Below are 57,671 nucleotides of genomic sequence, written 5' to 3'. Positions count from 1 at the left end.
GGTGTCCCGAGAGGGCCAAGGCCGCTTGGAAAGCTTCGAGCGCTTCGTGGAGCAGACCTTTTTGCAGAAATACAAGGAGTTGTTTTCCGGCAAGGTGATCGCCACAATCAATTCACACAGCAACGACGAGATCGACTATTTCCTGGATCGCGGCCATGCCGGCAATACGAGCCGGGTTTACCGACTCGTAAATGATCTGGGCATGACCGCCCAGTCCAACAAAGCGCTGCATAGCGTCAGCATTTCCTTTACCCAATCCGGATTCGCGGTGGACAATACGTTCTTCTACGCAAGGCCCGAGCATTCGCCGGATGCCGAATATCTGAGTCGACTCGGCGAACAGCCGATGGAGACGTGGCTGCCGCGTACCTATCCGGACGGCGAACGCGTCTTTACTTATATCTATACCCTGCCGTACAAGGCGACAGGGGACCGCATTCAAGGTTATCTGGCGATCAATGTGCGCCTGGCTGAGTTGGAGCGCGAGATTGCCTTCTTGCTCGCCGCTCCGTCGGAACGGCTGCTCGTGCTGGACCGCGGCGGCCAACCGATTGTCAATGCCGCAGGCGCGAGCGCATTGGATCGCGATATCCTGGCCGACCTGATTCAGGATAGCGGCAGCGGCTATACCATCGGCAGCGTGGACGGCGAGACGACGGTGACCTCATACTCCCGCGCGGCTGATTCGGCGGAAGGCTGGACGTACGTCATCGCCCGTCCGATGCATGCTTCCTTCCTTGCGTCGCGCAATCTGCAGCAGGATATCGTCAAGGTGTGCGTGTTCGTGCTCAGCCTCGGTCTGCTCGCAGCAGTCTGGCTCTCGCGCCGTACCTATCGGCCGCTCGGGGAAGTTATTCGCATGATCCGCGCGCGGTACGGCGCATTGCTGCCGGCCCAGACCGAGGAGAGCGAATACAAGCTGATCGACCAGACCTTCCGGGTGATGGACAACAACATTGTCCGCCTCAAGGACCGTATCCGCGATAGTGCGCTTGAGCAGCTGCTGGCCGGCAACCTTGCCCGGATCGAGGATTTCGAAGGCACCGACGGCTTCCGCTACTTTTCGGTCATCGAGCTCCAGCTGCTGCGCGGCGACGCCGCCGAGCTGCGTCGCCGGCTGCAGGAGACGCTCGACGAGCTGCGTTACGATATTTGCGAGGACGGCAAGCGGCGGCTGCGCGTCCTGGTGATGGATAACCGGGCCTCCGCGCTGGAGGAGGCGCCGCTCACCGCCCGGCTGCGCCGGCTCGCCGAGACGGGCGCCCCGAGTCTCGTGTTCGCCGCCGGCATCGGCGGCCCGCGCGCCGGACTGGAGGAGATCGTGCAGGCTGCGGAGCTGGCCGCCCGCGCGATGCGCCATACTTTCGTACTGGGGCCGTCCGCGATTGTCGCCGCATCCGAGCTCGATGCCCGGACCGAGCCGGTCAAGGGCATCGCCTACGAGCATCTGCGGCATGCGATCAAGTCCGGCGATCCGGAGCGCACCGATCACTTCTTCCGACAAGCCGAGGCGTCGTTGAGCGCCCCGGAGCTGCAGCTTGAGGCGGTCGAGCTGGCTTTGCTGCGCCTCTATAGCGTGTTGTCGGAGACGATTATCGAGTCCGGGCTGCACAAGGCGCTGCTGCCCGAGGCGGGCAGCTTCGAGGCAATCAAGCAGCTTACGCTGGCGGCAACGCTGGAGAAGCTGCGGCAGTTGGCCGGTCAGGCGAGCGAGCCCTTTAACCAGGACCCAGGCAGCGTCCATGCCGAATTGATCGGCAAGCTCAAGAACTATATCGATACCCATGCGCACGAGGATATCTCACTTTATGTGCTGGGCGAGCTGGCCGGCCTGACGCCGGCGTATGTCTCTACCCTGTTCAAGGAGACGCTGGGCGTCTCGTTCTCCGAATACTTGACCGGCGCGCGCATGGAGCGCGCCAAGCAACTACTCGCATCAAGCGGACTTACCGTCACCGAGATTGCCGCGCGCGTCGGCTATCGCAATCTGCAGTATTTCTGCACCCGCTTCAAGGCATACAGCGGCATGACGCCGAATCAGTACAAGAGCTCCGGAGCGGGCGCCCGCCAACAAGCGTAAGCCCGCCGGGCGCCGCCGGGTGCCGCCGGGTGCGTGATCCTTGTATATCGGCCCGTGCCGGGCTCGCCTGCCGTTGTCATCGCTTGCCGCTTGTCCGGCTGTCCGTGTCGGCCTGCTCGCCTCCGTCCGCGTGTCCGCCGGCCGGCCTGTAGGTCCGTTCGCTCGATATTCGCCTGTCCCTCCGCTACGCAGCGTCTTTGCACGGCCGCGCCGGCTCCCTCGAGCCGGCGTTTGTTTTTTTCGAACTGAGTGCGTTTTGATTGAAACGACTGCCGCCGCGTCTTCGTTTTTCGAAAATAACGAACGCCATTCCAAGCATTCAAACTGTTTATTTGGCGGTTCCGCTCGTATAATCAAGTCCTGTAAGCGATTGCAATCGCACAACCAACCAAACACCATTTGGCACGGTCCGCCGCCTGCGGCGCAGACGGCCGGAAAGGAGGAAACCGATGGTCGCGAGGCGCTTTTACAAACGATGGAGCGATTATAAGCGCAACAAGTATTTGTACGCCCTGCTCCTGCCGATTCTCGTCTGGTACGGGATCTTCGCCTACGGGCCGCTGTACGGCATCCAGCTCGCCTTCAAGGATTTTCAGATCATGCAAGGCATCGCCGGCAGTCCGTGGGTCGGGCTCAAGCATTTCCATTATTTATTTACCGCATCGCCCGATTTCCTGCAAATCCTCGGCAACACGATTACGATCAGCTTTTATCACATCGTGTTCGGCTTTCCCGCGCCGATTGTCCTGGCGCTGCTGCTCAATGAAATCCGGCACAACGGCTTCAAGCGGGTGACGCAAACGATTTCGTATTTGCCCCACTTCCTGTCCTGGGTCATTCTGGCGGGCATCCTGACGGTTATGCTCTCGCCGTCCACGGGCATCGTCAACGAGGGCTTGAGGTTGCTCGGTCTGGACCCGATCTTCTTTCTCGGCGATCCGGATTACTTTCGCTTTACGCTGGTCGTCTCCAACATCTGGAAAGAAATCGGCTGGGGCACGATTATCTATCTGGCTGCGCTGTCGGCGATCGATCCGCATCTATACGAGGCTGCGGTGATGGACGGCGCCAACAAGTGGCGCCAGGTGCTGCACATCACACTGCCGCAGTTGATGCCGGCGATTACGATCCTGCTCATCCTGCGCATGGGCAATGTGCTGGACGCAGGCTTCGATCAGATTCTCAATCTGTACAATCCATCGGTCTATTCCGTGGCGGATACGATCGACACCTATGTCTACCGAGCCGGCCTGCTGCAGATGCAGTTCAGCTTGACGACCGCCGTCGGACTGTTCAAAAACGTCGTTGCGCTGCTGCTGGTGCTATTTACCAACTTTATTGTGAAAAAAGCCGGGCAGGAGGGGCTGCTCTAGCCCCGCGCCGGAAAGGAGAAGCGCGCTATGCATTCCATCATGACTCGGGGCGAACGCCTCTTCCAGATTGCGGCAATCGGCTTCCTGACCGTTCTCTCGGCCGTCATGCTCTATCCCTTCGTCCATATGATCGCCGTCTCGCTGGATACACCGGTGCACGCGATCCGACCGGGCCTGCATCTCTATCCGCTGGAGCCGACGCTGGAGGCGTATCGCCAGGCCTTCCGCTACGACGGCATATACTACGGCTTCACCAATACGATCTTCCGCACGGTCGTCGGCACGCTGCTGGCGCTCTGCATCATGACAATGGGCGCCTATCCTTTGTCTCGCAAGTATTTGCCGCATCGCTACCCGCTGATGATGGTGATCGTATTCACGATGTTTTTCAGCGGCGGGCTGATCCCGTCCTACCTGCTCGTCAAGAGCCTCGGCCTGTACGACAGCGTGTGGGTCTACATCATTCCTTCGCTGGTCAATACGTTCTCCTTCATCATCCTGCGGAACTTCTTCATCACCATTCCAGTGGAGCTGGAGGAGTCCGCCAAGCTGGACGGGGCCAACGATATCCGCATCCTGTATTCGCTCGTCGTCCCGCTCTCCAAGCCGATCCTCGCCACGGTGGCGCTCTGGACGGCGGTCTATCACTGGAACGCGTGGTTCGACGGACTGATCTACATCCAGGATCAAAAGAAAATCGTGCTGCAAATCCTGCTGCGGCGACTGGTCGTGGAAAATCTCGATCAGGAGCTGCAAATGGCGATGCAGCAAGCCAACACACAGTACGTCGTGCCCGAAACGATGAAAGCGGCCGTGCTGATGATCTCGACGCTGCCGATCCTGATCGTCTATCCGTTCTTGCAGAAATACTTCGTCAAGGGCATCATCGTCGGCTCGCTCAAGGGCTAGTCGGCGAAGCCCCGTCTCGTCAAACAAAAGGAGGTCTATCGACCATGAAAAAACAAGCTTCACGTCTCGCGATGCTCGCGCTTGCATTGACGCTGCTCTTCGGCCTGCTGGCCGCCTGCTCGGGCGGTGCGAACGAGCCCGAATCCGGTGCCGACGGCGCCAACGGAACCGACACCGAAAGCGCGGGAGGCGCCGCGGAGGAACCGATGGACATCACCTGGCTCAGCTTCAACCCACCGACCACCGACGACACGCCGGTCCAGCAATACCTGGAGGAGAAGTACAACATCCGCATCACCAATATCCGCATTGACCGCGCAAGCTGGAACGATCAGCTCAATCCAAAGCTGGCGGCCCAGGAAATTCCCGACGTCTTCTTCATGTGGTCCGACCGCGATATCAACAATTATGCCCGCCAGGGGCTGCTGCGCGAGATTCCGCTCGACTCGATTCGCGAGGCGATGCCGCAGTACGCGGCGGACGTCGATGACATCGATCCGATGCTGTGGAGCAGCGGCCAGGTCGACGGCAAAAACTATGCGCTGCCGCAGTATTTCTTCTCCGGCTCGCTGCCGTTCGTCCCTGCGTACAACGGCAAATGGCTGAAGGCGATCGGCCGCGACGAAGCGCCGAAGACGCTGGAGGAATTCGAAGACGTGATCCGTCAATTCACAACCGAGGACCCCGATGGCAACGGCCGCGACGACACGTACGGCATCAGCTCCAACTTCAAGGACGGCAGCACCAACGCCTTCAACGAAGTGTTCGCGGCCTTCGGCATCCAGCCGTTCATGTGGATCGAGAACGAGGCGGGCGAGCTCGAATACGGTCTCGTGACCGAGCAGGCGCGTCAGGCCTTCAAAAAATTGCACGCCTGGATGGAGGCGGGCTGGATCGATCCCGAGTACATCACCAGCGACACGGCCAAGCACCGCAACGACTTCGTAAATGGCAAGTACGGGGTGTTCAGCAATATGTATTACGTCGCCAACCCGGTCAACGGCGCGGTCGGCAAGCCGTTCACCGAGAAAGACCCGGCTAACGAAATCGTTATGGGTCCGGTGCTGCAAAACATTGACGGCTCTCCGGGAGCAGGTTATTCGTGGGGCGTGAAGAACAACTTCATCGGACTGGGCATAGGCGTCGACGATGCCAAGGCGGCCAAGCTGCTGGAAATCTTCAACGATCTGTACAGCGACGAGGAGACGTATTTGAAGACGGTCTACGGCTTCGAGGGCGAGAGCTACGATATGGTCGACGGCGTGCCGCAGTTGTACCCGGAATATACCGACCCCGTCCAGCGCGGCGCTCAGCTCGGTGCAGGCAGCTATTACGGGCTGTTCGGTAGCAAGGCGATCGGCATGGCCAAGTACGACAGCACGAAGGAGGACATCGCTTTCCGCGACAAATACACGGAGGGACAACCGGCGATCTCCAACAAAGTGACGTTTAATCTGCCGTCGGGCGTCGATTATCCCGATCTGTCCAAGATTCAGGTGGAGTACTTCGTCAAGCTCGTCTCCGGCGAAGTGAACACCGGCAGCGGCTTCGACGATTTCGTCGCGCTGTGGAAGCGCTCCGGCGGCGAGGTGCTGACCGAGGAGGCCAACGAAATCTACGCTTCGCTGAAGGCGCAAGCCAATTGACACGGGCGCGCGACTCCGCCGAAAGCATGAAAACGGACAACGACCCGCATGAGGGGACGTACGTCCCGCTGTCCCGCACGACGCCGATCAACAGCGCCGAAGCAATCGTCGACCCGCTCTGGGACCCTTCGCGCAGCGGGCTGGCACAATGGGAGCGCGAAGCTGCCGCGGACAGCGGCGTGACGCTGCGCCAGGAGTGGTGCAAGGCCGCCTTTGAATGGGTGCGGGCGGCGCCCGGCGAACCGGTCCTGCGCTTGCGCCGCTACTGCGCGTTGGACTGCCGCGACTACGACCGGCTGGTCGTGTCCGCCGTGCTGCCGCCGCAGACGCGGCTGTGCATGCGGGTGCGCACGGAGCGCGGCGAATGCCTGGCCGAGCACTGCGCGCCCGATGCGCTCGCGACCGAGTACGCAGTAGCGCTGGATGGCGCGGAACGCGTGCTGGCGATCGAGCTCGCGTTCCGCGCCGCGGAGCGCGGCCCGGCAGGCGGCTGGCTCAACTGGCTGCTGCTGCAGAGCGCCGAGCGGCTGCCGCAGCATCTGCTCCAGTATGCCGGGCCGGACGACGAGCGCTGGGAGGGCGACCTGCAGCCGGAATCGTACGTACCCCGCTATGAGCCGTTGCACGGCTATGCCATTGACGCCACCGACGTGGCGGCGCTGCGCGGACGAATCGACGGGCGGCATGGACGGCATGCCGACGGGTGGCATGAGCAGTGCGCGGCGGGGAACGGCAAGGCCGGTCCAGTGAGGACCACCCGCCAGCCCCCGGCTAGCGACCGGGCGCAGTCATGCGCTGCGAGCCACGCAGCGGAGGACGCCTTGGAAGGTAACGCGGCAGCGGAGAATCGCCCGCTGCCCGGCTTCATCGAGCGAGCGCGGGCCTGGGCTGAGCAGCCGCCGGAGCGTTGGATCGGCGAATTCGTTAACTTCTGGGACGATACGCGCTTTTGCCGCGCGCGCGACCGCGGACGCTGGCTTGTCGGCCGCGCGCCGGAGCTCGCCGAGGCCGGGCTCGTGCTGCGCGACGAGCGTCTGCTGCGGATGGCGGCGCGCTATGCGCTGTCTCTGGCGAGATGCGCGCACTGGCACGATGGCATGATGTGCACGCTGCCGGGCGGCTTATTCGAGCATCGCTGCTTCGTCCAGTCGCTGGTCGTCTACGACCTCGCCTATACGCTCGATGCGGCAGGCGAGCTCCTCACCGAGCGGGGGCGCGCCTATCTGCGGCGGCGCATCGCCGAGGAAGGGCTCGCCGCGATCAATGCGACGAGCTGGCGTCACGAATACATCCATCACTGCAATCAACTGCTCTGGTTCTCGGCCGGGCGACTGCTCGGCTATGCCGCGCTGCTGCCGACGATGCCGCGCGTACGCCCCTATATGGAGCTAGCCTTGGAGGAGATGCGCGGCAGTCTGGCGAGCTCGATCCTGCCCGACGGCGGATACGTCGAGGGGCCAATCTACTTCCTCTGGACCGTGAAGCGCTACGCCCACGCGATCGAAGCGTACGCCCGCGCCACCGGCGCAGATCCGATGGCGCTGCTGCCGGAGCGACTAAAGGCGACGGCCGCCTACGCCGAACTGCTCGTATCCACGGCCGAGGACGGCGAGTTGATCCCGATCTGCGACGCCGTCCCGACCGACGACGATTGGCGCGCCTATGACGATGCGCTCGCCTTCCTCGCGCGTACGCTGCCGGACAGTCTGTGGCCGCAGATCAGCGCCAAGCACCGCCGGCGCAGCGGCGGCCGGGGCCAGACCTTCCTAGCCGCCGCGCTGCAGGCGCGTCTCGCTCCGGCACGCGTCCCCGCTCCCCGTCCCTTCGTGCAATTGCCGGAGATGGGCTGGATGGCTTCGACTCGCCAGCACGGCGCGCACGCGGTCAAGCTGTTAATCGCCGGCAATCGCGCCGGCGCCGGACATTGCCACGAGGACAAGGGCAGCTTCGTGCTGGAATACGCGGGCGAGACGTTCGCCGAGGACCCGGGCAGCTGCGATTACGGTCTGCCGCTCGCGGCGGAGCTACAGCAATGCCAGCGCCACAATATGCTCGTCCCGCTGCTCCCCGGCGAGCGGCCGCGCCCGTCCAATCCGCTGCCCGCCGATATCCGGCCCGCAGGAACAGGCGACGCGAGACAGCTGCATATCCAGGCCGAGCTGACGCCGGGATGGGAGGGCTACTACGCCTCCTGGACACGCAGTTGGCGCTCGGAGGAGCCGGGGCTGCTCACGATTCGCGACGAGTATGCGCTGGCGCAGGGCGATGCCGTCGACTTCTACTGGCAGACGAGGCGTCGCGTGACACGGCAGCCGGACGGCCGAATCCTGCTCACTGGCACACGAGGGCGGGTCGCGCTGCGCGTGCCGGAGGACTGCGCCGTCCGCATCGAGGAGCTGCCCGTCCCGGGCGGCACGATCCGGCGCATCGCGCTGCGCCGCGAGGGACGCACGGGCACGCTAATCGTAGAGGCCGAGCTGAGCGCGTTGACCGAAGGAGAAGGAGGCGATCGGACATGACCGACAATGATACGCCAGATTACACTTTGCTTGACTCCGATAGACCAGACTACGACACGCCCGACTGCGATATGGTGGCGGCGCGCTTCGCCGCGCCCGGACCGGACGAGCGACCGGCCCCCTTCTGGGTATGGAATGAAGCCATTACGCCGGAGCGTATTCGCTTCCAGCTCCGACAGCTGCAGAGCAGCGGCTTTGGCGGCGCCTTCGTCCACGCCCGCCCCGGCCTACTCACCGGGTACCTGTCGATGGAATGGTGGTCGCTCTGGTCCGAGGCGCTGCGCGTGGCCGAGGAGCTCGGATTGCGCCTCTACATCTACGACGAGCACGGCTATCCGTCCGGCTTCGGCGGCGGCGAGATCGCGGCCGCGCTGCCGGACTGCGCTGCGACCGGCGTATCCGCCCGCATCTACGATCTGGACGCGCCGGATGCGGCGCTCGCGCGGCTCCCTGAGGCGCTGCCCGAGCTGATCCGCGCCTATGCTGTTGCCGTCCCGGCGAATGGCGCGTCCCCAGGCTCCGGCACCGCGCCCTGGACGTCGATGGCGGACGCTGCCGGCGCACCTCTGGAGCTGACGCGGGACCTGACCGATGTCCCGATCGCGCAGTGGCCGGCCTACGGCCGCCGCTTCCTCGTATTCGAGATGCACCGCGCGACGCCGAGCCGCTGGCTGGGCGGCTTCACGTACGTCGATCTGCTGCGCCCGGAGGTGACGCAGCTCTTCCTGCAGCAGACGCACGAGGCGTACCGGCAGCGTTACGGCGACCGCTTCGGCACCGTGATCCCGGCGCTGTTCACCGACGAGCCCGAGATTACCGCAGGCAATCTGTACGCCAAGGACGACTACATGCTGCCGTTTAGCTATTGGCTGGCGGCCCGCTTCGAGCAACTGCGCGGCTACAGTCTGCTCGATCATCTGCCCTGTCTGCTGCTCGAGGCCGCCGGATGCGGAATTGTCCATACCCCGCAGCGTGTGCGCTACGACTATTACGCCACGATCCGCGAGCTCTGGGTGGCCGGGTCCGTGCAGCCGACGGCCGAGTGGTGCAGACGGCACGGCATCGCCTACACGGGGCACTATGTCGAGCACAACTGGCCGCACCCGTTCCATCGCACTTCGCCCGCGATCATGTCGCTGTACGAATATATGGACTGGCCCGGCATCGATCTGCTGCACACCTATCTGCTGCGGGAGGACGGCACCGATCCGCACGATCTGGTGACGCTGCGCGAGGCGCACAGCGCAGCCAATCAGCTCGGCAAAGCGCGCGTACTGTGCGAGGCCTACGGCGCCGGAGGCTGGGAGTCCTCGTTCGAAGACCTTCGCCGCATCGGGGACTGGATGCTCGTGCACGGCGTCAATTTCGTCAATCCGCATCTGACGCTCGACTCGATGACCGGTCCGCGCAAGCGCGACCACCCGCAGTCGTTCGACTGGCGGCAGCCGTGGTGGCCGCACTATCGCACGCTGAGCGACTACACTGCCCGACTGTGCGCCGCACTCGGGCAGGGCGAGACGGTGAATCGGCTGCTCGTGCTCAATCCGACCACCTCGACCTTCGTCATGACGCCGGCCGAGGAGCGCGAGTCCGGCTACCGCGCCCGCGTCGAAGCGACTCGCGCCTTGACACAGCGGCTCTGCGACGCCCAGTGGGACTTCGACTTCGGCGACGAGTTCATCATGGCGCGTCACGGCCGCGCGACGGACGGTCGGTTGCGTGTCGGACGGCGCACCTATGCGCTCGTCATCCTGCCGCCCGCAGTTCGTCATCTGACGGGCAGTACGCTCCGGCTGCTGGAGACGCTGCTGGATGGCGGCGGCGCCGTACTCGCGCTCTGCGAGCCGATCCGGCTCGCGGACGGCCTCGCGGAACCGCGGGCCGAGCAGCTCTGCCGCCACCCGGGGTGGCGGCAGGCAGACAGCCTGGACGCGCTCGATACGCTGCTGCGCGCGCGGTTGCAGCCGCGCCTCGTCTGGACGGACGCCGCTGCGGCAAGCGGCGCGCGCGACAGAGACGCCAGCGCGGCGAGCGACGCGTGCGACAGAGGCTCCGCAGAGCAAGACGCCGCCGCGCCGCCCCAAGGGCTGGCCCACCTACGCCGCGAGCTCGCGGATGGGAGCGCGCTCTACTTCGTCGTCAACAGCCACCCCGCCTCTCGCTTCGGCACAATCGAGGTAGAGGGCTCCTCGGCCGAGCGCTGGGACGCGTGGACCGGCGCGCGCACGCCGATCGGCGCAGCCGGTTCGGACGGGCGGTTGCGCATCGCCGCGACGCTGCTCGGCAGCGACTCGCTGCTGCTCCATGTGCAGCCTATTGCAAGGCCGAAGGGGGCGTCGCTGTCCCCGCTAGCGTCGCGCGCCGCAGCATCGGACGCGAATGCGGCCGTTGCGCCGAAATCCATCGGGGCCGGCTCCGCGCGAATCGGCCCGCTCGAAGTGCAGCCAGAGCGTCTCAACCTGCTGCCGCTCATGCATGTCGATCTGACGGTAGGCGGCAAACGGTACGCGGATATTCACACACTCTACGCGGCCAAGCGCATTTTCCAGCATCACGGCTTCGCAACAGACCCGCTCGAGTGCGGCGTCCAGTACCGCGACCGCGTGCTGGACCGGGACCGCTTCATGCCCCCGGACAGCGGGTTCGAGGCCGTATACGCGCTGCACGTCGACGATGCCGAGGCCGTAGCCGCCGATACCCGGTTGATCATTGAGCGACCGGAGCTGTACACCGTGGAGGTGAACGGGCGACCGCTCGCCGGAGACTTCGGACCCTCCTGGCTCGATTCCGAAGTCGGCGCTTGCTCCGTCGCAGGCTTGCTCGTCCCCGGGCGCAACGAGATCGTCCTGCGGGCGTCGCCGTTTCGCGTGCTGCATCAATTGGAAGCGATCTATCTTGAGGGCGGCTTTGCCGTGCGTGCGGACCGCGAAGCGGGGGTATGGACGATTGCGCGGCCGCTGCCGCTCCGACTCGGCTCGTGGACGGAGCAAGGATACCCGTTCTACGCCGGGGCGATGACGTATCGGCGCACGCTGGCGCTGGCGCCCGGCTTTCGCCGCGTCGTGCTCGGATTCCCGAGCTGGGCGGGCACCGTAGCGGTGGTCGAGGTCGACGGCGCGCAAGCAGGACTGATCGGACTCGACCGCGGCAACGAACTGGACGTCACGCGACTCGTCCTGCCCGGTGAGCAACACATTGCCCTCCGGGTGTACGGCAGCCTGCGCAATCTGCTCGGTCCCCACTTCGATCCGCGCCGGCCGCGCGGCTACGTCTGGCCGGGCAATTGGCGCGCCGGCGGGCAGCACGGCACGCCGCCTCCGACGCAATACGACCTGATCGCCTACGGGCTGCTGGAAGAGATGACGGTACGGGTGGAAGATTAGATCATGCCGTCTCGATTTTTTTTGACGAAAGGTGTTCCAAATGGTTTTAAAATGGTTACTTATAAAATGAGTGATTTCAGTTGTACCATTCCATCGTAAAGAAAAGAGGAGATCGAGTCATGCACGTACCGTTCCGTTCCTTGGCAAGCCGCCAACCCTATGGCGTGGCTGCCGCTTTTTTGGCGTTGGTCCTTGCCATGGGCCTGCTTGTCCTGCTGCCCGCCCAGACCCAAGCCGCGTCCCCGGCAGACGAAAAAATGGAGTTGGTCATTCAGCCTTACATGGAGGGGTACGCCGACGGGACCTTCGGACCGGAACGCCAAGTCACGCGCGCCGAGGCTGCAGCGATGGTCGCCCGCTTGTACGGCAGCGGCGATGCCCAAGGCACCGCCTCCTACCGCGACGTGCCGGCCTCGCATTGGGCCGCCGGCACGATCGCTTGGGCCGATGACAAGCAACTGATGGTCGGCTATCCAAACGGCGACTTCCGGCCGAATCGCTCCATCACACGCGCCGAGCTGGCGAGCCTGCTCGTAAGGGCTGCCGGTCACGCACTGCCCAATGCCGAGGACGGCGAGCCGTTCACGGATATGGACGGCCACTGGGCCGCCGCCAACGTCGCGCAGCTGAGTACTGCGGGCATCATCGGCGGCTACGTGGACGGCAGCTTCCGTCCCGACGAAGCCATCACCCGCGCCGAATCGGTGGCGATGCTCAACCGTCTGCTCGGCATGAACGGCGATTCGGACTCTGCGCCGCTGTATTCGGACGTCCCGGCACGCCACTGGGCGTATGCCGCGATTCAGGCGGCTTCGATTCGGTCGTAGCCGAGTCCAAAAGTAACCCTGAAAAGACGCTCCCTTCTTTCATTGGGGAAGCGTCTTTTTATTGCCGTGCAATCGCCGGGTCCGGCGAAGCAGCTGACAGAGATTACTGCGCGGAGCCGCCCGAAGAGAGGCGCTCCTCCCACATCATCCTGAGAATCTCCAGTTCCTCGCTGTAATCCGTTTTCGTCTCGTCCTTGCTGTACGTGAGCGTCTCCAGCACTTCCATCACGAATGCCGCTTCGCCGCGCGCGTCCCACTCGCGCTGGAGCGCTTTGTTGGGATGCGAGCCGGTCTGCAGCTGCATGATGCGGCTGTTCATCTTGCCCTTCAGATTCGAAGACGTCTCCAGCACCCGCACGGTGTTATCCTGGGTACGCGTGACGAAGATGCCCATCTCCGGCTTCATTTCCTTGTAGGCGGCAGCCAGGTCCTTCTTCCTCTGCTTGTCAAGCACGGTAGCCCATCTCCCCCAGCAGTCTGGCCAGCGTCTGCAGCCGCTCGCCGATCAATTCGCCGTCTTCGCTGAGCGCCTGATTGAACAGCCGCACATCCTCGTCGATTCGCTCGTTGTCCGTGCAGACGGCAACTGTCATGGCATCCCCTTGCAGGCCGACGCGACTGAGTACCGGCTGCTCCGGATCGTATAGTTTCTCATGCCTGTACGCTTCCTGGAAATGCACCTTGGCGCTGCAGATCAGGATCGCCAGATCGATCACGCGGTGCAGCGGCAGCTCCTCGGATTGACGAGACCATTTTCCGCCCGTATGGCGCCACACCTTTGCGGAGATGTCCAGCTTGCCCCGGTCGTTCCATTGCGCCAGGCCGAGCGACAGTCCCTTCGCGTCGGACTGGTAGGCGTATTTGCCATCGACCTGCTCGTAGTTCTCGCAGACGACGACCGGTTTGTGCTTGAGTGTTGTTGGAATCTTCATCGAAAAAAAAAGCCTCCCTTGCGTCTTTTCATTATCATTGCAGGTTCGTATTCATTGCAGTTTCTAATCACTGTAGGATTTCTATTTACTGATTTTATGATTTACTAATTTACTAAATATATAGCACTTATTGCAGCTTACTAAAATACTGGCGCCGCTGTCAAGTCTCATCATCCTCAATGTATACCCTAGAACGCTCTCAAGGCGCATGCCCGAGAAATAAGGCGGCATCCCAATCGCTGATTGACGCTTCGGGTACACACCACGGAAAAGCCGATCCATGCGGCCTGCCCCGTGAGCGACGCGATGTGGGCGAAAGTCAGCTTGTAATGGACATGAGAGACGCTTAGCACCGTTTTTTGGCTCACTTCAACGTGTAACGGTCATGAGCGACGCTTAGCGGGGATAATGGGCCGTGCAGGTGGCGGAAATGACCGCTAAGCGCCGCTGGTGTCCGTTAGAGCTTCCGCCGGCGTGACGCCGTCCCGCGCATGACCGCTCCGCACCCGTCTGGCCGTACCGATCTTACTGCACCCGTCCGCTTCGTCTGGAATTGCGCCGCCAGCCAGGTACGGGGAGACCTTAAAGGAGCCGTGGTGAGTCAAGCTTAAGTGTCACGCTGCGATGACGATGATGCTCCAACAGCGGCACCTGGCGCGTGGAGGCTGACACGCAAACATCGCCTATACGAAAAAATATGCCGCTCGCGCTTCGTGCAAGCGCGAGCGGCATAGCCGGGGACATGCAAACTCCTACGTACGAACACGCCTTATGCGCACACAGCCCATCTCGTCTGCGCCGAACCTCTAATCCAGACCGGGCGGCAGCAAAAAATCGAAGTCGCAGCCGCGGTCAGCCTGCAGCACCCGCTCCTGGAACAGGCGGCCGTAGCCCCGGTCGTACTGGCGCGGCGGCGGCGTCCATGCCGCCCGCCGGCGCGCAAGCTCGTCCTCGCCGACGCGGAGCTCAAGCCGACGGGCGGCGATATCCAGCTCGATCTCGTCGCCGTCGCGGACGAGCGCCAGCGGCCCGCCGATCGCGGCCTCGGGCGCGGCGTGCACGACGAGCGCGCCGTACGAAGTGCCGCTGATGCGGGCGTCGGAGATGCGCACCATGTCGCGCACGCCGCGGACGAGCAGCTTCTTCGGGATCGGGATCTGCCCGATCTCCGGCATGCCCGGCGCGCCGATCGGTCCGGCGTTGCGCAGCACCAGGACGCTGTGCTCGTCGACCTCCAGCTCCGGATCGTCGATGCGCGCCTGCAGGTCGGCCGGGCTGTCGAAGACGAGCGCACGGCCGACATGCCGCTTGAGCTGCGGCGAGACGGCCGTCTGCTTGATCAGGGCGCCGTCCGGGGCGAGATTGCCGCGCAGCACGGCGATCCCGCCCTCGGGCTCCAGCGGCTCCGCGAGCGGCCGGATCACCTTGCGGTCGAGCACCGCTGCGGACGCTACGTTGTCCGCCACCGTGCCGCCCGTCACCGTCACACAATCCGCGTGCAGCAGCGGCAGCAGCTCCTTCATCAGCGCGGGCACGCCGCCCGCCTCGAAGTATTCCTCCATCTGATATTCGCCGGAGGGGCGCAGATTGAGCAGGAACGGCGTGCGCCGGCTGATCGCGTCGAAGGTATCCAGCGGCAGCCGGCGGCCGAGCCGCTGGGCGATGGCGATCAGATGAATGATCGCATTGGTCGAGCCGCCGCTGGCCATCGTCACGGTGATCGCATTGGCCATCGCCTCTTCGGTCATGATGTCGCGCGGCCGGAGATCACGGCGCACCAGCTCGACGATCTGGCGGCCCGTCGCGACCGCCATGTGACGGCGCCGGCTGTCCGGCGCCGGGATCGCGGCGCTGCCGGGCAGCGCCATGCCGAGCGCCTCGGCGATCGACGCCATCGTGCTCGCCGTCCCCATCACCATGCAGTGCCCGTCGCTGCGACAGATCGCATTCTCCGCGACCGCCAGTTGCGCATCGTCGATGACGCCCGCCTTGTGATCGAGCGTGAAGCCGTAGCAGTCGGTGCAGGCGCCGAGCGCGCGACCGCCCAGCCGCCCGTTCAGCATCGGTCCGCCCGTCAGCACGATCGCCGGAATGTTGGCGCTGGCCGCCGCCATCAGCTGGGCGGGCACTGTCTTGTCGCAGCCGCCCAGCAGCACGACGCCGTCGATCGGGTGGCCGCTGAGCATTTCTTCCGTATCCATCGCCATCAGGTTGCGGAGCAGCATCGTCGTCGGCTTGATGTACGGCTCGCCGATCGAGATCGTCGGGAATTCCATCGGCGTGCCGCCCGCCTGCCAGACGCCGCGCTTGACGTAGTCGGTCAGCTCGCGGAAGTGCGAGTGACACTTGTTCAGCTCGCTGAACGTATTGGCGATGCCGATCACCGGACGCCGGATGTCCGCCTCCGTGTAGCCCATCGACTTGGTGAAGGAGCGGTGAATGAAACCCCACAGCTCCTGCTCGCCGAAGTACGCCGCGCTGCGCAGCGGCGGACGCTCCGAGTCCTTCCGCTCGGACGGGGCTTGCGGCTCGGGCTCGTCCGCTTCCCGCCAGCTGGATGTGCGGATTGTCGCGCCCCGCTCCGTCGGTCCAGCAGCCGCGCGATCCACCGGCGAGCTCGCCTTTGTCCGCTCCGCACCCGCCGCTCGGTCGTCTCTATCGACTCTGCCCATAGCTCCCGCCTCCTCGTTCTCTATGACTGAATCTCGCACTTCCTCGTTCTCATCAACGATCACTGCCGTATGCTCGCAGTCTCGGTCCACGGCTCGCGCCCCTTGTCCGCCATCGCAGCCTTTCCTTTTTGGCATCCGCTACACCAGCCCCAGCAGCTCCGGCGTCGGGCGGTGCAGCAGCTGCTCGATCACCCGCTCCGGGACGCGCGGCAGCCGCGTGCCCTCGGCCGGCGCATTGATGCCCTGCACCGCCTCCGCCATGCGCTCCGTCGTGAAGAACGGGTAATCCGAGCCGAACAGCAGCTTGTCCTGGGCGCCGTATTCGACGGCGGAGACGAGCGCATTGTAGAATTGCCACGGCCGGCTGCCGAGCGCCGAGACGTCCATGTACAGGTTCGGATGCTTGCGCACGAGCGCGATGCATTCGTCGATCCAGGGATGCCCCATGTGGGCGATGATCATCTTGAGCTCGGGGAAGGCGCGGGCAATCGGGTCGAGCGCGGCCGGACGCGACGCCTCCAGGTAGCCCTCAGGCACGAACGAGGTGCCCTGGTGCCACAGCACCGGCACGCCCAGCTCCTGCGCTTTGGCATAGAGCGCGAAGTGGCGCTTGTCCTCCGGATGGAAATTCTGGTAGATCGGGCCGAGCTTGAGTCCACGCAGCCCCAGCTCGCGCACCGCCGTCTCGAACTGCGCGACGCAATCCCAGTCGCTTGGATCGACGCTGGCAAAGCCGAACAGCCGGTCCGGATCGGATCGGCAATAGTCGGCCACGTACGCGTTGGGCACGACCATGCCGGTCGCATGCGCGGCAAAGGCGAGCACAATCGCGCCGCGATACGGCTTCAAGCTAGCCGCATGCTGCTCCGGCGTCGCCTCGATCCGCATGTCCTCGCCCCAAGCCCGCCGGATCGCCGCGTCCGCGGCGCCGCTGATCATGCCCGGACCGAATAGATGGGTATGGCAGTCGAATATCATGTTGGCGCCCTCCTTTGGCTTCTCACAATTCGCTGGCGGCGGCCAGATGGCCGCCGTCGACGCGCAGCGTCGCGCCGGTGACGAACGAGGCCTCGTCCGAGGCCAGGTACAGGCAAGCCGCCGCCACCTCGTCGATCGTCGCGGCGCGGCCCATCGGCGTGCGCGCCGACACCGGCGGCAGACCCTGCTGCTCGCGCAGACGGCGGTCGAGCGGCGTGTCGACAAAGCCGGGCGCCACCGCATTGACGCGGATGCCATGCGGCGCGAGCTCGACCGCCATTGATTCGCCGAGCAGAATGAGCGCCGCCTTGGAGGCGTTGTAGGCGGCGAGCTCACCGCTGCCGCTCAGGCCGTTCTTGGAGCTCATGTTGACAATCGCGCCGCCATGCCCGTCCGCGATCATGCGCCGCGCGGCGAGCTGCCCGAGCCGGAAGGCCGCCCGCACATTGACGTCGAACACCGCCTCCCATTGCGCCAGCGGGATGTCCAGGAACGCCTCGCGGTAGGCGATGCCAGCGTTGTTGACGAGCACGTCAAGCCCGCCGAGCCGTGTCATCGCCCGCTCCGCCGCCGCTTCGAGCGCTGCCGGATCGCCGAGATCGCACACCTCCGTGAGCGCGTTTGCGTCAGCGGCGCTATCCTCCCGCAATAATTGCAATGACCGCAAGGCCTCCGCGAGTCCCGCCTCGTCGCGATCGAGCAGGACGACCCTGGCTCCCTCGGCGAGGAAGCGCCTGGCGATGCCCAGGCCGATGCCCTGCGCGGCGCCGGTGACGAGCACCCGTTTACCTGCCATTCGCTGCATGCTGCATCCGCCTCCCTTCCGCGCTAGAGCACGCCGTACTTGTCGTACACCTGGCGCAGCGTCGAGCCCTCCAGCAGCTCGCGCCGCGTGTGGTTCTCCCGCGTCGCCTTGTCCAGTGCGATCTCGACCACTTCCGCGACCAGTGCGGACGGGATGACGACGACGCCGTCCCGATCGCCGAACACGACGTCGCCGGGATGGACCAGCACGCCGCCGCAGCGCACCGGGATGTCATAGTCGATGACCATGCCGCGCCCTTGCGAATCGACCGGCTTCGTCCCGGTGGCGAATACCGGGAAGTCGAGCGCCAGGATATGCTTCGTGTCGCGGATCAGTCCGTCCACGATCGCGCCGCGGGCGCCGCGCATCTTGGAAGCGGTGGAGAGCAGCTCGCCCCACAGCCCGTTGCGGATCGACTCGTTGGTGCAGCCGATCACCACCTCGCCCGGCTTGACGCTGTCGACGGCCTCGATCTCCTTGCCGTACGGCTCATCGGCGAGATGATGCACGTCGACCGACAGCACCGTCTTGGCCCGGCCCGCCACGACCCAGTCGACGTTGATCGGATTGATGTTCTCCCGCATCACCTGATCCCGGTAGCCGAGCTGGTCCAGCGTATCGGAGATGACTGCGGTATATAGCTCGCTGCACATCGTATCGAATAATTGGGTATCGTCCATTGCGTTGGCTCCTTCTTGAATAAATTGTCGTGCTCGCAAAAATGTCATACTCGCGCTCAGCCACATCGTAAGACGCGTTATTCTGGCTGCCGGCAGGAACTGCCCGGCGCAGCTGGATCGCCGGAGGTGAATAAATGGCTGGGCGCATAACGCATCAATGTCGCGCCGCGCGCATAGAACAGCGCCCCTGCGCCGTCCGCGGCCAGCAGCCGGGCGTCCTCCTCCAGCACCTCCAGCCGCGCCTCCCGAGGGTCGTAGCGCAGCAGCAGGCCGCGCGCGGTGGCATACAGCACACCGCCCTGCCAGACCAGCTCGGAGCCAGCCCGCCAGAAGTGCGCCGGCTGCGGCTGGTTCGTCTCCGGCAACGGCAGACTCTGCGTCACGCGCCGCGTCGCCGGATCGAAGCAGAACAGCCGCTCCGGCGTCAGTCCCCACAGCGCGCCGGAGGCGTCGAAGGCGAGGGCCGCCACCGCCGCTGCCCCGGGGATCGGCACGCCGCGCCACAGCGCGCGCGCGCCGGTCGGGTCCCAGATCAGCAGCTCCGCCTCGGCGGCGACCGGAGCCGCGCCCAGGCCGCCCCAGATCGAGCCGCCGGCATAGATCAGACCTTCTCGCACGGCCAGCGCGACGACCGATTGCCCGGGCAATACGTGGCGATGCACGCGCAGCCGCTCTTCTCCGGGCGCATACAGCGCCAGCGCGCCGCCATGCCGTCCGTAGGCCGGCACGGTGCCGATCGCCACCTCTTCGCCGCAGCTCGCGAAGGCGAAGGGCCGGTCCTGCTCGGCCCCCTGCAGCGTGAACAGCAGGCGCGGGTTGTCCCCCCGGACGAAGGGGCGAGCCGGATCGAACACATGAATCAGCGCCTTGGGGTACACCCCGATGTAGAGCAAGCCGTCGTGGCAGAGCATCCCCTCCGCCTGCCCGAGACCGCGATAGCCGGTGAGCGCGCCGCTGCGCGTGTCGCAGACCGCCAGCCCCCCGGCAAAATATCCGCCGCCGTACAGCGTGCCCCGTCCGTCCGGCGCCAGCGCCTGCAGCCTGACCGGCAGGCCGGGCAGCTGCGGATCGTACAGCCGGTAGACGTCGCGCTCCGGCGCGTAGACCCAGTAGCTGCCGTCGCGTCCCACACCGAGCAGACAAGGCCCCTCGGGCTGCAGCGGATGACCGCTCAACCAGCCGTAATCGCCTGCCGGCTCGGCCATCGGCAGCGACGTGCGAGACAGGCGTCTCGTCCGGACCTCATACCGATGCAGAGCGTCGTCCTTGACAAAATAGACGGCGCCGCGCGCATCCGGCGACGATACGCTGAGCCCCGCCGCCCCCTCGAAGCGGTCCGTCCACTCCCTCGTCTCCAGATCGTAGACGTAGCAGACGCTTGACGGCGTGATACGGACGAAGAGCCGGTCCAGCGCAATATCGAGATCGTAGACGAGCTGCTCTTCGGCGCACTCGGGCGGCAGCGGCAGCTCCGTCTTCGCTCCACTCTCGATGTCCAGGACAACCAGATGCGGCGCGATCGTGCCCGCGCCGACATACAGCTTGCCGCCGCGCGCCTGCATGCATCTGGCATACTGCTCGCCGGCCGCGACGACACCGTAATCGCGGAAGCGTCCGGTCGCCGGGTCGTAGCCGAACACCTTGCCGCCGGGATAGCAACCTCCGTAGATGCGGCCCGCCTCGTCGACGGCCAGACGCCAGGTGTAATACTCGCCCGCGATCATCTCTCCCAGATGCTCGACGCCGCGCTCCGGGGTGTAGCGGTACAGCACGCCGCTACCGCCGATGTAGACACCGCTCGGCGCGCTCACCACGCCCCAGCTATGATCCGAGCCTTCCAGCGGCAGAGCGTGCAGCGCCTCGCAGCGGATCGGATCGATCACATGCAGCATGCACGGGTTGCCTGTGGAGACGGCGTAGATGCGCGGCTCTCCTTCTTCCACGTCGAACGCGGAGGCCCAGATCGCCAGCCCGTCCAGCGGCTCGCCCAGCGCCTGCGCACTCATCCGCCCGGCTCCCGTGCGGCGGACGCCTGGCTGCTCCTTGCCTCTGCCATGCGCCCGTCGCGCTCCTCGCCATCCATCGCGCGCCCGGGCGACAGCGCCGCCGCCTCGTCCCGCGCTGCCGGATAGGCCAGCACTGCACCGAGCAGCTCCGCCGGCGAGCGCGCATAGCGCGCGAAGACGTCGGAGCATTGCTCCATCGGATAGACGCCGCTGATCAGCGGCCCGACCGAGATCGCGCCCTCGGCGATCAGCCGGATGTACTCGGCCATATTGCGGCCCTCGGTCCAGCGCACATAGGCGTATGGATAATCGACGCCCTCGCGCTCGTAGCGCGCATCGTAGCGCCCCGGTCCGCCGGCCCGCGAGGTGAGCACCGTCGCCTCCTTGGCGAACATCAGCTCGCGCGAGAACGACGGCTCCACATCGCCGACGAGCAGCACCTTGCCGCGATCCCGCACCCACCGCAGCGCCTGATCGATCAGGCCGTCGGTCTTGCCCGTGCAGACAATGACCGCATCCGCGCCCATCGGTCCCGTCGCCTCATCAAGGTGCTGCTGCACCGCCGCGGGGCTGTCTGCCGTGCGGGCGATGCCGGTCCGCTCCGCGATGCGCAGCCGCCCCTGCAGCACATCACTCACGATTACCCTGCAGCCCGCCGCCCTGGCAATCTGGGCGATCAATTGGCCGAGGATGCCAGCCCCGATCACGACGAGCGTCTCGCCGAAGTGCAGGTCCGCCTGGCGCAGCGCGTGGATCGCGATCGCGCCGAGCCCGACGGTGGACGCCTCCACGGCGCTCACCGCCGCGGGTACAGGCACCATCAGATGGCGCGGCACGAGTAGCCGCTGCGCATGGCGCACATACGGAGCGCCGTAGCACGCGACACGCTGGCCGACCGCCCAGTCCTCCATCCCTTGGCCGCGCTTGCCGATCACGCCGACCGCGCTGTAGCCAAGCACGATCGGTGTCGTCCGGCCTTGGCCGTTCATCATTAGCTCCGTGCCGGGGCTGATTGCCGAGTATTCGGTGTCAATTCGGACGTGGCCGGCCTCCAGCGGAGGTTCCGGTATGTCCGAGAGCCGGATCTCTCCTTCGCAAGATACTACCGCCTTCATGTCAGTGTTCTCCTTCCATCTGCCTGCGGCGATTGCGCCTTGCATTCGCCTGCCCTTATTCCTTCAATGCGCCGATCATCACGCCTTTGACAAAGTACTTTTGCAAAAACGGATAGATCATCAGAATCGGCAGCGTGGCGACGATAATGGTGGCAAACTTGATCGATTCGCTGATCCGGAATACCTCGTCCTGCGAAGCTCCGGTCAGCATGTTCTGCGCGGACGACTGAATCAGAATCTCGCGCAAGATGAGCTGCAGCGGAAACAGATTGCGATCCTGTAAATAAATCATCGCCGCAAACCAGCTGTTCCAATGCGCCACCGCGTAAAACAGCGTCATGACGGCGAGCACGGGCAGCGACAGCGGCAGAACAATCCGTAATAAAATACGAAAATCACCGGCGCCGTCGATCTTGGCCGACTCCACCAGACTGTCCGGTATCGTCTGAAAAAACGTACGCATGACGACCAGGTTAAACGCGCTGATCGCACCGGGCAGCAGCAGTGCCCACGGGGTATCGTACAGGCCGAGCTCGCGCACATTGAGATACATCGGGATCAACCCACCGCTGAAAAACATCGTAAACACAATAAATGCCATAATAAACCCGCGTCCGTCCAGCCCGCTGCGCGACAGCGGATAGGCGCCCAGCGTCGTCAGCACCAGATTGATCAGCGTGCCGCCTGCCACATACAAAAGCGTGTTGCGGTATGCTGTCCAGATCTGCGCATCCTCGAACACGAGCTTGTAGGCATCCAGATTAAAGCCAATCGGCCAAAAACGCACCCGCCCCGCGGCAATCGCATACGCATCGCTGAGCGAGGACACCAGCACGTACCACATCGGGTACAGGAACAGGAAGGCGCCCGCCAGCATGGCCAGCACGTTGAGACTGTCGAACGCGATTTCGCCAACGCTTCGTTTTACTACCATGTCGTGCCCTCCCCTACCATAGACTGGTCTTCGTCGCCTTGCGGCTGATGCGATTGGCCGCCAGCAGCAGCGTAAAATTGATGACGGAATTAAACAAGCCGACCGCTGCCGAGAAACTGTAGTCCGCCTCCATGATGCCGCGCCGGTAGACGAAGGTGGAGATGACGTCGGCCGTCGGATAGGTGCTCGGATTGTACAGCAGGATGATCTTGTCCCAGCCGATATTGAGCAACTGTCCGATATTCAGGATGAGCAGGATCAGCACCGTCGGCAGGATGCCGGGCAGTGTAATGTGCAGCAGCTGCTTCCATCGGTCCGCGCCGTCGATGACCGCCGCCTCATATAGACTCGGATTGATGCCCGAGAGCGCGGCCAGATAGATGATCGAATTCCAGCCGACGCTCTGCCACAGGCCGGAGCCGACGTAGATCGTGCGGAACCACTCCGGCAGAATCAGGAACTGGATCGGGCTGTCGACCACGCCGAGCGCGAGCAAGGCGCTGTTGATAATGCCGCCCGGCTTCGTGAAGTCGATGATCATGCCGCAAATGACGATCAGCGAAATAAAATGCGGCAGGTACGAAATCGTCTGCACGACCGACTTCAGCTTTTTGTGCCGCAGCTCGTTGAGCAGCAGTGCAAATACGAGCGCAGCCGGAAAAATAAACAGCAGCGAATACAAGCTGAGCAAAAATGTATTTTTGAGCAGGCGCCAGAAGTAGTAGCTCTCGAAGAAACGCTCAAAATGCTGAAATCCGACCCACGGACTATCGGCGATTCCCGCGTACGCGTTGAACTGTTTAAAAGCGATAATCGCGCCGTACATCGGTTTATATTCGAAGATCAGGAAGTACGCGACGACCGGGAGCAGCATGAGATACAAGCCCCGGTTGGCGTACATGCGCCGCCCGCGCGCCAGGCGCGGCCGCTTTGCCGCCGGTTGGACGGCCCTTGCCGGTTGTGCCATGACGGCCTCCTCCGGGGAATCGGGGGAGCGCGCGCTCCCCGTCCCCTTATTGCAATCTAGGTGTTAATTCCCCTTGAAACGGTCGTAAGCCGTCTGATAATTGCGCAGCACTTCCTCGATCCCCATCTTGTTCAACTGCTCGATGACCTGATCATAATTCCCTACTGGGTCGCGTCCCATGATCGCAGCGTTGACGGCCTCGGCGGCATACGTCTGGATATCCGCCATGAGCGGCACGACCGCGGCGCTCTCCTCGGCCGAGAATTGCACTGGCGGAAGCTTGGCGTCGAAGTCGATATAGTCGCTGTACAGCTCGAGCGGATTGTCCGTCTGGCCGTTGGCGATCCGGATCTGCTCGGCGTAGCGCGGGTCAGCCACCGTCGCCCAGCTGCCGCCGCCGATCGTGTGGTTCAGCAGCTCCTGCGTATTGGTCAGCCCGTTGGTCGGGTTGGTGACCGCTTCCTTGTAGATCGGATTGCCGTCCACCACGTCGTAGGATTCGCCCTCCACGCCGAAGTTGTTGAGCAGGATGCCTTCCTCGGAGTACTGATAGTCGAGCCACTGGATGACCTCCTCAGGATGCTCCGTGCGGGAGGAGACCGCCAGCCCGTGCGGACCCGCTTGCCAGCGGAACGAGACGTGGCGCTGCGTGCCGTCCGGCCCGGCCGGCGGCAGGACGGGCGCGAGCGCAAACGTATCGTGCTTGCCCTCCATCAGCGTCGTGAAGTTGCCCATGTACGAGCCGGACCAGCCGAACCATGCGCCTGCGACATCGGTCGTCACCTTCTCGGTCAAGGTCTGGAACGTCGTATCGACGAGATAGTTCGGATCGAGCAACTGCTCGCTATAGAGCTTGTTCAAATAGGTGACGACATCCTCGAACCGCTCGTCGGCCGGGCCGTACTTCACCTGGCCGTCTTCGACGAAGAAGCCGTATTCTACACCGAATGCCGGAGCGAACAGCATCATGATGTTCTCCAGGCTGACCGTCACGAGCGGAATCTCGTCCTGCTCGCCATTGCCGTTCGGGTCTTGCTCGCGAAATGCCTTGAGTACCTCGTACCATTCGTCCGTGCTCGTCGGCATCTCCAGGCCGAGCTGCTCCAGCCAATCCTGACGAATCTGGGGGAACATCTGCGTCAGGTTCTCCGCATCCAGCACCAGATTGGGCAGGTAGTAGATATGGCCCTCCGGCGAGGTAATCTGTCCCCGTACATCCGGGTAGTCGTTCAGAATCTTGTTGAAGTTGGGCGCATACTGCTCGATCAGCTCCTCGAGCGGGAGCAACGCGCCCTGGCTGCCGTACTTGCTGGATTCCGTCCCCCACGCGTCGCTATAGATGATATCCGGCAGTTGGCCGGAGGCCATTAGCAGGCTGAACGCCTCGGCGCTGGCATCCGTGCTGTGCTGGAAGTCGATGTGGATGCTCGTGTTCGCCTCCATCTGCTGGAACGACAGCTTCTCGTTGAAGTTCGTGCCCCGGAAGTTGCCGCCGCTCGGCGACCATAGTGTGAGCGTCAGCGGATCCTGGACGATCGGCACCGCCAGTCCGCCGACATCGCGCGTATCCGCGCCCCCTTCGGACGCGTTGTCCGTCGCCGACGCGTTGCCGCCGTTGCTCTGAGCAGCATCGCCGTTGCCGTTGTTGCCGCCAGAATTGGAGCAAGCGGACAGCACCAGAGCCAACAGCAGGACTAACGACAGCATTTTTACCGGAAATCGTTGCGCAATTTTCATGGTTCAGCCCCCTAAAATGGTAGTTCCCAACCTCACACCCTGTTAACAATTCATCAGCTGTACATCAGGACAAAAAACGAAAAGCGTGCGGAATTCAAATTCATGCCTGTTATCCCAATTGAATCTCGCCAGAAATGATTACCTCAACCTTTAAGGTCTTACTATCTGATTTCCAATTGGTTTACTTTTCCTATTGAGATCAGTCGATACCCCCTATCTGATATACATCTGATGTACATATTATAAAAGTCCGCCGAGCAGCTGTCAATACACATGTCACAACATTTTGGCATTTCGCGTTATGTAAGTTAACGCAATCGTTTTCATTTTCTGTCGCCCATCCACTCATCCATGCCAAGCGCACAAAAAAAGCCCGACTACACCGCCTTTTGCGGCGCAGTCGGGCTTGCAAACGATACCTGACGGTACATCACGATCATGAGTTCTGCAGTTCTTTCATCGTTCTCGCACCTTGCGCGCGAAGCCGCCGAACGAGGGCATAGATGCCTTCAATTGTCGCGATGCTCCCCAATCAAGCCGCCCATGGCGGCATACAGCGCCTCTTCGTCCATCATGTCGGACCAATATGCGTTCAGCAGCTTGCGGAAGCTCTTGAGCACGCCGATCGGCACGCCCAGGTCGCGGTGATAAAAGAAAGTCGGAAACAGCTCGCGGTACATCAGATAACGCGACGGCCGGTTGAGCGCGCCGCCCGGCGTCATCTCCGCCTCGCGCTTGCGCGCCGGGATGCTGACGGTGCGCTCCCGAATGAGCTTCTGCGCCACCTCCGAAGCAAGGAACCGGACGAACTGCCGCGCCGCCTCCTTCTCCCGGGAATTGCCGGCGACCGCCGCGCCGATGGTGACGAGCAGCGTTTTTTGCGGTTGTCTTGGCTTCAAGGTCGGCAGCGGCGCGAGATCGTAGTCCAGCTCGAGATTTTTGAATTCATTGAGGTTGAAGTAGGTCGTCAGAATCATCGATACCTGCCCGCTCACGAACAGCGGGATCGTCTCGTCCTCGTAGCTCCCGGCCATGTACTTGGGGAAAATGCGATGATTGTTGACCAGCCTGCTGTACACCTCGAGGCTGTAAGCCGTCTCTGCGGACAAGGTCGCCGCTCCTGCCGAATCCACCGCGGCGGTAAGGCCGCTCTGCAGCAAAAAAACCGAATAACGATTGTCGGAGGCGGGCGGAAAATAAACGGCATGGCGGCCCCGCGCCTGCGACAACTGCTCGGCGGACGCAATCAGATCATCCCATGTCCAGTAGCTGTCGGGCTCGGGCAGGCCGGCCTCCTGAAAGTGCCGGCGGTTGTAGCACAGGACAACCGGCGACAGCGAGATGGGGTAGGCGTGCAGACGGCCGCGCTCGCTGAACGCTTCGGTCGCAATCGGGTAAAGCCCCGGTGCCGGCTCCAGTTCCTCCAGCAAGTCGGCCGCGCCGAGCTCGGCCAGTTCCTGGAACTGTGAGCTGTTGAGCGAGATCACATCCAGCATCCCGTTCTGAATCAGCTCCACGCCCGTGCTGACGGAATCGTAATCGCGCAGCGCCAGGGGCAGCACATGAAAGCCGGGATTGAGCCGGTGGAACTCGGCAATCAGATCGTCCAGCAGGAAATCCTTGAACAGCGTCGAGCTGAATCCGAAATGAATGCGGATCCGTTCCTGGTCCGGTGCCAGCACGACGTTGCCGACCCGGTCGATCTTACGAATCAGCCCCTCTTCCACAAGCCCCTCCAGCCCCTTGCGGACCGACTTGTTGCTTAATTGAAACTGCTTGGCAAGCGCGCTCTCCGCGGGCAAATAGTCCCCCGGCGCCAGCACGCCGCTTAAAATATCGGTACGCAGCTTATTGACGAAATGATCCAGCCGTTCCCGAAACGATTTCCGCCCTGGTTTATGATTCATGTATTGTTCACCCTGTATCTATCAGATTTACATCACAGCATCTATTCTGATGGAAGGAACAAGGATTGTCAATCGGGCACGACATGCAACCGTCACGGAACGGCGCCCCGCATTTACAGCAGCGGTGTCACGAGCGCCTCGGATCGGAGGCCGGTACGCCTCGGATCGATTAAGCGCGATACCGCGCGCAATTGCCATTCCAGCGTATACGCGCTATTCGAGATTCCGCACTGTGCTAGCTTATATACGTGTCTCTTGCGAACAGCGCTGATCCTCTCCCACCCGTCCGTCTGACACAATCGCTCCATGTTGGACGCAAATGCGGGACCGTCATCTTCCACAATATACAACCGATCCGCCTCCATCTCCTCGATCCGGTGCAGCGGTACCTGCGTACGGCGTATCGCCGGATCCGCCTCGGTCGTGACCGTCATCAGGGGCGTCGGTCGAAAGCCGATCACCTCATAGAACGTCGGAAAGAAACGAGCAGCATGCACCCAGGCCCGGTCGCTTTCCAAACGAACGATTGCCGCACTTTCGGTGCAGTGGGGCAGCCCCCGGCAAGCACGATGCACCGCGTGGCGTCGCCGCAAGTAGCGCTTCTGCCACTGCTCGGCCTCCCGTTCCTTGCCCAGGACTCGCGCTACGCTGTGCAGACGGTCAAAGGCATTCTGATCCCATGGAATAATGATGACCGGAGCCGCATCCCCCAGCGCCGCCAATTCCTGTCGGTTCACAAAATCCGAAGCAATGATCAAGTCCGGGCGCAGCGCATTCACCCGATCGTTCCGGCAGCTGTCGTAGCCGATGCTGTCGATTGCGGGCGCTCCAGGCTGCAGTTGCCGCAATCCGTTTTCAAGCGATGCTAGCGGCAGCATGCCCAGCGCCAGCATTTCTCCCGCATAATGGAGCGTAACGATTCTGGTGTCCAGATCACGCTTGCGTACATACGCTTTTGGCGAACAGCCTACGAGCTGCTTGAATCTGCGGTTGAAGTATGTGACATCCTTCATGCCGATCTTGCTCGATATATGATGCGACGGTACATTGCTCTGAAGCAACATCTCTCTCGATCGATTGATGCGGTATTCGTTCAAGAACTCGATCGGCGTTTTGCCGGTCAGTTTTTTGAATAACCGGGTATATTGTCGACTGCTGAGATTCAGACGCCCTGCCAGTTGCGCAACTGTGATCGCCTCATCATAATGGGCTTGGAGAAAGGCAATGGAATCACGAACTGCACCGAGCGAATCCTGCTCGGACTCTCGCGGAACATCCCATGCCAGCAGCCTGTAGAGGAGCGATTGAAATTGAAGCTGCAGCTTGAATTGCTGCAACCAGGCGCCGCCTTGCTCGGCCGCCGTGTACAGGGCATCCACCTCCCGCAAAAAGCCCGCCGTCGGCTTGATGCGCCGCGGTCCGCTCCAGTATGCAGCTCCACCAGGCGACAACGCGTCGATCGCAACGCCCGACGCAGACATCGAGCAGATTACGAGGAAATAGCAGCACAGCCGACGACCTCCCGCTACAATCTCGAGCTCGACCCTGGCGTGGGGCTCGAGCAGCCAACTGTCCCCGGCTTCCAGCAGCAAGCGACGATCCGCAACTGCGCCTCTGCCCTCGACAACAATGAGCAGTCCCGGCCTCTCGCCCGTCTCCAGAGGCAGCGTCTGGCCTGCCGCAAGCGTAGAGCGCAGCATACTGAACATGCCGTACACCGTCTGTGACGGAATATACGGCACGCCATCCGCCCACACCGTCACGACTGCCTCCCGCTGAACCCGTTGGCCGGGCGCCCTATCCCCAGATGCGCGCGGAGCTGTCGTCCCTCGTAAGCAGTGCGAAAAATGCCCCTGCGTTGCAACTCAGGAACAACCAGCTCGACCAGGTCGTCCAGATCGTCCGGCAAAAGCCCGGGGATGAAAATAAAGCCATCGGCGGCATCCTCGGCCAGCCACTGTCCAAGTGTATCGGCGATCTGCCCCGGAGTGCCCGTAATGCTCAAATGCCCCTGGTTCTCTTTTACCGCCTCAACCAGCTCTCGCACCGTTACAAGACCGAGCCGATCGGCCATCGCCTTGCGCTCCCGGTACAGGTGGCGCTCCGGCACCGCCTGCGAATCGGGCAGCGAACTATCCAGCCCGAGACCGAAGGCCTGCACGTCCAGTCCAATCCAGTACGACAGCAAGTCCAGTCGCATAGGATGGCGCGCCAGTCTTTCCCGTTCTTGTTTTTTGCGATGCGCTTCCGCCTCCGTATGCCCTACGCACAAAGTCAGTCCCGGCATCAGCAGCAGATCGCCCGGCCGTCTCCCGAATGCAGTCAATCGGTTATTCAACGCCCGGTAAAAAGACTGGGCCTGGTCCATCCGATTCAGCATCGTAAAGACGATATTCGCATGCCGGGCAGCACGTTCGATGAAGCGCTCGGATTGCCCCGCCTCGATGAGCACCGGATGGCCCTGCGGAGGACGCGCCACATTAAGCGGCCCTTTCACGCTGAACCACTTGCTTTCATGATTCAGCACATGCACCTTGTCCGGATCGGCGTAGACACCGCTCTTCTTGTCGGCCAGGATCGCCTCATCCTCCCAGCTGTCCCACAGCCGCTTGACAATATCTACAAACTCCGTCCCTTGCGCAGAACGCTCCTCCGGCGGCGGACGATGGGCCATCGAGAAATTATGCGCCTCGTGGTCCCCCCTGGAATGGACAATGTTCCAGGATGCTCGCCCGCCGCTCAAATGGTCGAGGGACGCCATCATACGAGCGACGTGATAGGGCTCGTGATAGGTCGTTGACAGAGTAGCCGCCAGCCCGATATGCTCGGTCACGGCTGCAAGCGCGGAAAGCAACGTCACAGGCTCCATACCGACTTGGGCATGATGGCGAAATTCATCGGGCGTCGTGCCGGCCGTCCGGTATTGATCCGGCTGAAACAAAAAATCCAGCTTCCCGGCTTCCGCATGCCGGGCCATCCTGACATAGTCGGATAGCTTAAGCCCGACTTGATGTGACGGATGCCGCCAGAGCCCGCTTGTGGCTCCAGGCGCGATCAGCGTCGTCGCCAGCCTTAATTGCTTTTTCATGGAGGACCTCCCGTTCGTCTAATCCATTAGACCGTGCGACTCCAGCAGACGCTCGACCTCGTCGAGCGCCCAATCCATCGTGGTCACGTCATTAATCGACAGACGATTGTCAATCAGATAGACCTGTCCATCCCGGACTGCCTGCAGACCGCTCCAGACCGCTCTTTGCATCAGTTCTTCGTATACCGGCCTCGACTCGTCGTCGTTGACGATCACGAAGATATGGTCGGCTGCGAAGTCCGGCAGCGCCTCTTCAGCTAGCTGGTAGCTCCCAAAATCAGGAGCCTGTTCCAGCTCTTCCTGCTTGGCCGTCAATTGGAAGCCATAGTCCTGATAAATAACAGGGAAGGTGCTGCTCCTGTACATGTAAATGTTTTTTAGCGCAAATTGAATGACGAGCGCCGATTGCTCGGACAACTTCAAAGACGCAACCTTGCGCCGCTTCTCCTCAACCCTGGCCTCATAGGTCGCCAACCATTGCTCCGCTTCATCGGATTTATTCAAAAGATCAGCAACCGTGCGGAACGTTTCAATCGGGTCGCCGTAAAACGGCGTAGTGACGGTCGGGGCAATTTTACTGTATTGGGCGATGACCTCCTCCGTTACGCGCGCGCTCAGCATGATCAAATCGGGGCTCATGGCCAGCACCTTCTCGTAATCCCCCGTCGTCCCGTTGCTTACAATCGCAATGCCGGCACGCTCTTCTTCCGAATAAAAGCGCAGCAAATTCTCGCTTGTTCCCAGAGGCTTCTGCCCTAGCGCCAGCATCTCGCCCACCGTCCACAAGGCGATGACATTCTGGGGATCACGCGGGATCTCGACCTCGCGCCCCATCGCATCCGTTACCATTTTGGTGGCGGCTGTCACGTCCTCGCCCCGCTCTACGGTCCCGTCCCCAGCTTGTCCGTCGTTGCTGTCTGCCCTACTCCCTCCAATACTCTCTTGACCTTGCCCTTCGCCTGCATCGCTCATATTGCCGGAGCTGCAAGCGGTGGTCAGCGCCAGCAATATGCCCAGCAACACGCAAAGCGCAGAACGCCAATACCGGTTGTTCATCTGGATGTGTCTCTCCCTTGCATCTTATAATTGATAAAGAATATCATTATCAATTATAAGATGTTGATCCGCTTGCAGCAATCGTTATAACCGACATCCTGATACAGGACAAATGCGACATCTCATCCAAGTTTTCTTTGTATACATTTCAAATGAGCCGGACTCCCGCGTGTTGCCCGGAAGTCCGGCGTGTTCAGACGAGCCGCGAGTCGGTCAGCCTTGCTGCATTCTAACCCGCGTCCAGCACGTTGAATTGCGCGCGCACGAGCTTGAAATATTCGCCGCCGGTGCGCATCAGCTCCTCGTGGTTGCCCTTCTCGATGACGCGGCCGTGATCGAGCACGAGGATCTGGTCGGCATCGCGAATCGTCGAGAGCCGATGCGCGATCATGATCGCCGTGCGTCCCTTCAGCAGTCGCTTCAGCGCCTGCTGGATAATCATCTCGGTCTCGGTATCGATGCTCGCCGTCGCCTCGTCGAGAATCAGAATTTTCGGATCCGCGAGCAGCGTGCGGGCGAACGACAGCAGCTGCTTCTCGCCCATCGACAGGATGCTGCCGCGCTCCTCCACCTCGGTGTGGTACTGATCGATCAGTCGCAGGATGAACTTCTCGGCGCCGACCGCTCTGGCCGCCTCCTTCACTTCCTCGTCGGTGGCGTCCGGCCGCCCAAAGCGAATGTTATCCATGATCGTCCCCGAGAAAATAAACGTATCCTGCAGCACGATGCTAACCTGACTGCGCAGACTCTCCAGCGACAGGTCCCGCAGATCCTGGCCGTCGATCAGCACCCGGCCGGCCGTCGGATCGTAGAAGCGGCAGACCAGGTTGACGATCGACGTCTTGCCCGAGCCGGTATGGCCGACCAGCGCCAGCGTCTCTCCGGGCTGGACCTGCAGATTGATGCGATGCAGCGCCATCCGCTTGGCATCGTAGGAGAACTCCACGTCCTCGAAGCGGATAGCGCCGCGAATGTCGCGCAGCTCGGCCGCATCCGGCTTCTCCTCGACATTGGAGCGCTCGTCCAGGAACTCGAAGATGCGCTCCGAGGAGGCCATCGCCATCAAGAGCTGATTGTACATCTGCCCAAGCCGCGCGATCGGCTCCCAGAACTGCGGCAGATAGAGCACGAAGGCCACGAACACATACAGCTCGATGATATTCCGATTATACAAATAGATGCCCAGCAGCACGAGCGTCGCCGTCCCGATCGCCCCGGTGATCTCGACGAGCGGACGGAACATCGCGCCCCGACGCACTGCGATGCGCCAGCCCTCGAAGTTGTCGCGGTTCATACGCTGGAAAAAGCCCATATTGGCTTGCTCCTGGGTGTAGGATTGCGTCACGCGGATGCCCTGAATGCTCTCGTTGAGATGCGAATTCAGGCGCGACTGCTTGAGCCGGACCTGCTGGAATGCGCGCCGGATCGCGCGCCGCAGCTTGACCGACAGGAAGAACATAATCGGCACGATCACCAGCACCGCGAGCGTCAGGGTCGGACTCATGATCGCCAGGATGACGACGATGCCGAGCAGCATCACCACATCGGTCAGCAGATTGATGATGCCGTTGCTAAAAAGCTCCTGCAGCGAGTTGATGTCATTGGTGATCCGCACCAGGATCGAGCCCGCCGATCGCTCCCCGAAAAAGCGGTGCGACAGGCGCTGGATATGCGAGAACAGATGCTTGCGCAGATCGTAGATGACGTTCTGCCCGAGCTTGTTCATCCAGATGATGCGGTAGCGGTTGCCCAGCCACTGCAGCACGTACAGGATGCCGATCGCCAGCACCAGCTTCCACAGGAAGCTGAGATTGCCCGCCAGCGCCACGTTGTCCAGCACATGCGAGATGATCAGCGGCACGGCCAGCCGCACCGCGGTCGCCACCAGCATGGCGGCAATCGCCAGCGGCAGCAATGTTTTGGAATAAGGCTTCATATACGTAAACAACCGCGCCATCTGGCTCCAGTTGAACGGCTTTTCCATCACCCGATCGTTCGGATACGCGAAGCGTTCCTTTCTCGGATCGAATCCCTCGTGATAAATCTCACGCGCTTCGTCGCTCATGGTCGCACTCCTTCTGAATGAATCCCGAATTGTTCATGGTCAGATCGCCTTGCCGTGCAGGACGGCCTCGCGATCCTGGAACTGGATATCATAGATGCGGCGGTAGGCGCCGTCGACATGTCGAATCAATTGCTCGTGCGTGCCGCGCTCTGCAATCTTGCCCTCCTCCAGCACGAGAATCTCGTCGGCATGCTTCACCGAGGAGATCCGGTGCGCGATGATGAAGGTCGTACGGCCTCGCATGACCTCGCGCATCGCCGCCTGAATGCGCAGCTCCGTATCCATATCGACCGCGCTGGTGGCGTCGTCGAGGATGAGAATGCTCGGATTGACGCACAGCGCCCGCGCGATCGAGAGCCGCTGCTTCTGCCCGCCGGACAGGCCGCCCCCACGCTCCCCGAGCACCGTGTCGTAGCCATCCGGCAGCTCCTGGATGAAACCGTGGGCGTCGGCGCGCCGAGCCGCATCGACGATATCCTCCATCGTCGCCTCGGGATTCCCGTAGGCGATATTGTCCCGAATGGTAGCGGAGAACAAGAATGGCTCCTGCAGCACGAATCCGATGCTCGACCGCAGCCGCTGCAGGTCGTACTCGCGCACCGGATGGCCGTCGACGCGCACCGTTCCCTGCTGCGGCTCGTAGAAGCGCGCCATCAGCTGGGTGATGCTCGTCTTGCCCGCCCCCGTGGCCCCCATGATGCCGATGACCGTGCCCGGGGGCGCGTCAAGGTTTACATCCTGCAACGCCCATTCGCTCTCCCCCGGATAGCGGTGCGAGACGCCCTCGAAGGTGACATGCCCCTGGATGCGCTCCGGCCGCAGCGGACGCTCGATGTTGCGAATCTCCTCGCGCTCGTCGAGAATTTCCAGCAGCCGCTCGCCCGCCGCCTTGGACTGGGAGTACGTATTGAGCACGAAGCCGATCTGCATGAGCGGCATCACGATGAACCAGATCAGGCTGAAGAAGGCCAGCAGCTCGCCCGGCTCCATCCGGCCATCCACCACGAGCCAGCCTCCGTAAGCGAGCAGCAGCACGACGCAGATGTTGCCGATCAGCTCCATCACCGGGAAGAAGCGCCCCCAGATGACGGCCGTATGGATGTGATTGTCCCGATAATTGTTGTTCAGATCGACGAAGCGGTCGATTTCATAATTTTCTTTGCTGAGCGCCTTGACCGTATTCATGCCGCTCACATTTTCCTGTACCTTCGTCGTCAGCCGCGCCAGCGAACGCCGGATCTCCAGGAAGGCCGGATGCACATTGCGGTCGAAGCGATACACGACGATGGCCAGCAGCGGCATGACGGCTAATGTGACAAGCGCCAGCGGCACGTTCAGGTACAGCATGACGCCGAATCCGAACACAGTCAGCAGCACGAAGTTCAGAATCTGGGCGCAGCCCATTGCCAGAAAAAAACGGAACGCTTCCACGTCCTGCGCGAGCCGGGACATCAGATCCCCGGTCCGGGCATTGTCGTAGAAGCGGAACGGCAGAAACTGCAATTTTTGATACAACCGATTGCGCATTTCGTACACCGAGTTGATGCCGAACAGTTCCCCCAAGTATTGCTGCAAGTATTGAAACAACCCTTTGAGCACCATCACCAGTACCAGACCGGCCACCGTAACCCCGATAAGATCCTGACGATCCCCTAAAATGAGCTCATCCACAATGAAGCCCAGGATGAGCGGATAGCTGACCGTCATGATGGTGGCGAAAAGCAGGCTGACGACAGACCATAGAAAGTATTTTCGATAGGGCCAATAAAACTGTTTGAGTCGTTTGAACGTTTCCAACGTATGTCCCTCCAGACCGGTCATCTGCTCGAATGATCTCAAGTTGTAAGTATAGTTTGATCGGAGGCACAGTACAAATCGGATTTTCGGCCATTTTAGACCGCCTGGCCTTAAATTTGAGCGAAACTTGACACAAACACGGAAGCTTGTTTTTATCCCTAGCGAAGGCTGGAGATGCAGCCGACTTCCTGCTTTTCTGCATCGAAAGCCCAGCCACTCCCAGCATCTGGCTCAGCAGTCGCGTGTTATGGAGAAAAAACAAGCTTCGGGCTCGCTGCCCGAAGCTTGTTTTTGGTTTCATGCCTACCTTAGTAGAATGGATTCGCCCTACTTTTTGACGGCGGGGCGTCTGGAAAAGAAGAGATACGCGGCAACAAGCAGCAACGCACCGCCCACAATCGGAGCGACCGGGAAGGCCTCCCCGGTCTTGGGAAGCAGCGGAGCGACTTGCCCATCTCCGCGGTTGTCCTCGCCCGATTCCGGCAAGGCTCCGTCCACACCCAGGTCGTCTGCGGCATTCGGATCGACGCCGGTCTCGTCTTCTGTCCCGATCCCCGGCGCGTCCGCACCGGAGTCCCCGGGGCCCGGCTCGGCATCGGGACCGCTCGGTTGAGGAGATGCTCCGTCGTCCCCGGGCTGCTCCGTATTCGACTCCTCGCTCGCAGGCGAGTCCGTGCCCGGATTATCTGTGCCTGGATCATCCGTGCCTGGATCATCCGTGCCCGGATCATCTGTGCCCGGGTCATCCGTGCCTGGATCATCCGTGCCTGGATCATCCGTTCCAGGGTCATCCGCGCCCGGGTCATCCGTGCCTGGATCATCCGTGCCTGGATCATCCGTGCCTGGATCATCCGTTCCAGGGTCATCCGCGCCCGGGTCATCCGTGCCTGGATCATCCGTGCCTGGATCATCCGTTCCAGGGTCGTCTGTTCCCGGCTCTTCTACATCTTCAACAGCCTCATTCGAGAATGTCAGCTCGATGCTTGCTGTCTGGTCGCTCGCGATCTCGAATTCGATCGGCTTGGCGTCCAGCTTGTAGCCTTCCGGCGCTGCGATCTCAATGAATTGGTAATGCCCCGGCTCCAGGTCGGCCAGCACGAGCTCGCCGCTCTGGTCCGTCGTCAGCCACTCGCCTCCCGGCCAGTCGATGTAGTCCGTCGCCCCCGCTGGCTGGACCAGCAGCTTGAACTGTGCGCCCGCCAGCGATTTCCCTGCATCTTCGGCATCGACCTTCAGCAGCCGGACGGATCGGTCCAGCTTTTGATTGGCAATCTGCTGCGTCAGCGACGGCTGAACGAGCGTGAGCTCCAGCTCGCTCTCATCCGCGCTCAGCAGGTAGCCTTCCGGCGCTTTCACTTCGCGCAGCACATAGCGGCCATAGGGCAGATTCGTCATTTCCAGCGGCAGATAGGCGCTGCTGGTGACAGAGGCCACTTCCGCGTTCGACGCATCGTAGAGCTTGAACTCGGCCCCGCCGAGCAGCAGATCCCTTTGATCGGCATCTACTTTTTCGACGATGATGGAGCCCGTACCGCGCGTATTGGCTTTTTGCACCTCGACCATCTCGGTCTGGTCCTGCACGATGACGAATGGAACTGGCGTGCCGTCAAGCAAATAATACTCCGGCGCTTGCACTTCCACGAAGCGGTACGTGCCCGCCTCCAGCTCGTTCAGCACCACTTCGCCCTGACTGTTCGTCGTATGCGTGCTCACGGTCACATAGTCCATGCCTTCGAGCTTTTGCAGCTCCAGCTCGGCGCCCGGCAAGCGTACATTGTTATCAGCCGCATCGTGCTTGACCAGACGCACGGCCTGCCGAATCTTTTCGTTGGTCACAGTCAGCTCCGTCGGATCCTGATCGACGGTTACCGTCATCTGGTTGGCGATCCCGACGACATAGCCTTCCGGCGCCCCGCTTTCTTTCAGGATATAGTCCCCGTACAGGAGCGGGCCGAAGCTGGCGGTGCCATCGCCTTCCGTTTCTTTCACGGCAATGACTGTACCCGAATAGGCATCCTCCAGCGTGAACTCGGCGCCCGCGAGCGGAGCGCTCGTGTCGGCGTCGACCTTCGTGACGACGAGGCTGCCCAGCTCGCCCTCGCCTTCGCCCCAGCCGGTCGTGCGCTTGACGCGGATGATCTCCTGGTTGCTCACCGCCTCGACGGTGATGCCGTCTCCGGCAAGCGTCACCTGATTCTCTACATCGTCGCCGACCTTGGCCAGGATGAGCGATTGATATTCCAGGATATACGGGGTGTCGATCGGATTGGCAAATGCCAGTTCGAAGCCCGTCTCCGAGAGCGCCAGGGTGTAATCCACATCCCGCACCAGCTCGGCTCCCTTGGCTACCGCTCCGCTCGCCGACACGTCCGTCGCGAACAAATGAAACGCGCTTTCCAGCACCATCTGGTTGCTCGAAGGCGTATCAATCAGCTTGACGTTGGTAATTGTCGATTGACCGTAGTTGATCTCGACCTTCCAGTCGATCAATTTGCCACTTTGTACGCCCGACTTGTCGACGTACTCTCCTCCGTGCGTGATGCCCACTCGGGCCTCCAGCTCGGCCTGCTCGACGGGACCGTCGTACAGAATGGCCGTGTTGTCATATTCGTCCACAATCAGCTCGCCGTCCAGGCTGGTCCGATACGTGATCAGATACGCCTTATCGATCTCGCCGAGCGTGACCCGGAAGCCGGGCTCGCCGTTGCCGCCGGTCACTGCTTCGAGGTCGTAGTCCTCACCGAGCGTCAGCTCGTCGCCGTCGCCGGTGCCGTTCTCGCCACCGGTCAGATCCAGCTCGTAGACGCGCAGCGAGCCGTCGATCAGGCGCTGATTCCCGAGCATGTAGTCGAGCACCTGCGCATCGGCCAGATCCATCAGGTTATAATTGACCCCGATTTCCCAGGTGATTTCCTTGGTCTGGGCATTATACGAGCCGCCCTTGAAGCCGTTGGCGCGTGTATAGGTGTCCGGGGTGAAGGTCTCTCGCGCCGACTTCGACCGCGCGGTCAGCGTCTCGTCCACCCAGTCCATCGTGACGAGATTGCGGAAGCCATTCTCGTTCGGATAAGTGACGGTGTCGCGTGCTGCATAATCGAAGACGGTATCGTATTTGATGAGCACGCGACCTGTGATCTGCGACAGGAAGGCCAGCTCGAAGCCGTCCACTTCTGCGGTCAGCGTATAGTCCGTGTCCCGCTGCAGCGTCCCGCTGTCGTCCGTCACGACGACCGTCTCCTCCAAGAGCGTCAGACCGTCATTCTCAAAAACATCGGTGAGCATCACATCGTCCATCGGATAGCCGTCGCGATTCAATACAATCTCCCAGCTCGCGACCTTCGTCTTGTAATTCGCGCCGGTGCTTCGCTTGGTCAGAATGCCTTGCTGAATCCCGCGCTGCGCAGCGACGGAATCAATTGTATCCGTCCGCACTTCGTTCGTGATGGTCGTATTGTCGTACACACGATTGACCGCGCGGGTCTGGTACTTGATCTTGTATGCCGCATCAAGATCGCTCAGGAACTGCAGCTCGAAGCCGCTGCGTCCCGCTTCGCTGATCGGCGACACGTCGTATACCGACGGGGCGACCAGGCTCGTGCCCGCTTCGTGGCCGTACACATCAATCGTCACGCGCTCGACCTGGATTCCGCCGTACAGCTCCTGCGAGTCGTTGAACAGGTCGCGGAGCAGCGCGTCCACCTGGTTGATGTGCTTCTCGTTGTAATTGTAGCGAATCTCCCACTCGATCGTTTGCGTCGGCTGATCGTAGCCCGTCGAGCGCTTCTCCAGCGCCTTGCCGCGCGCGACGGCCACTGTGGCGGCGGCTCGCACCTCGGGATAGCCGTCTCCGGAGAGGAAGGCCTCGTTCGGATACGACGTCGCGTCTCCGTCCGTGAGCTCGGTCGCAAATACCACCCGGTACGCACGCTTGATATCGCCAAGTGCAATCGCGAAATCCTCGCCTTCATCGGTCGTGCCGATCGCCGGCCCGCTCACTTCAGCTCCCAGCTCGACGCTGCCGTCGAGCCGCGAAATCAGCTCGTACAGCTTGATCGAGTCCGGCACCAGCTGCTGACCGGACGGAATCGGATCGCTCAATCGGGCATTGGCGATCTCGTCCATGGCCTTGTTGAAGTCGATCTCCCACTCGATCTGCGCAGCGTTGTACCCGCGGTCGGGAACGCCCCGCTTATCGATGGTGTTGCCGCTGTAGTCGAAGCGCAGCGGAATCTGCTTGGAGGCCTGACCTTCGATTGGCGTGACTGTGACGACGCGGTCCTCGGTCACTACGACATCCTCACGGATTTGCGAGAGCACCTCCAACGAGCCGCTGATATTCGAGTGCGTTTCGATGAAGCTGTTGAACAGGATCGAGACCTGACCGTCCATCGATACGGAGAACGTCCCCATTTCCTGACCGGCGAACAGAATCTTCTCGTCAGTGATCGCCTCGTAGATGTCCAATTCCTCCGGAACGTCGAACACAAAGGCATGCTTGTCCCCGTAGCTGTGCCCGTTCGGGAGTGCAAACTCATACTTTACGGCAATAATGGAGGCCTTGTCCGCAGCCGCCACCGGCTCGCCGTACTCGTCCTCCATGCTTAACTCTGCATTCGTCAAAATGGCATTGCCGTCGTGAACATAGACGGCGCCGGGGACGGACGGCAGACTATCGTCTGCATAGGCCAGCTTGCCGGCCCACGACATGGGCAGCAGCACCTGGAGCACCAGGCTGAACAACAATAGTTTTGAAATCCATGTAAAATGTCGACGCATACAATCTCCCTCTTAACTAGAATCAAGTGCTTTTTAATTCGCCTTTTACAATCAGGCGATGAGTGGCCTTGTACAAGGGCTCGCACGTGATGAGCGTGATTTCCGCCTTCCCGTTCTGTTCGTCCAGGACAGACACCTCGTCTGGCGTCACAATGGATATGGCGTGAATCGCGTACGTAAAGGTGTCGGCGGCGGTCTGCACCACAATCTCATCGCCGATGTCCAGTTCATCCAGGCGATTGAATTGATGATCGTACGTCCAGCTGCGGTGTCCGGCCAGCGCGTAATTGCCGATTTCGCCCGGCTTCCGGCCGCTGACGACCGTGCCGATTCCGAGCTTTAATGCCATTTTGGAGGTGCCCTCAAGCAGCGGCTCCTTCAGATCGATCTTGTCGATCCGCAGCACGCCCTTCACCTCGATGCCCTTCACATGCGAGGGCAGCTCGAACCGGTCGCCTGGTTCGGCAACGATCGTCGAGTCAGCAGGCTCCGGCGCGGGCCGTGTGCGGTCGAGGCCCGTGCGCACTGCGGCAGCTTGGGTCGCCTGCAGCTCCGCTTGCGCCTGCTCCCATGCTCCCAGAATCTGCGCTTGCTGCCGCCGCTGCTGCTCGCGTTCGATCCAGGGATATGCAATCAGCACAATCGCACCAATCGCGAGCAGAACGGCCACGGCCCTTCTGGAGGACATACCGGCCAGCCATCGTCTTTTGCTATAAAAATGGTGAATTCTCGAGTTCCTCCCTTCCTCGCTGCAACGTCAGGCTTAGGCCATTCCACATCGTAAATCAACCACCTATACAGAACCTCTACAACACCGAAAGCAGCATGCGACGGCGCGAGGAGGATCGTTTTAGACAATTACGATGCACAAAAGCGGCTCCCCCGATTCGGGAGAGCCGCTTTGTCGCACTTGCTTGCAGTTCGGCGCGGGATGTTATAAAAATAGCCGTTCCCGTCGTCGAACAAGACGAGAACGGCCGTGTGTCCATGCGGCCAAGCAAGCTACCCTGTCACAATCGCACTTACGAATGCCTCGCGCACCTCGCGCTCGTCCGGGCCCGCGCTTCGTCAACGCGACGCCGTTCTCAAGCTTGTAGACGCCGCTCTCGGCCGCATCTTCGCTCAGCAGAACATAAGCATAATTACTCGCGTCTTCATAGTCGAATGCCGCCACGATGTTGCGAAGCCCATTCTTCTTGCTAGTCATCCGTCGCTCGAATCCGGTCGAATACAAAAAAATGCCATGGGATGGTCAGTCCGATCAGTCGGCATCGTCACCATCGAGCGTGTGACCTTCTCCGCCCGATCGGGATTGTCGGCATCGAAGGTATGCCGGTAGCCCTTCGTCAAATCCCCGGAGATATACGCGTAATGGAATTCACCGTCCGATTCGTCGATTCCCCGTGCGATCAGGTCCGCCACTTCGAATCCGTTGCGCGGATTCATCGCATCTTGCAGTTTGTTCGGCTGCCAATATAACAGAGCAAAGTGGCGAAAACATAGGAGAATGATAGCAGGGAACGGCAGAGAATCAAAGAAGTTGAAAAATCCTTCGATATGTGATTTGATTGGTTTCCCAAAACGAATCAAATACACAGCGAAGGATGTATTCATATGAAGCAGAATTAGATTTGACCTCAGTCATCTCTAAGGAAAGTGTGTCTGATATATAGAGATCTGGGGTGACACTCTTTAGCCCTACCGTAGAGAATGTGACTTTTAAGTGACTTTTCACAAGAAACGGGACCCCGAAAGGTCCCGTTTTCCTTGGTATATAAGGGTCTGTGGGGAGCGACTTACATCATGCCGCCCATGCCGCCCATGCCACCCATGTCAGGGGCAGGGGCTTTTTCCGGCTCCGGCTTGTCGGCGACAACCGCTTCGGTCGTCAGGAACATAGCCGCAACGGAAGCTGCGTTTTGCAGCGCGGAGCGGGTAACCTTCGCCGGATCGACGATGCCGGCGTCGAACATGTTGACCCATTCGCCGCTAGCGGCGTTATAGCCGATGCCGACCGCTTCGCCTTTGAGGCGCTCTACGATGACCGAGCCTTCTTGGCCCGCATTCGCGGAGATCGTGCGTACCGGCTCTTCCAGCGCGCGCAGGACGATGTTGACGCCCGTTTGCTCGTCGCCGTTGCCTTGGACGCCTGCTACCGCCTTGTAGACGTTCACGAGGGCCGTGCCGCCGCCGGAGACGATGCCTTCTTCCACGGCAGCGCGCGTGGAGTTCAGGGCGTCTTCGATGCGCAGCTTGCGCTCTTTGAGCTCGGTTTCCGTTGCCGCGCCGACCTTGATGACGGCTACGCCGCCGGCCAGCTTCGCCAGACGCTCTTGGAGCTTCTCGCGGTCGAACTCGGAGGTCGTTTCCTCGAGCTGCGCTTTAATTTGGTTGACGCGTGCGACGATGTCGGCGGAATCGCCGCTGCCGTCGACCACGATCGTGTTTTCTTTCGTGACGCGGATTTGACGCGCCGAGCCGAGCTGCTCCAGCGTCGTCGATTTCAGGTCCAGGCCGAGCTCTTCTGTGATCACTTGACCGCCCGTCAGCGCCGCCAGATCCTGCAGCATCGCTTTGCGGCGATCGCCGAAGCCCGGCGCTTTAACGCCGACGCAGGTGAACGTGCCGCGCAGCTTGTTGACGACCAGGGTCGCCATCGCTTCGCCTTCGATGTCCTCGGCGATGATCAGCAGCTGCTTGCCGGATTGTACGACTTTCTCCAGCACAGGCAGGATTTCCTGGATGTTCGTGATTTTTTTGTCAGTGATCAGGATGTACGGATCGTCCAGCACCGCTTCCATTTTGTCCGTGTCGGTGACCATGTAGGCCGAGACGTAGCCGCGGTCGAACTGCATGCCTTCCACGACCTCGAGCTCGGTTACGAAGCCCTTGGACTCTTCGACGGTGATGACGCCGTCGTTGCCGACTTTTTCCATCGCTTCCGCGATCAGTTGGCCGACTTCATCGTCCGACGCGGAGATGGCCGCGACTTGGGCGATCGATTGCTTGCCTTCGATCGGCTTCGCAATTTGCTTCAGCTCTTCCACTGCAGCGTTGACCGCTTTTTCGATGCCTTTGCGGATGACCATCGGGTTTGCGCCGGCCGTGACGTTTTTCAGGCCTTCGCGGATCATCGCTTGCGCCAGCACGGTTGCCGTCGTCGTGCCGTCGCCGGCTACGTCGTTCGTTTTGGTCGCGACTTCTTTGACGAGCTGCGCGCCCATGTTTTCGAATGCGTCCTCGAGCTCGATTTCCTTGGCGATCGACACGCCGTCATTGGTGATCAGCGGGCTGCCGAATTTTTTCTCCAGCACGACGTTGCGGCCTTTCGGTCCGAGCGTGACTTTTACGGCGTTTGCGAGCGCATCTACCCCGCGCAGCATAGCACGGCGAGCGTCTTCACTGAACTTAATATCCTTTGCCATTCGTTAATGACCTCCTCATAATATGAATCGTCCTGCACATGTACCGCTAGCCTGGCTTCATCTATGTTGGTTCTACGCGAGCCTAGTCCAAGATCGCGTGAATGTCGCTTTCTTTCATAATCAAATACTCTACGCCTTCGTACTTGATTTCCGTGCCTGCGTATTTGGAGAAAATGACACGATCGCCTTCTTTGACTTCCAGCGCCGTGAAGACACCGTCCTTCTGCGTACCTTTACCGACAGCCACAACCTTGCCTTCTTGCGGCTTTTCCTTGGCGGTGTCAGGCAGCACGATGCCGCTCGCCGTCGTCTCCTCCTTCGCGATCGGTTCGATCAATACGCGTTCACCTAAAGGTCTGATCATGAAAAATAGCCTCCTTTTGAAATGGGTTCCTTCGTTTTATTAGCACTCGTTGGCGTTTAGTGCTAATAACCATTTTTATAATACTCATTTTGCCGAGACATTTCAAGTGCTTTGCCCGGGATTTTACGATTTTTTTATAAGTCGACCCTTATGAAAGCTTCGTCGCTTCCTTAATAATCGAACTGACGAAAAAACTTCGGGGAGACGCCGGTGTACTTTTTGAACAGCCGGGAAAAATAATACACGTCCTTGTAGCCCAGCCTGCCGCTGATCGTCTTGACGCTGTCGCTCGTGCCGCGCAGCAGCGACTTGGCCTCGGCAGTCTTGAGCCGGTGCAGGTATTCGTTGAACGGATAGCCCGTGTGCGCGTGCACAATGCGCCGCAGCGTCGACACCGAGATATGATGGCGGGCGGCGAACCCCCGGGCGTCGATCGCCTCGTAGATGCAATAATTCAGATCCTCGACGATCTGGTGCGCGCGCTCGCCCTGCCCTCGCACGCCCTCGTCCGTCACCTGATGCACCAGTTCGTAGACGAACTGCTCCAGCAGCAGCGCGGCCCGGTCCAGATTGTAGCGCATGCCGCTGTCGATCAGCCGGAACATCAGCTCCATCCGTCCGAACCGCGCCTCGTCGAGGCCGACGGCCGTGACCGCGAGCGGCTGCAGCGCCCAGTTGGCCAGCCATTCGTGAATGCGCGTCCCCTCGAACGTAAAATAATACTCGTCCCAATAGGCGCCCTCCCAGGGGCCGTAATGAAAGACCGCCTCCGGATGGAGCCAGAACAGCGATCCGGCCTCGACCGGCTGCAGCGGTCCGTCGTCGACTTGATAGTAGCCGCTGCCGCCGGTAATATAGACGCAAGCCCAGCGGGAAAAGCGCGCCGCCCTGCGCTGCAGGGTGCGGCCGGGCAGATGCCCGGCGTTGACCAACTGCAGGCTCGGCAGCCGGGCGCTGACGGGGGCGTCGCTGCCCGGCTGATTGTATAGTCGGATCGGATACGCGCTAATGCTCGGATCGCTCAAAATCGCCATGCTGCTCACTCCCGTACTGTAGGTCATGCGGATGTCGGCACGTGCCTAATCGATGTCATGTTCATTATACCGCATTGCGGGCGAATGAGCATATAATCCATGAAATTAGACATGCCGAGCATTCATCCGGCACGCCCCAGGTGCTATAGTGTAAGGAAAACACACCTTCCCAAAAGGAGAATCCCTACATGAGCAAAGTCAAAATCGGCGTCATCGGAGCCGGCTCGATCTCCGGCGCCCATCTGAGCGCATATGCCAAAAACCCGAACGTCGAGCTGGTCGCCGTCTGCGACCGCAACGAAGCGCGCGCGCGGCAAGCCGCCGAGCAGTACGGCATCCCGAGCGTCTACACGGATCACCAGAGCCTGCTCGCCAACGCCGATATCGAGGCGGTCAGTGTCTGCACCTGGAACGACTCGCATGCCGAGATCAGCATCGCCGCGCTCGAGGCCGGCAAAAACGTACTCTGCGAAAAGCCGCTGTGCAGGACCGTAGAAGACGCGCTGAAGGTCGAGGAAGCGGTCAAGCGCACCGGCAAGCTGCTGCAGGTCGGCTTCGTACGCCGCTTCGCCACCAATACGGAGGTGCTGCACCGCTTCATCGCCGCCGGCGAGCTCGGCGATATCTACTATGCCAAAGCCTCCTGCCTGCGCCGGCTTGGCAATCCGGGCGGCTGGTTCTCCGACCTGTCGCGCTCGGGCGGCGGGCCGCTGATCGATCTGGGCGTGCATGTGATCGATCTGCTCTGGTACCTGATGGGCCGCCCGAAGGCGGTATCCGTCAGCGGCAATACGTACCGCAAGCTGGGCAACCGCAGCCATATTCAGAACAAGACCTTCTACAAAGCCGCCGATTACGACGCCGCCAAAAACGACGTCGAGGATCTGGCCAACGCGCTGATTCGCTTCGAGAACGGCGCCTCGCTCATGCTGGACGTCAGCTTCACGCTGCATGCCAAGCAGGACGAAATGGCGATCAAGCTCTACGGCGACAAGGGCGGCGCCGAGGTCGAGCCCGAGCTCGCCATTGTCGGCGAGCGGCACAATACGATGCTCAACCTGACGCCGCAGATCGACGACCTGACCTTCAACTTCGAGCAGGCCTTCTACGCCGAGACCGCGCATTTCGCCGAATGCTGCCAGGGATTGCACGAGACGCGCAGCCCGGTTCAGGACGGCGTCGAAGTGACCAAAATGCTCGCCGCTATCTATGAGTCGGCCGCCTCCGGCAAAGAAATCCGGCTGGACTAACGATACACTGCAACATTCAAACGAAGGAGGACGACAAGCATGAAGCTCACCAATAAAATCGGTGTCATCGTCGACAGCTTTGGCGTCGGCGTCAAGGAAGGGTTGAAAAAGGCTCAGGAGGTCGGCGCGGACGGGGTGCAAATCTATGCCGTCGACGGCGAGATGGATCCGGCGGCGCTGACGCCGGACAAACGCCTCGAGCTGCGGGCGTATATCGACGACCTCGGCCTCGACATCGCCGCGCTGTGCGGCGATCTGGGCGGTCACGGCTTCCAGGACGGCGCCGCCAACGCCGCCAAGGTCGAGAAGTCCAAGCGCATCCTCGACCTGGCCGTCGAGCTCGGCACGAGCATCGTCACCACCCATATCGGCATCGTGCCGGACGACAAGAACGGACCGATCTACGACGCCATGCAAAAAGCGTGCGACGAGCTCGGACGCTATGCCAAGAGCATGAACGCCTACTTCGCCATCGAGACCGGCCCGGAGCGCGCCTCGCATCTCAAGGCATTCCTCGATACGCTGAGCACCAACGGCGTATCGGTCAACTTCGACCCGGCCAATATGGTCATGGTCACCGGCGACGATCCGGTGCAAGGCCTCATCACGCTCAAGGACTATATTGTGCACACGCATGTCAAGGACGGCAAGCAGCTCCGCCCGATCGACCCGCGCGACGTATACGGCTTCCTCGGCTACGGCGGCAAGGGGCTCGATCATGCCGAAATTGCCGAAATGGCGACGTCCGGCGCGGCCTTCCAGGAGGTGCCCCTCGGCGAAGGCGGCGTCGATTTTGACGCATACTTCGCAGCCGTGCAGCAGATCGGGTATACCGGCTATCTGACGATTGAGCGCGAGGTCGGCACGCAGCCCGAGATCGACATCCGCAGAGCGGTCGAATTCATCAAGCGTTACAAATAAGCCCCTGGCTTCCGCCTGTTCGCCGAACGAGCGACGCGATGACAGACGAGCGCTTGCAGACCTGCGACAGGCGAGCATACGACAGCCCAAAAGGCCTCTCCGGCGCGTCAATGCCCGGGAGGCCCCTTTGTGTTGCTCTGACAGCTAGCTTGATCGCGTGTCTTACCCACTCCCGCTCGGTCGATGGCGAAGCTCGTTACCGCTTGACCGCGCGATCCTCGCCCTTGTCCGACGCTCCGGCGTTCTTGCTGGCCGCCTCCCGGTCCAGGCGCATCTCCTCCGTCGTCTTGATCCGCTTGCGGGCAGCGCCCTCGTAGTCGCGCGTCGGCAGCAGATTGCCGCTCGCCAGGCGCGCCGTGGCCTCCGCAATCGCGGAGCCGTATTGCGGCAGCCACGGCTCGCCTGCGACGAGCATCTCGTCGACCATCTGCCAGATCTCGCGCGGGTTGCACACTGCGCCGACGAGCGGGTCCATCATGAACGCCTGCCGCAGCAACTGGTCGTCGCCGCGCACAGCCGCTTCGACCGCGAGCCGCTGCACGGAGATGCTCACATTGCACACCGCGGCCGGCCCGAGCGGCAGCTCGCCGACATGCGGCATCGAGATGCCGTTGCGGTCGACATAGCCCGGCGCTTCGATGATCGCGTCGTCCGGCAGATTGGCGATGACGCCGTTGTTGACCGTGTTGAAGTGACCGCGATACACCCGTCCGGTCTCCAGACCCTCGATAATATAGGACCCGTGCTCGATTCCCCGATCCTCGGCACGGAACAGCTTGGGCTCTTCCTTCATCCAATTCGGAAAATCGGTCTCGAACCAGGTCCGCCCCTCCGTGCATACGCGGAGGTATCCCCCGGTCTCGCCGTTGATCCAGCTGCCCATATCGATCCAGTCCCCGATCTCCTCGGGACGCTTGCGGTACCAGGGCACGTATTCGCTCAGATGGCCGTTGGACTCGGTGCTGTAATAGCCGAAGCGGCGCAGCATGTCGATCCGCACCTTCTCGGTCCGGCTAAAGTCCGGGTGGCGCTCGAATGCCTCCAGCAACCGGCCGGTCAGATCCTCGCCCTCGTGGCGGATCTGCACGTACCAGGTCTGGTGGTTGATGCCCGCGCAGACGATGTCCACCTCACGCTGCTCCAGTCCGAGTACCTCCGCAATCTGACGATGCCCGTGCTGGACGCCGTGACAGAGCCCGACCGTGCGCACTCCGCCGTAGCGATTGCAGGCCCAGGTCATCATCGCCATCGGATTGGCATAATTCAGGAGCAGCACATCCTGTGCCGCTACCTCGCGAATATCCTTGCAGATGTCCAGCATCGCGGCGATTCCGCGCTGGCCGTACATGATCCCGCCGGCGCTCAGCGTGTCGCCGACGCACTGGTCGACGCCGTACTTGAGCGGGATATCGATATCCGTCGCAAAGGCGTCCAGTCCGCCGACACGAATCGTACATAGCACATACTTCGCGCCCTTCAGCGCTTCGCGCCGGTCGGTGGTCGCCTGAATGCGGATATCCAGCCCGTTCGCATCAATGTCGCGTTGGCACAACTGCGTGACCATCTCGAGATTATGCGCGTTGATATCGGTGAACGCGACCTCGATGCCGGCGAACTCCGGCACCGCCAGCAAATCGCGCATAATGCCACGCGTAAAGCCGATGCTTCCCGCACCGATAAAAGCTACTCTAAATGACAATTTCCTCATCTCCCTTATCGGTCAGCGTCCGCTGCCTGTATGCCCACATTGTAGCAGGAGCGCGAGATGAAGCGTGATCAAATTCGTGACTTCTTGGCCGAAAAATTGTCTAAAATCCTAACCTCCGGGCGATGACGCGCGGTCGCGGCCGAACCTGAAATAGAAAATAATTGCATTAAGCACCGTCAGCGCCGTGATGCCGAGGAACAGATTGCTGTACACCGACTCGCCGCCCTCGGCAAAGCTGAACGGATTGAACGGCGCGCCGCGCAAGCCAAAGTCGAGAATTCGTCCGATAATCGCCCCGCCAAACGCCCCTGCCATAAAATTGCACAAATTATAAATGCCCATGCCGACGCCGATCTGGTCGGCCGGCAGCGTCGTCGAGACCAGACTCGCCGTCGAGGCCTGAAAGAACGGGAACGAAACCATGCACAGGATCAACACGGCGCTGATGGCCGCTACGTGCGCCCCGATAAACGTAGAGGTCAGCAGAAAGCCTGCGCACATCAGTCCGAAGGCAATATAGACGACCGGCAGACTGCCTCTGCGATCGGTCATCGCGCCCGCGGAGCGCCCGATCAGCGCCGAGCTCATCGCGCCGGGGAACATGACCAGGCCGACCATCGTCGTGCTGAGCGACTTGAATTCGGCCAAATAGAGCGGCATGACGAACATGATGCTGAACAGTGTCAGCATGCCTAAAAATCCGGTCAGAATCGCGCTGCGAAAGCTGGCGTTGCGAAACAGATCCAGGCTGACGAACGGATGCGCTGCCCTACGCGTGCGAAGGTAGAATAGCCAGGCAAATACAAGGCTGACCGGAAGCAACCACCACAGAAAGGTTGTGATCATGAGAATAAAAGCGCCGATCGACACGGCCAGCAGCAGCGCACCGAAAAAATCGACCCGCCCCGGCTTGGGCGCTTCGCGCGGCAACCACATTCGGAAGAACGGAATCGTAAATACGACAAGCGAGGAGATCAAAAACAGGTACGGCCAGCCATACGCCCCCGAGACAAAGCCGCCGATGACCGGGCCGACGCCCGAGGCAAAGGCCATGGTCGAGGAGGCGATGCCGAGCACCTTGCCTTTTTCATCCGGAAAATAACGCGCAGGCGCGATAAAGGCCATCGCCGGCACCGCCGCCGCGCCTGTCGCCTGAATCATGCGGGCTGCGACGACCATCATGAAATGATCGGCAAAAAATCCGACCGCCGAACCGGCCGCAAACAACAGCAGTCCGACCGTCAAGAGCGAACGGAACGGATAAAGATCGGCCAGCTTGCCGTAGATGAGCGCGCCGATGCCGTACAAAATAATATACCCCGTCACAACCCAGCTGACCTGGGACGGGGTCAGAACAAAATAAGCGGCAATCTCGGGTACGGCTATCATAAACATCGTGCTGTTCATAACGGAAAAAAGCAGGACCGTGCAGAGCAGGGCAATAATTTTGCGCTTTTCCGGTTTGGACAGGCCTTGCGCCGCGGGTAACGGCTCAGAATGTGTAATCACGAAGAGGACTCCTATCCATTTTGTTTTTTATATTCTAGCATAACGGTTTCGCAAATGTCGCAGATGCCGTACAATGAAGGAAAAGCGTTCGCGGCAAAGCGGAGGTGGGAAATCGGGTGTTTACGCTCAAGGAAAAGCAATATTTGCTCGAGCTGCTGCAGCGGGAGAAACGGCGCGCCATGTTCGGCATGAAAAAAAAGCCGCCGGAGCACCAGAAGCTGGTTGAAAAATTAGAGCAAATGGTCCGCAATGAGCGGGTAAACCAAAAGCATTTATAGGCCTTGCGAATCGGAAGGATACGGTCATTTTTGGAGCAAAGAACCGCGAATCGGAGCCCGGAAAGCGCTACGGTTCGCGGTTCTTTGCGTCTTCTCATAAAAAAGTTGCAAATATGAGAGAATTCTCATCGTTTTTTAATAAACCTTCTCATTCTTTAGCCCTAGCGCACATTCTCTCTCATCCTGCAAAAACAGCGATTTTAAGATATGGTATAGTTGTTTCTGGAAGTACTGATATCGATAAAAATGGAGGGACAACATAGAGCATGCGAAACAGCATTGTGAAAAAACTGGTTAGTGTGAGCTTGTGCGCCGCCATCGGATTTTCGTCATTGACTATGGCGATTGCCCCAAAGGCCTCGGCTGCAACGGAAGAGTCGCTTAATCTGATTGAAACCGGAAAAGAATATCTCGGTGTTTCCTATAAGTACGGTGCTCCAAGCGGAGTTACATATGCCTTCGACTGTTCTTCCTTTACCCAATATGTATTCAAACAATACGACGTCAAATTGTCACGATCTTCCCGCGCTCAAGCCAAAACCGGGCAAAAGGTCGCACGCGGCAGTTTGAGCGTCGGAGATTTGGTTTTCTTTAATACGAGCGGAAATAGCATCAGCCATGTCGGCATCTACGCTGGCGACAACAAGATGCTTCATGCTTCTTCTAGCAAAGGCATTTCGTTTGCCAACATTAATTCTTCGTATTGGAAAAACAAGTACGTCACGGCTCGTCGCGTCCTTTAGAGCGGCCCACCCTCGTCCTTGCTTATTCATTCTTACCCTGTCCCTCCCGGATTGAAACAGAGAAAATGAAATTTTCAGATTATTTTTCTTTCCACTACGATTCCTCGAAGCGCCGCAGCCATGCGGCGCTTTTTATTTTCCCGTCTTCCTTACTTATTAAGACGGCGCAGCCCGGAAAAAGGTTGCCTTTTTTCCAAAAAAAATTATACGCCCTGCTTGGCTTTCTTGCAGACCAGCTTGTACGTGCGTCCATATCCCCTGCCGTACCGAACGATCCGTCCGATCATACGCTGGTCGGCTAACAGTGTAAACGGGCTCGCATCGGGCCGGGTGTTGACCTCCAGGATCCAGGGCTTCAGCTGGCCGTCGACTGCGTAATCCATGCCGAGCTCGTTGATCTGCGGCGCGGCGCGGCGCAGAAGCCGGGTCGCGCGCTGCGCCAGATCGTCCATCCGGCGATAGAGCGCCTGTCGTCTCCGGGGACCGGCATGCCTGCGCAACACGTGGTCCGTTCCATAGATCGATCCGCCCTGACTGCCGTTGGTGACAATTTTGCGCGGGTGCGCCACGCGCGCGAGCTTGCCTGTCGAGACAAAGCCGCCGCGCGGGGAGCGCTGCAGCATGAGCCGGATGTCAAAGGCCCGTCCGCGATGCCGAAGCAAGCGAATGCCCTTCTGCACAATATGGCGCTTGCCGGCCATAGCCCGGCGGATCGATGCATAGGCCAGCTCATACGTGGCAAAGCTGCGCCGCCTCTCCCCCAGCTGATAACGGTAGCCGCGTCCTCCGCCGAGTCGCTCGAGCCGCATGACACCACGTCCCTGCGAGCCCCGCGTCGGCTTCACATAGACCATGCCATGCCGCCGCAGCATACGCCGCAGCGCCTCCTTGCCCGCCAATGCCGTAGACGGCATATGGCGAGCCAGCTTCTTGTCTCTGCGCATGAGCGCGGTCTTCGTCCACTTGTCGATGATGCTGCGAGCCATTCGCCATTCCTCCTCTGTCGTGGCTGAGTTACGCTTGCTACAGCATACGCCGGAATTGACACAATGGTGGTAGGCCGCTGTCGTCACACCCGCACCTGTTTTCCCATATGCTGCAGCATAGCGTCATCGTCACGAGGAGGCATCCGGCATATGATCGACCCTTCGGCCCTGCGCCTGCATCTGCAGCGCCTGATCGAGCTTCATCCCGGCTACGAGCGCTTGATAGCGGAACAGCATGTCCAGCCCGAGGCCGCGTCTCTGGCCGAGCTGCCGCTCCTGACCGCGGAGCGGCTGGAGCGCTGCTACTACGGGCAGGCTGCGCGCACCGATCCCGGATTGCACGTCTATCGCACCTCCGGCACCTCGACCGGCGTGCGCAAAGCGATCTATTATTCCCACGGCGACGAGGCGCATTATCGCGCAGCCAAAGCCGCCAGCTACCGTGATTGGCTCAGCGCCAACGGCCTGCAGACCCGACGTGCCTTCATCGATGTCGGCACCGGGCACGCCGCCGCGACGGCCGAAGCGATCTTCGCCGAGATGGGGATGCAGACGCAGACCGTTTCCTTCGCGCTCCCGATTGAGACGCATCTTGCGCAGCTGCACGCGTTCCGGCCAGATCTGTTGTATACGATGCCCTCGATCCTGGAGGCGATCGCACGCCAGACGCTGCGACCGGAGCTGCTCGGCCTCTGCGGCATGATCCTCGTCGGCGAGCTCGCATCGCCTGCCTGGCAGGTCAATATGGCCGTTCGCTTCGGACTGCCGGAGGAGGCGATCCTCGACACGTACGGCTCGATCGAGGTCGGGGCGATCGCCGCTTATTCGCATGCATGCGGTGCGTATGTGCTCGCCGACGGTCTATACGCCGAGACTGTGCCCGCCGAGCTGCTGGACCCGCGCTACGAGCCGCTCGAGCCAGGCGAGGGCGTGCTCGTGCTAACCTCGCTGGAGCGCCGGCTGTTCCCCGTCGTCCGCTATGTCACCTACGACGTCGTGCGCGGGCTGCGCCGGATCGAGCTGGACGGCAAGCCGCGTCAGATCTTCTCCTGTCTGTCCAAGCGCATCGGCCACGAGTTCAAGCATGGCGAGAAGATCAGTCTGTACGATATCGAGAACGTCGTGCACACCCTCGTACCCGACGCCGCGCTGCGCGTCGGTGTACGGGACAACCGGCTGATCCTTCGCATCCGCAGCGCCATGCTCGCCCCTGAGCTGCTGGAGGACGTCCGAGACGCCGTCGAGCATCGCATCGAAGCGATCGGGCAGATGATCGACAACGGCATGCTGGAGCGGATCGAAGTCCTCCCCGCTGCGGACGACGAGCCCTGGGGACGCGGCGCGGTCAAATCCAAAAAACTGTATCGCTAGGAGGCGATTGCCGTCATGGCGGAAGATTGGCTGGCCTATATCGGCAACACCCCGCTCGTGAGGCTCTCGCGGCTGTTCGCCAACACGCGCGGCATCGCCGTCTATGCCAAGCTCGAAATGCTCAATCCGTGCGGCAGCACCAAGGACCGCTCCGCGGCCCGCATCCTCGCAGCCGCCCGCGAGCAGGGCCTGATCGGCCCCGGATCGGTCGTCGTCGAATCCAGCTCGGGCAATATGGCCATCAGCCTGGCGGCCATCTGCTCGCGGCTGGACATGCGCTTCATCAGCGTCGTCGATCCCAAAACGACACCGCAAAACATTCGGATCATGCGCGCGTATGGCGCCGAGATCGAACGTGTGGAGGAGCCGGACCCCGCCACCGGCGAGTACCTGCCGGCCCGGCTCGCACGGGTCAAAGCGCTGCTGGCCGCCATACCCGGAAGCTTCTGGCCCAATCAATACGAGAATGCGAACAATTACCTGGCGCACAAAAACGGCACGATGCGGGAGATCGCTGACGCGCTCGGCAAGGTCGACTATGTGCTCGGCGGTGTCAGCACATGCGGCACGTTGCTCGGATGCGCCTCCTACGTGCGGACGCATGGGCTCGCCACCCGGATCGTCGCGGTCGATGCAGTGGGCAGCGTCATTCTCGGCGGCGACAAGGGCCGCCGGCTATTCCCCGGACTGGGCGCCGGCATCGTACCGCCCTTCGGCCAGACGCACTTCGCCGATGAGGCGGTACTCGTCCGCGAGGCGGATATGGTCGCCGGCTGCCGCAGGCTCGTGCAGCGCGAGGCGATCCTCGCCGGTCCATCCTCGGGAGCGGTCGTGCACGCGCTCGGCGACCTGCTGCCGCGCCTGCCAGACGGTACCGTCTGCGCCCTCATTCTGCACGACCGGGGCGAGCGTTATCTGGATACGCTGTACGACGAGGACTGGGTCGCGCGGCACCTCGGCGAATCGGCGCTGGACACGCGCGGCGGCGTGAAGGATGCGAACGATGCTGTATCTGAATGATCGTCATCTCCAAGCGATCGGGCTGGACTGGGAGGCGCTGCTGGACTGCATCGCGGGTACGATACGAATCACGGACAGCGGCGATTACGCACAGCCCATCAAGCCTTATCTGCGCTACGGCGAAGCGGCTAACCGGATCATCGCGATGCCCGCTTATGTCGGCGGAACGGTGCAGACGGCCGGCCTGAAGTGGATCGCCAGCTTCCCCGGCAATCGCTCCCTCGGCCTGCCGCGCGCCCATAGCGTCGTCGTGCTCAACGAGGCCGCCACGGGCGCTCCACGGGCGATCCTCAACGCCTCGCTGCCCAGCGCCGCTCGCACGGCGGCAGTCAGCGGCGTCCTGCTGCGCAGCTATGTCCAGTCGCGCCCTGCTGCATGTCCGCTGCGGATCGGCATTATCGGCTTCGGCCCGATCGGCCGGCTGCACTATGCGATGTGCAGCCGCATCCTGGGCAAGCACCTTGCAGAGGTGCAGATCTATGACACTCGCGATGCGGCGCTGGACGACATGCGAGGTGCCGCGCCGCATGATCCGCTGCTCGCCGGGTCCGCAGCGCTGCGCGACCGCACACGGTTGGCGCAGAGCTGGGAAGCGCTCTATGCCGACTGCAACGTGATTCTCACCTGCACCGTAAGCGAGCGGCGCTACATCGATCGCCCGCCGCAGCCGGGCAGCCTGCTGCTGGACGTGTCGCTGCGCGACTACGCGGCAAGCGCGCTGGAGCGGGTCGAAGCGATTGTCGTCGATGATTGGGATGAGGTATGCCGGGAGAATACCGATATCGAGCTGCTTCACCATCAGCGCGGCCTGCGCAAGGAGCAGACGCGCTCGCTCGCCGATGTCGTGTGTCGCGATGCGCTGGCGGCCTTCGCTCCCGATGCGCCCGTACTGTTCTGCCCCATGGGCATGGCCGCCTTCGACATCGCGACCGCCGCGTACTGGGTCGGCCAAGCGCAAGCGCGCGGCATCGGCTATTGCCTTGGGGATGCGGATCAAGGATGATCATGTTGATGTTGATGTTGATGTTGATGTTGATGTTGATGTTGATGGAGATGGAGATGGAGATGGAGATGGAGATGGAGATGGAGATGGAGATGAGGGTGGGCGTCCTTAGCAGGGCGTCTTGAGCGGGGTGAGCTGAGCGGAGGGGCCTGAGCGGGGGGGGCCTGATTGCGAATTCCTCGCTGATGCTCAGAAGCTTGCCACGAGTACCGTATTCGGCCCATCAGCAGAAATAAGCGCAATATGTGTGGTTGCACGGCGAGATTTGCTCCATCAGCAGAAATAAGCGCAATATGTGAGGCTACACGGCGACATTTGCCCCATCAGCTGAAATAAGCGCAATATGTGAGGCTACACGGCGAGATTTGCTCCATCAGCAGAAATAAGCGCAATATGTGAGGCTACACGGCGACATTTGCTCCATTAGCTGAAATAAGCGCAATATGTGAGGCTACACGGCGACATTTGCCCCATCAGCTGAAATAAGCGCAATATGTGAGGCTACACGGCGACATTTGCCCCATTAGCAGAAATAAGCGCAATATGTGAGGCTACACGGCGAGATTTGCTCCATTAGCTGAAATAAGCGCAATATGTGAGGCTACACGGCGAGATTTGCTCCATCAGCAGAAATAAGCGCAATATGTGAGGCTATACGGCGGGATGTGAATATTACATGTGGCACATAGGTTTCGCCTTTTCATCCTGAATCAGGCAGGCTCTCCTGTTGAGAACCTGCCTGATTTGCGTTTCTTCGAATCGACTCGCATCCCAAGTGATGCGGCCACCGCCCGTGTTTTGGGTCGAACCTAGAAATTTGTATGGCTCACGCTTATTGCCTTGCGGCACATCTTGCTTCGTCCTTAGTCCGCAGCTTGATTGGCCGCATCGATGCCCAGTGCCAGCGCGCCGCACAGGCCGGCATTATCGCCGAGCCCAGGAGGGACGATATAGCTGTCGATCCCCGAGAGCACCGCCTCGGCGCTGACATAGCCGTTCAATAGGCGCAGCACCTCTTGGCGCAGCAGCGGGAACAATTGCGGCTGCTTCATCACGCCGCCGCCAAAAATAACCTTGCGCGGCGAGAGCAGTAAGATCGACGTCATTGCCGCCTGCGCCAGATAGTACGCCTCCAGCCGCCACGCCTCATGCTCCGGCGGCAGGTCTACGCCCTTGCGTTCCCAGCGCTTCTCGATGGCCGGTCCGGCTGCCAGTCCTTCCAGACAATCAGCATGATATGGACAGAAGCCTTCGTATGTGTCCTCGGGGTGCCGGCGAACGAGCACATGCCCGGCCTCAGGATGGACGAGCCCGTGCACCAGCTTGCCCTCGCTGTACGCCCCCATGCCAATCCCCGTACCCACCGTATAATAGACACAGCTGTCCAGCCCCTGCGCAGCGCCCCATGTTGCCTCGCCATAAGCGGCTGCATTCACGTCCGTATCCCAGCCGTACGGCAAGGGCAGCGCCGCCTTCATCGAGCCGAGAAAATCATAGCCGGTCCAGCCTGGCTTCGGCGTCGTCGTGACGTGCCCATACGTCGGGCTCGACGGATCGATATCGATCGGCCCGAACGTGCCGATGCCGATCGCCTCCACTTCCTTGTCCTTAAAAAAGGCGATCACCTGAGCCAGCGTCTCCTCCGGCCCTTCAGTCGGGAAGCTCACCCGCTCCAGAATCGTCCCCTGTTCATTCCCGATGCCGCACACGAACTTCGTCCCGCCCGCTTCAATTGCGCCAATACGCATTGTATGTTCTCCTCCAACCTCGTCATAATCTCTGCCCATAGGCTTGCTTCTTATTGTAA

General features: G+C 61.4%; 41 protein-coding genes (1 of these 41 running past the window's edge). 14 read left to right on the top strand and 27 right to left on the bottom strand.

Features of this window, described 5'->3' with window-relative positions:
• The 7 genes from IDH44_RS00750 to IDH44_RS00720 form a co-directional block, all read left to right on the top strand.
• Window positions 1-2,080: the 3' portion of an AraC family transcriptional regulator gene (locus IDH44_RS00750; protein WP_190913757.1), read on the top strand. The gene continues 137 nt to the left of window position 1, outside the view; 2,080 of the gene's 2,217 nt are visible here — the last part of the coding sequence; its start codon lies beyond the left edge, outside the window; its stop codon occupies window positions 2,078-2,080.
• Window positions 2,081-2,529: 449 nt separating this feature from the next.
• Complete coding sequence (locus IDH44_RS00745; protein WP_190913756.1) at window positions 2,530-3,453, top strand: ABC transporter permease; 924 nt, start codon at window positions 2,530-2,532, stop codon at window positions 3,451-3,453.
• A 27-nt stretch (window positions 3,454-3,480) separates the two neighbouring features.
• Window positions 3,481-4,362: a carbohydrate ABC transporter permease gene (locus IDH44_RS00740; protein WP_190913754.1), complete on the top strand. Its 882-nt coding sequence runs from the start codon at window positions 3,481-3,483 to the stop codon at window positions 4,360-4,362.
• A 44-nt stretch (window positions 4,363-4,406) separates the two neighbouring features.
• A complete protein-coding gene (locus tag IDH44_RS00735; protein WP_190913752.1) occupies window positions 4,407-6,008 on the top strand; it encodes a type 2 periplasmic-binding domain-containing protein in 1,602 nt (533 codons plus the stop codon).
• Window positions 6,005-8,527 carry a heparinase II/III domain-containing protein gene (locus IDH44_RS00730; protein ID WP_190913750.1) on the top strand — a complete coding sequence of 841 codons (2,523 nt, stop codon included), beginning with the start codon at window positions 6,005-6,007 and terminating at the stop codon, window positions 8,525-8,527. The genes IDH44_RS00735 and IDH44_RS00730 overlap by 4 nt, the downstream gene beginning before the upstream one ends.
• Window positions 8,524-11,910 carry a glycosyl hydrolase gene (locus IDH44_RS00725; RefSeq protein ID WP_190913748.1) on the top strand — a complete coding sequence of 1,129 codons (3,387 nt, stop codon included), beginning with the start codon at window positions 8,524-8,526 and terminating at the stop codon, window positions 11,908-11,910. Before IDH44_RS00730 ends, IDH44_RS00725 begins: the two co-directional genes overlap by 4 nt.
• A gap of 119 nt (window positions 11,911-12,029) precedes the next feature.
• On the top strand, window positions 12,030-12,737 hold the full coding sequence (locus IDH44_RS00720; protein WP_190913746.1) for an S-layer homology domain-containing protein: 708 nt from the start codon (window positions 12,030-12,032) through the stop codon (window positions 12,735-12,737).
• A 103-nt stretch (window positions 12,738-12,840) separates the two neighbouring features.
• Here IDH44_RS00720 and IDH44_RS00715 read toward each other — a convergent pair whose 3' ends face one another.
• From IDH44_RS00715 to IDH44_RS00605, 23 genes are all read right to left on the bottom strand, one after another.
• On the bottom strand, window positions 12,841-13,191 hold the full coding sequence (locus tag IDH44_RS00715) for a GIY-YIG nuclease family protein (protein WP_317890082.1): 351 nt from the start codon (window positions 13,189-13,191) through the stop codon (window positions 12,841-12,843).
• On the bottom strand, window positions 13,184-13,669 hold the full coding sequence (locus IDH44_RS00710; RefSeq protein WP_190913744.1) for a DUF6530 family protein: 486 nt from the start codon (window positions 13,667-13,669) through the stop codon (window positions 13,184-13,186). The genes IDH44_RS00715 and IDH44_RS00710 overlap by 8 nt, the downstream gene beginning before the upstream one ends.
• A gap of 806 nt (window positions 13,670-14,475) precedes the next feature.
• On the bottom strand, window positions 14,476-16,341 hold the full coding sequence (locus tag IDH44_RS00705) for an IlvD/Edd family dehydratase (protein WP_190913742.1): 1,866 nt from the start codon (window positions 16,339-16,341) through the stop codon (window positions 14,476-14,478).
• Window positions 16,342-16,479: 138 nt separating this feature from the next.
• Complete coding sequence (locus IDH44_RS00700) at window positions 16,480-17,319, bottom strand: amidohydrolase family protein (protein ID WP_190913740.1); 840 nt, start codon at window positions 17,317-17,319, stop codon at window positions 16,480-16,482.
• 22 nt (window positions 17,320-17,341) lie between these two features.
• Window positions 17,342-18,124, bottom strand: a complete 783-nt coding sequence (locus IDH44_RS00695; protein ID WP_223869250.1) for an SDR family NAD(P)-dependent oxidoreductase — start codon at window positions 18,122-18,124, stop codon at window positions 17,342-17,344.
• Between the two features lie 23 nt (window positions 18,125-18,147).
• Window positions 18,148-18,804, bottom strand: coding sequence for an RraA family protein (locus IDH44_RS00690; RefSeq protein ID WP_190913738.1), 657 nt, complete (start codon window positions 18,802-18,804; stop codon window positions 18,148-18,150).
• 77 nt (window positions 18,805-18,881) lie between these two features.
• Entirely contained in the window at window positions 18,882-20,810 is a 1,929-nt protein-coding gene (locus tag IDH44_RS00685) for an NHL repeat-containing protein (RefSeq protein ID WP_190913736.1), read from the bottom strand.
• The gene (locus tag IDH44_RS00680; protein WP_190913734.1) at window positions 20,807-21,925 is read right to left on the bottom strand and encodes a zinc-dependent alcohol dehydrogenase; all 1,119 of its coding nucleotides are present in this window, start codon (window positions 21,923-21,925) and stop codon (window positions 20,807-20,809) included. The genes IDH44_RS00685 and IDH44_RS00680 overlap by 4 nt, the downstream gene beginning before the upstream one ends.
• A 55-nt stretch (window positions 21,926-21,980) precedes the next feature.
• The gene (locus IDH44_RS00675) at window positions 21,981-22,859 is read right to left on the bottom strand and encodes a carbohydrate ABC transporter permease (RefSeq protein WP_190913732.1); all 879 of its coding nucleotides are present in this window, start codon (window positions 22,857-22,859) and stop codon (window positions 21,981-21,983) included.
• 13 nt (window positions 22,860-22,872) lie between these two features.
• A complete protein-coding gene (locus IDH44_RS00670; RefSeq protein ID WP_190913827.1) occupies window positions 22,873-23,760 on the bottom strand; it encodes an ABC transporter permease in 888 nt (295 codons plus the stop codon).
• A gap of 129 nt (window positions 23,761-23,889) precedes the next feature.
• On the bottom strand, window positions 23,890-25,563 hold the full coding sequence (locus tag IDH44_RS00665; RefSeq protein ID WP_223869249.1) for an extracellular solute-binding protein: 1,674 nt from the start codon (window positions 25,561-25,563) through the stop codon (window positions 23,890-23,892).
• Between the two features lie 509 nt (window positions 25,564-26,072).
• On the bottom strand, window positions 26,073-27,470 hold the full coding sequence (locus IDH44_RS00660) for an extracellular solute-binding protein (protein WP_190913730.1): 1,398 nt from the start codon (window positions 27,468-27,470) through the stop codon (window positions 26,073-26,075).
• Window positions 27,471-27,583: 113 nt separating this feature from the next.
• Window positions 27,584-29,233, bottom strand: a complete 1,650-nt coding sequence (locus IDH44_RS00655; protein WP_190913728.1) for a helix-turn-helix domain-containing protein — start codon at window positions 29,231-29,233, stop codon at window positions 27,584-27,586.
• The gene (locus IDH44_RS00650) at window positions 29,230-30,558 is read right to left on the bottom strand and encodes an NtaA/DmoA family FMN-dependent monooxygenase (protein ID WP_190913726.1); all 1,329 of its coding nucleotides are present in this window, start codon (window positions 30,556-30,558) and stop codon (window positions 29,230-29,232) included. The genes IDH44_RS00655 and IDH44_RS00650 overlap by 4 nt, the downstream gene beginning before the upstream one ends.
• Before the next feature lie 18 nt (window positions 30,559-30,576).
• On the bottom strand, window positions 30,577-31,614 hold the full coding sequence (locus IDH44_RS00645) for an ABC transporter substrate-binding protein (protein WP_190913724.1): 1,038 nt from the start codon (window positions 31,612-31,614) through the stop codon (window positions 30,577-30,579).
• 229 nt (window positions 31,615-31,843) lie between these two features.
• A complete protein-coding gene (locus IDH44_RS00640; RefSeq protein WP_190913722.1) occupies window positions 31,844-33,679 on the bottom strand; it encodes an ABC transporter ATP-binding protein in 1,836 nt (611 codons plus the stop codon).
• Between the two features lie 39 nt (window positions 33,680-33,718).
• Window positions 33,719-35,476 carry an ABC transporter ATP-binding protein gene (locus IDH44_RS00635; protein ID WP_190913720.1) on the bottom strand — a complete coding sequence of 586 codons (1,758 nt, stop codon included), beginning with the start codon at window positions 35,474-35,476 and terminating at the stop codon, window positions 33,719-33,721.
• 327 nt (window positions 35,477-35,803) lie between these two features.
• On the bottom strand, window positions 35,804-40,252 hold the full coding sequence (locus IDH44_RS00630; RefSeq protein WP_190913718.1) for a collagen binding domain-containing protein: 4,449 nt from the start codon (window positions 40,250-40,252) through the stop codon (window positions 35,804-35,806).
• Between the two features lie 22 nt (window positions 40,253-40,274).
• Window positions 40,275-40,940: a class D sortase gene (locus IDH44_RS00625; protein WP_190913716.1), complete on the bottom strand. Its 666-nt coding sequence runs from the start codon at window positions 40,938-40,940 to the stop codon at window positions 40,275-40,277.
• A gap of 515 nt (window positions 40,941-41,455) precedes the next feature.
• Complete coding sequence (locus IDH44_RS00620) at window positions 41,456-41,698, bottom strand: hypothetical protein (protein ID WP_190913714.1); 243 nt, start codon at window positions 41,696-41,698, stop codon at window positions 41,456-41,458.
• 350 nt (window positions 41,699-42,048) lie between these two features.
• A complete protein-coding gene (gene groL / locus IDH44_RS00615; protein WP_190913712.1) occupies window positions 42,049-43,677 on the bottom strand; it encodes a chaperonin GroEL in 1,629 nt (542 codons plus the stop codon).
• 82 nt (window positions 43,678-43,759) lie between these two features.
• The gene (gene groES / locus IDH44_RS00610) at window positions 43,760-44,041 is read right to left on the bottom strand and encodes a co-chaperone GroES (RefSeq protein ID WP_190913710.1); all 282 of its coding nucleotides are present in this window, start codon (window positions 44,039-44,041) and stop codon (window positions 43,760-43,762) included.
• A gap of 170 nt (window positions 44,042-44,211) precedes the next feature.
• Window positions 44,212-45,075, bottom strand: coding sequence for an AraC family transcriptional regulator (locus IDH44_RS00605; protein ID WP_190913709.1), 864 nt, complete (start codon window positions 45,073-45,075; stop codon window positions 44,212-44,214).
• Between the two features lie 188 nt (window positions 45,076-45,263).
• Between IDH44_RS00605 and IDH44_RS00600 the strand changes: the two genes are divergently transcribed.
• On the top strand, window positions 45,264-46,325 hold the full coding sequence (locus tag IDH44_RS00600; RefSeq protein WP_190913707.1) for a Gfo/Idh/MocA family protein: 1,062 nt from the start codon (window positions 45,264-45,266) through the stop codon (window positions 46,323-46,325).
• Between the two features lie 39 nt (window positions 46,326-46,364).
• Complete coding sequence (locus tag IDH44_RS00595; RefSeq protein WP_190913705.1) at window positions 46,365-47,246, top strand: sugar phosphate isomerase/epimerase family protein; 882 nt, start codon at window positions 46,365-46,367, stop codon at window positions 47,244-47,246.
• Window positions 47,247-47,442: 196 nt separating this feature from the next.
• On the opposite strand, the gene melA is transcribed toward IDH44_RS00595, so the two are convergent.
• Complete coding sequence (gene melA / locus IDH44_RS00590; protein ID WP_190913703.1) at window positions 47,443-48,945, bottom strand: alpha-glucosidase/alpha-galactosidase; 1,503 nt, start codon at window positions 48,943-48,945, stop codon at window positions 47,443-47,445.
• 117 nt (window positions 48,946-49,062) lie between these two features.
• Window positions 49,063-50,463, bottom strand: coding sequence for an MFS transporter (locus IDH44_RS00585; RefSeq protein WP_190913701.1), 1,401 nt, complete (start codon window positions 50,461-50,463; stop codon window positions 49,063-49,065).
• A 116-nt stretch (window positions 50,464-50,579) separates the two neighbouring features.
• On the opposite strand from IDH44_RS00585, the gene IDH44_RS00580 reads away from it, so the two are divergent.
• Together IDH44_RS00580 and IDH44_RS00575 are read left to right on the top strand one after the other, a co-directional pair.
• The gene (locus IDH44_RS00580; RefSeq protein ID WP_190913699.1) at window positions 50,580-50,741 is read left to right on the top strand and encodes a hypothetical protein; all 162 of its coding nucleotides are present in this window, start codon (window positions 50,580-50,582) and stop codon (window positions 50,739-50,741) included.
• A 266-nt stretch (window positions 50,742-51,007) separates the two neighbouring features.
• Window positions 51,008-51,484: a C40 family peptidase gene (locus IDH44_RS00575; RefSeq protein ID WP_190913697.1), complete on the top strand. Its 477-nt coding sequence runs from the start codon at window positions 51,008-51,010 to the stop codon at window positions 51,482-51,484.
• Window positions 51,485-51,687: 203 nt separating this feature from the next.
• On the opposite strand, the gene IDH44_RS00570 is transcribed toward IDH44_RS00575, so the two are convergent.
• The gene (locus IDH44_RS00570) at window positions 51,688-52,470 is read right to left on the bottom strand and encodes a YheC/YheD family protein (protein WP_190913695.1); all 783 of its coding nucleotides are present in this window, start codon (window positions 52,468-52,470) and stop codon (window positions 51,688-51,690) included.
• 150 nt (window positions 52,471-52,620) lie between these two features.
• Here IDH44_RS00570 and IDH44_RS00565 point away from each other — a divergent pair, with 150 nt between their 5' ends.
• Genes IDH44_RS00565 through IDH44_RS00555 form a run of 3 tightly spaced genes read left to right on the top strand, consistent with a single transcriptional unit; the run spans window position 52,621 to window position 55,864 of the window.
• Window positions 52,621-53,841, top strand: coding sequence for a phenylacetate--CoA ligase family protein (locus IDH44_RS00565; RefSeq protein ID WP_190913693.1), 1,221 nt, complete (start codon window positions 52,621-52,623; stop codon window positions 53,839-53,841).
• 15 nt (window positions 53,842-53,856) lie between these two features.
• Window positions 53,857-54,861 carry a 2,3-diaminopropionate biosynthesis protein SbnA gene (gene sbnA / locus IDH44_RS00560; RefSeq protein WP_190913691.1) on the top strand — a complete coding sequence of 335 codons (1,005 nt, stop codon included), beginning with the start codon at window positions 53,857-53,859 and terminating at the stop codon, window positions 54,859-54,861.
• Complete coding sequence (locus tag IDH44_RS00555) at window positions 54,836-55,864, top strand: 2,3-diaminopropionate biosynthesis protein SbnB (RefSeq protein ID WP_223869248.1); 1,029 nt, start codon at window positions 54,836-54,838, stop codon at window positions 55,862-55,864. Before sbnA ends, IDH44_RS00555 begins: the two co-directional genes overlap by 26 nt.
• 863 nt (window positions 55,865-56,727) lie before the next feature.
• On the opposite strand, the gene IDH44_RS00550 is transcribed toward IDH44_RS00555, so the two are convergent.
• The gene (locus tag IDH44_RS00550; RefSeq protein WP_190913689.1) at window positions 56,728-57,612 is read right to left on the bottom strand and encodes an ROK family protein; all 885 of its coding nucleotides are present in this window, start codon (window positions 57,610-57,612) and stop codon (window positions 56,728-56,730) included.
• Window positions 57,613-57,671 lie beyond the last annotated feature (59 nt).

It is taken from the genome of Paenibacillus sabuli (assembly GCF_014705605.1).
Classification (GTDB): domain Bacteria; phylum Bacillota; class Bacilli; order Paenibacillales; family Paenibacillaceae; genus Paenibacillus_D; species Paenibacillus_D sabuli.
The sequence above is the reverse complement of the archived record's forward strand: the minus strand, read 5'-3'. Positions and strand labels throughout refer to the sequence as shown.

Bases quoted from the DNA above. Each gene is read 5' to 3' on its own strand.
- IDH44_RS00745 (WP_190913756.1), top strand. From the start codon at position 2,530: ATGGTCGCGAGGCGCTTTTACAAACGATGGAGCGATTATAAGCGCAAC.
- IDH44_RS00740 (WP_190913754.1), top strand. From the start codon at position 3,481: ATGCATTCCATCATGACTCGGGGCGAACGCCTCTTCCAGATTGCGGCA.
- IDH44_RS00735 (WP_190913752.1), top strand. From the start codon at position 4,407: ATGAAAAAACAAGCTTCACGTCTCGCGATGCTCGCGCTTGCATTGACG.
- IDH44_RS00725 (WP_190913748.1), top strand. From the start codon at position 8,524: ATGACCGACAATGATACGCCAGATTACACTTTGCTTGACTCCGATAGA.
- IDH44_RS00720 (WP_190913746.1), top strand. From the start codon at position 12,030: ATGCACGTACCGTTCCGTTCCTTGGCAAGCCGCCAACCCTATGGCGTG.
- IDH44_RS00710 (WP_190913744.1), bottom strand. From the start codon at position 13,669: ATGAAGATTCCAACAACACTCAAGCACAAACCGGTCGTCGTCTGCGAG.
- IDH44_RS00705 (WP_190913742.1), bottom strand. From the start codon at position 16,341: ATGGGCAGAGTCGATAGAGACGACCGAGCGGCGGGTGCGGAGCGGACA.
- IDH44_RS00700 (WP_190913740.1), bottom strand. From the start codon at position 17,319: ATGATATTCGACTGCCATACCCATCTATTCGGTCCGGGCATGATCAGC.
- IDH44_RS00695 (WP_223869250.1), bottom strand. From the start codon at position 18,124: ATGCAGCGAATGGCAGGTAAACGGGTGCTCGTCACCGGCGCCGCGCAG.
- IDH44_RS00690 (WP_190913738.1), bottom strand. From the start codon at position 18,804: ATGGACGATACCCAATTATTCGATACGATGTGCAGCGAGCTATATACC.
- IDH44_RS00685 (WP_190913736.1), bottom strand. From the start codon at position 20,810: ATGAGTGCGCAGGCGCTGGGCGAGCCGCTGGACGGGCTGGCGATCTGG.
- IDH44_RS00680 (WP_190913734.1), bottom strand. From the start codon at position 21,925: ATGAAGGCGGTAGTATCTTGCGAAGGAGAGATCCGGCTCTCGGACATA.
- IDH44_RS00675 (WP_190913732.1), bottom strand. From the start codon at position 22,859: ATGGTAGTAAAACGAAGCGTTGGCGAAATCGCGTTCGACAGTCTCAAC.
- IDH44_RS00670 (WP_190913827.1), bottom strand. From the start codon at position 23,760: ATGTACGCCAACCGGGGCTTGTATCTCATGCTGCTCCCGGTCGTCGCG.
- IDH44_RS00665 (WP_223869249.1), bottom strand. From the start codon at position 25,563: ATGAAAATTGCGCAACGATTTCCGGTAAAAATGCTGTCGTTAGTCCTG.
- IDH44_RS00660 (WP_190913730.1), bottom strand. From the start codon at position 27,470: ATGAATCATAAACCAGGGCGGAAATCGTTTCGGGAACGGCTGGATCAT.
- IDH44_RS00650 (WP_190913726.1), bottom strand. From the start codon at position 30,558: ATGAAAAAGCAATTAAGGCTGGCGACGACGCTGATCGCGCCTGGAGCC.
- IDH44_RS00645 (WP_190913724.1), bottom strand. From the start codon at position 31,614: ATGAACAACCGGTATTGGCGTTCTGCGCTTTGCGTGTTGCTGGGCATA.
- IDH44_RS00640 (WP_190913722.1), bottom strand. From the start codon at position 33,679: ATGAGCGACGAAGCGCGTGAGATTTATCACGAGGGATTCGATCCGAGA.
- IDH44_RS00630 (WP_190913718.1), bottom strand. From the start codon at position 40,252: ATGCGTCGACATTTTACATGGATTTCAAAACTATTGTTGTTCAGCCTG.
- IDH44_RS00625 (WP_190913716.1), bottom strand. From the start codon at position 40,940: ATGTCCTCCAGAAGGGCCGTGGCCGTTCTGCTCGCGATTGGTGCGATT.
- IDH44_RS00620 (WP_190913714.1), bottom strand. From the start codon at position 41,698: ATGAATCCGCGCAACGGATTCGAAGTGGCGGACCTGATCGCACGGGGA.
- groL (WP_190913712.1), bottom strand. From the start codon at position 43,677: ATGGCAAAGGATATTAAGTTCAGTGAAGACGCTCGCCGTGCTATGCTG.
- groES (WP_190913710.1), bottom strand. From the start codon at position 44,041: ATGATCAGACCTTTAGGTGAACGCGTATTGATCGAACCGATCGCGAAG.
- IDH44_RS00605 (WP_190913709.1), bottom strand. From the start codon at position 45,075: ATGGCGATTTTGAGCGATCCGAGCATTAGCGCGTATCCGATCCGACTA.
- IDH44_RS00600 (WP_190913707.1), top strand. From the start codon at position 45,264: ATGAGCAAAGTCAAAATCGGCGTCATCGGAGCCGGCTCGATCTCCGGC.
- IDH44_RS00595 (WP_190913705.1), top strand. From the start codon at position 46,365: ATGAAGCTCACCAATAAAATCGGTGTCATCGTCGACAGCTTTGGCGTC.
- IDH44_RS00575 (WP_190913697.1), top strand. From the start codon at position 51,008: ATGCGAAACAGCATTGTGAAAAAACTGGTTAGTGTGAGCTTGTGCGCC.
- IDH44_RS00570 (WP_190913695.1), bottom strand. From the start codon at position 52,470: ATGGCTCGCAGCATCATCGACAAGTGGACGAAGACCGCGCTCATGCGC.
- IDH44_RS00565 (WP_190913693.1), top strand. From the start codon at position 52,621: ATGATCGACCCTTCGGCCCTGCGCCTGCATCTGCAGCGCCTGATCGAG.
- sbnA (WP_190913691.1), top strand. From the start codon at position 53,857: ATGGCGGAAGATTGGCTGGCCTATATCGGCAACACCCCGCTCGTGAGG.
- IDH44_RS00555 (WP_223869248.1), top strand. From the start codon at position 54,836: ATGCGAACGATGCTGTATCTGAATGATCGTCATCTCCAAGCGATCGGG.
- IDH44_RS00550 (WP_190913689.1), bottom strand. From the start codon at position 57,612: ATGCGTATTGGCGCAATTGAAGCGGGCGGGACGAAGTTCGTGTGCGGC.